At 65.3% G+C, this 56162-nt stretch carries 51 protein-coding genes, 1 tRNA gene and 1 pseudogene; 18 read left to right on the forward strand and 35 right to left on the reverse strand.

Features of this window, described 5'->3' with window-relative positions; genetic code table 11:
* The 6 genes and pseudogenes from AC56LU_RS06105 to AC56LU_RS06130 all read left to right on the forward strand — a co-directional run.
* Nucleotides 1-724 (forward strand): annotated as a pseudogene (locus tag AC56LU_RS06105) (hypothetical protein); the annotation flags it as partial.
* A gap of 58 nt (nt 725-782) precedes the next feature.
* Nucleotides 783-1163 (forward strand): hypothetical protein, encoded by a 381-nt coding sequence (locus AC56LU_RS06110; protein WP_497174722.1) that lies wholly within the window; start codon nt 783-785, stop codon nt 1161-1163.
* Between the two features lie 13 nt (nt 1164-1176).
* Nucleotides 1177-1857: a C39 family peptidase gene (locus AC56LU_RS06115; RefSeq protein ID WP_497174723.1), complete on the forward strand. Its 681-nt coding sequence runs from the start codon at nt 1177-1179 to the stop codon at nt 1855-1857.
* Nucleotides 1858-1867: 10 nt separating this feature from the next.
* Nucleotides 1868-2386 carry a hypothetical protein gene (locus AC56LU_RS06120; protein WP_497174724.1) on the forward strand — a complete coding sequence of 173 codons (519 nt, stop codon included), beginning with the start codon at nt 1868-1870 and terminating at the stop codon, nt 2384-2386.
* Nucleotides 2387-2421: 35 nt separating this feature from the next.
* Nucleotides 2422-3876 carry a coiled-coil domain-containing protein gene (locus AC56LU_RS06125; protein ID WP_497174725.1) on the forward strand — a complete coding sequence of 485 codons (1455 nt, stop codon included), beginning with the start codon at nt 2422-2424 and terminating at the stop codon, nt 3874-3876.
* Between the two features lie 213 nt (nt 3877-4089).
* A complete protein-coding gene (locus AC56LU_RS06130; protein ID WP_497174726.1) occupies nt 4090-4296 on the forward strand; it encodes a cold-shock protein in 207 nt (68 codons plus the stop codon).
* 133 nt (nt 4297-4429) lie between these two features.
* Here the strand turns inward: AC56LU_RS06130 and AC56LU_RS06135 are convergent, their stop codons facing one another.
* The 4 genes from AC56LU_RS06135 to AC56LU_RS06150 form a co-directional block, all read right to left on the reverse strand.
* A complete protein-coding gene (locus AC56LU_RS06135; RefSeq protein WP_497174727.1) occupies nt 4430-4846 on the reverse strand; it encodes a gamma-butyrobetaine hydroxylase family protein in 417 nt (138 codons plus the stop codon).
* A gap of 11 nt (nt 4847-4857) precedes the next feature.
* Nucleotides 4858-5295 carry an HIT family protein gene (locus AC56LU_RS06140; protein ID WP_497174728.1) on the reverse strand — a complete coding sequence of 146 codons (438 nt, stop codon included), beginning with the start codon at nt 5293-5295 and terminating at the stop codon, nt 4858-4860.
* Between the two features lie 8 nt (nt 5296-5303).
* Nucleotides 5304-9323 (reverse strand): DUF3683 domain-containing protein, encoded by a 4020-nt coding sequence (locus AC56LU_RS06145; protein WP_497174729.1) that lies wholly within the window; start codon nt 9321-9323, stop codon nt 5304-5306.
* Between the two features lie 246 nt (nt 9324-9569).
* Nucleotides 9570-9920, reverse strand: coding sequence for a winged helix-turn-helix domain-containing protein (locus AC56LU_RS06150; RefSeq protein ID WP_497174730.1), 351 nt, complete (start codon nt 9918-9920; stop codon nt 9570-9572).
* A gap of 101 nt (nt 9921-10021) precedes the next feature.
* Between AC56LU_RS06150 and AC56LU_RS06155 the strand changes: the two genes are divergently transcribed.
* Nucleotides 10022-10576, forward strand: coding sequence for a hypothetical protein (locus AC56LU_RS06155; protein ID WP_497174731.1), 555 nt, complete (start codon nt 10022-10024; stop codon nt 10574-10576).
* Here the strand turns inward: AC56LU_RS06155 and AC56LU_RS06160 are convergent.
* From AC56LU_RS06160 to AC56LU_RS06170, 3 genes are all read right to left on the reverse strand, one after another.
* Nucleotides 10545-10973: a hypothetical protein gene (locus AC56LU_RS06160; protein ID WP_497174732.1), complete on the reverse strand. Its 429-nt coding sequence runs from the start codon at nt 10971-10973 to the stop codon at nt 10545-10547. The genes AC56LU_RS06155 and AC56LU_RS06160 overlap by 32 nt on opposite strands.
* Nucleotides 10974-11179: 206 nt before the next feature.
* The gene (locus AC56LU_RS06165; protein ID WP_497174733.1) at nt 11180-11506 is read right to left on the reverse strand and encodes a hypothetical protein; all 327 of its coding nucleotides are present in this window, start codon (nt 11504-11506) and stop codon (nt 11180-11182) included.
* An 83-nt stretch (nt 11507-11589) separates the two neighbouring features.
* Nucleotides 11590-12093, reverse strand: coding sequence for a YqaA family protein (locus AC56LU_RS06170; RefSeq protein ID WP_497175130.1), 504 nt, complete (start codon nt 12091-12093; stop codon nt 11590-11592).
* Nucleotides 12094-12294: 201 nt separating this feature from the next.
* Between AC56LU_RS06170 and ilvA the strand changes: the two genes are divergently transcribed.
* The 5 genes from ilvA (at nt 12295) to rapZ (ending at nt 17565) form a co-directional block, all read left to right on the forward strand.
* A complete protein-coding gene (ilvA, locus tag AC56LU_RS06175; RefSeq protein WP_497174734.1) occupies nt 12295-13833 on the forward strand; it encodes a threonine ammonia-lyase, biosynthetic in 1539 nt (512 codons plus the stop codon).
* Between the two features lie 162 nt (nt 13834-13995).
* Nucleotides 13996-14829 (forward strand): NADPH-dependent 7-cyano-7-deazaguanine reductase QueF, encoded by an 834-nt coding sequence (gene queF, locus AC56LU_RS06180; RefSeq protein ID WP_497174735.1) that lies wholly within the window; start codon nt 13996-13998, stop codon nt 14827-14829.
* A gap of 348 nt (nt 14830-15177) precedes the next feature.
* Entirely contained in the window at nt 15178-15660 is a 483-nt protein-coding gene (locus AC56LU_RS06185; RefSeq protein ID WP_497174736.1) for a PTS sugar transporter subunit IIA, read from the forward strand.
* Nucleotides 15661-15712: 52 nt separating this feature from the next.
* On the forward strand, nt 15713-16648 hold the full coding sequence (gene hprK / locus AC56LU_RS06190; RefSeq protein WP_436107849.1) for an HPr(Ser) kinase/phosphatase: 936 nt from the start codon (nt 15713-15715) through the stop codon (nt 16646-16648).
* 38 nt (nt 16649-16686) lie between these two features.
* A complete protein-coding gene (gene rapZ / locus AC56LU_RS06195; protein WP_497174737.1) occupies nt 16687-17565 on the forward strand; it encodes an RNase adapter RapZ in 879 nt (292 codons plus the stop codon).
* Between the two features lie 150 nt (nt 17566-17715).
* On the opposite strand, the gene AC56LU_RS06200 is transcribed toward rapZ, so the two are convergent.
* The 8 genes from AC56LU_RS06200 to AC56LU_RS06235 form a co-directional block, all read right to left on the reverse strand.
* Nucleotides 17716-18801, reverse strand: a complete 1086-nt coding sequence (locus AC56LU_RS06200) for an enoyl-CoA hydratase/isomerase family protein (RefSeq protein ID WP_497174738.1) — start codon at nt 18799-18801, stop codon at nt 17716-17718.
* 140 nt (nt 18802-18941) lie between these two features.
* A complete protein-coding gene (gene hpf, locus AC56LU_RS06205; protein WP_497174739.1) occupies nt 18942-19295 on the reverse strand; it encodes a ribosome hibernation-promoting factor, HPF/YfiA family in 354 nt (117 codons plus the stop codon).
* A 58-nt stretch (nt 19296-19353) separates the two neighbouring features.
* The gene (locus AC56LU_RS06210; RefSeq protein WP_497174740.1) at nt 19354-20832 is read right to left on the reverse strand and encodes an RNA polymerase factor sigma-54; all 1479 of its coding nucleotides are present in this window, start codon (nt 20830-20832) and stop codon (nt 19354-19356) included.
* Entirely contained in the window at nt 20832-21614 is a 783-nt protein-coding gene (gene lptB, locus AC56LU_RS06215; RefSeq protein ID WP_497174741.1) for an LPS export ABC transporter ATP-binding protein, read from the reverse strand. The genes AC56LU_RS06210 and lptB overlap by 1 nt, the downstream gene beginning before the upstream one ends.
* Nucleotides 21611-22168 (reverse strand): lipopolysaccharide transport periplasmic protein LptA, encoded by a 558-nt coding sequence (gene lptA / locus AC56LU_RS06220; protein ID WP_497174742.1) that lies wholly within the window; start codon nt 22166-22168, stop codon nt 21611-21613. Before lptA ends, lptB begins: the two co-directional genes overlap by 4 nt.
* Before the next feature lie 33 nt (nt 22169-22201).
* Nucleotides 22202-22804, reverse strand: coding sequence for an LPS export ABC transporter periplasmic protein LptC (gene lptC / locus AC56LU_RS06225; protein WP_497174743.1), 603 nt, complete (start codon nt 22802-22804; stop codon nt 22202-22204).
* 20 nt (nt 22805-22824) lie between these two features.
* Nucleotides 22825-23355 (reverse strand): KdsC family phosphatase, encoded by a 531-nt coding sequence (locus AC56LU_RS06230; protein WP_497174744.1) that lies wholly within the window; start codon nt 23353-23355, stop codon nt 22825-22827.
* Entirely contained in the window at nt 23355-24377 is a 1023-nt protein-coding gene (locus tag AC56LU_RS06235; RefSeq protein WP_497174745.1) for a KpsF/GutQ family sugar-phosphate isomerase, read from the reverse strand. Before AC56LU_RS06235 ends, AC56LU_RS06230 begins: the two co-directional genes overlap by 1 nt.
* Nucleotides 24378-24452: 75 nt before the next feature.
* Between AC56LU_RS06235 and AC56LU_RS06240 the strand changes: the two genes are divergently transcribed.
* Nucleotides 24453-26432: a monovalent cation:proton antiporter family protein gene (locus AC56LU_RS06240; protein ID WP_497174746.1), complete on the forward strand. Its 1980-nt coding sequence runs from the start codon at nt 24453-24455 to the stop codon at nt 26430-26432.
* 153 nt (nt 26433-26585) lie between these two features.
* Here the strand turns inward: AC56LU_RS06240 and AC56LU_RS06245 are convergent, their stop codons facing one another.
* The 4 genes from AC56LU_RS06245 to ychF all read right to left on the reverse strand — a co-directional run bounded on the left by AC56LU_RS06245 (nt 26586) and on the right by ychF (nt 30955).
* On the reverse strand, nt 26586-27704 hold the full coding sequence (locus AC56LU_RS06245) for a GGDEF domain-containing protein (RefSeq protein ID WP_497174747.1): 1119 nt from the start codon (nt 27702-27704) through the stop codon (nt 26586-26588).
* 100 nt (nt 27705-27804) lie between these two features.
* Nucleotides 27805-28650, reverse strand: coding sequence for an MOSC domain-containing protein (locus tag AC56LU_RS06250; RefSeq protein ID WP_497174748.1), 846 nt, complete (start codon nt 28648-28650; stop codon nt 27805-27807).
* A gap of 142 nt (nt 28651-28792) precedes the next feature.
* On the reverse strand, nt 28793-29692 hold the full coding sequence (bla, locus tag AC56LU_RS06255; RefSeq protein WP_497174749.1) for a subclass B3 metallo-beta-lactamase: 900 nt from the start codon (nt 29690-29692) through the stop codon (nt 28793-28795).
* Between the two features lie 171 nt (nt 29693-29863).
* The gene (ychF, locus tag AC56LU_RS06260) at nt 29864-30955 is read right to left on the reverse strand and encodes a redox-regulated ATPase YchF (RefSeq protein ID WP_497174750.1); all 1092 of its coding nucleotides are present in this window, start codon (nt 30953-30955) and stop codon (nt 29864-29866) included.
* A gap of 270 nt (nt 30956-31225) precedes the next feature.
* On the opposite strand from ychF, the gene AC56LU_RS06265 reads away from it, so the two are divergent.
* Nucleotides 31226-31894: a PEP-CTERM sorting domain-containing protein gene (locus AC56LU_RS06265; protein ID WP_497174751.1), complete on the forward strand. Its 669-nt coding sequence runs from the start codon at nt 31226-31228 to the stop codon at nt 31892-31894.
* Nucleotides 31895-31949: 55 nt separating this feature from the next.
* Here AC56LU_RS06265 and AC56LU_RS06270 read toward each other — a convergent pair whose 3' ends face one another.
* Nucleotides 31950-33044 carry a patatin-like phospholipase domain-containing protein gene (locus AC56LU_RS06270; RefSeq protein ID WP_497174752.1) on the reverse strand — a complete coding sequence of 365 codons (1095 nt, stop codon included), beginning with the start codon at nt 33042-33044 and terminating at the stop codon, nt 31950-31952.
* 94 nt (nt 33045-33138) lie between these two features.
* Between AC56LU_RS06270 and AC56LU_RS06275 the strand changes: the two genes are divergently transcribed.
* Nucleotides 33139-35058 (forward strand): DUF3857 domain-containing transglutaminase family protein, encoded by a 1920-nt coding sequence (locus tag AC56LU_RS06275; RefSeq protein WP_497174753.1) that lies wholly within the window; start codon nt 33139-33141, stop codon nt 35056-35058.
* 16 nt (nt 35059-35074) lie between these two features.
* On the opposite strand, the gene pth is transcribed toward AC56LU_RS06275, so the two are convergent.
* From pth to AC56LU_RS06310, 7 genes are all read right to left on the reverse strand, one after another.
* Nucleotides 35075-35659, reverse strand: coding sequence for an aminoacyl-tRNA hydrolase (gene pth / locus AC56LU_RS06280; protein ID WP_497174754.1), 585 nt, complete (start codon nt 35657-35659; stop codon nt 35075-35077).
* A 336-nt stretch (nt 35660-35995) separates the two neighbouring features.
* Complete coding sequence (locus tag AC56LU_RS06285; protein WP_497174755.1) at nt 35996-36583, reverse strand: 50S ribosomal protein L25/general stress protein Ctc; 588 nt, start codon at nt 36581-36583, stop codon at nt 35996-35998.
* A 197-nt stretch (nt 36584-36780) separates the two neighbouring features.
* Nucleotides 36781-37731 (reverse strand): ribose-phosphate pyrophosphokinase, encoded by a 951-nt coding sequence (locus AC56LU_RS06290; protein ID WP_497174756.1) that lies wholly within the window; start codon nt 37729-37731, stop codon nt 36781-36783.
* A gap of 142 nt (nt 37732-37873) precedes the next feature.
* Nucleotides 37874-37950: transfer RNA gene (locus tag AC56LU_RS06295), tRNA-Gln, on the reverse strand.
* A gap of 67 nt (nt 37951-38017) precedes the next feature.
* Nucleotides 38018-38917 (reverse strand): 4-(cytidine 5'-diphospho)-2-C-methyl-D-erythritol kinase, encoded by a 900-nt coding sequence (ispE, locus tag AC56LU_RS06300; protein WP_497174757.1) that lies wholly within the window; start codon nt 38915-38917, stop codon nt 38018-38020.
* A gap of 6 nt (nt 38918-38923) precedes the next feature.
* Nucleotides 38924-39520 carry a lipoprotein insertase outer membrane protein LolB gene (locus tag AC56LU_RS06305; protein WP_497174758.1) on the reverse strand — a complete coding sequence of 199 codons (597 nt, stop codon included), beginning with the start codon at nt 39518-39520 and terminating at the stop codon, nt 38924-38926.
* Between the two features lie 72 nt (nt 39521-39592).
* A complete protein-coding gene (locus tag AC56LU_RS06310) occupies nt 39593-41359 on the reverse strand; it encodes a tetratricopeptide repeat protein (RefSeq protein WP_497174759.1) in 1767 nt (588 codons plus the stop codon).
* Between the two features lie 189 nt (nt 41360-41548).
* Here AC56LU_RS06310 and mutM point away from each other — a divergent pair, with 189 nt between their 5' ends.
* The 3 genes from mutM to mutY all read left to right on the forward strand — a co-directional run bounded on the left by mutM (nt 41549) and on the right by mutY (nt 45575).
* The gene (gene mutM, locus AC56LU_RS06315) at nt 41549-42382 is read left to right on the forward strand and encodes a bifunctional DNA-formamidopyrimidine glycosylase/DNA-(apurinic or apyrimidinic site) lyase (protein ID WP_497174760.1); all 834 of its coding nucleotides are present in this window, start codon (nt 41549-41551) and stop codon (nt 42380-42382) included.
* A 164-nt stretch (nt 42383-42546) separates the two neighbouring features.
* Nucleotides 42547-44460 carry a dynamin family protein gene (locus tag AC56LU_RS06320; RefSeq protein WP_497174761.1) on the forward strand — a complete coding sequence of 638 codons (1914 nt, stop codon included), beginning with the start codon at nt 42547-42549 and terminating at the stop codon, nt 44458-44460.
* Nucleotides 44457-45575: an A/G-specific adenine glycosylase gene (gene mutY, locus AC56LU_RS06325; RefSeq protein ID WP_497174762.1), complete on the forward strand. Its 1119-nt coding sequence runs from the start codon at nt 44457-44459 to the stop codon at nt 45573-45575. The genes AC56LU_RS06320 and mutY overlap by 4 nt, the downstream gene beginning before the upstream one ends.
* Before the next feature lie 210 nt (nt 45576-45785).
* Here mutY and AC56LU_RS06330 read toward each other — a convergent pair whose 3' ends face one another.
* From AC56LU_RS06330 to AC56LU_RS06365, 8 genes are all read right to left on the reverse strand, one after another.
* On the reverse strand, nt 45786-46919 hold the full coding sequence (locus tag AC56LU_RS06330) for a deoxyguanosinetriphosphate triphosphohydrolase (protein WP_497174763.1): 1134 nt from the start codon (nt 46917-46919) through the stop codon (nt 45786-45788).
* Between the two features lie 5 nt (nt 46920-46924).
* Nucleotides 46925-48562 (reverse strand): bifunctional shikimate kinase/3-dehydroquinate synthase AroKB, encoded by a 1638-nt coding sequence (gene aroKB / locus AC56LU_RS06335; protein ID WP_497175131.1) that lies wholly within the window; start codon nt 48560-48562, stop codon nt 46925-46927.
* Between the two features lie 121 nt (nt 48563-48683).
* Nucleotides 48684-50783, reverse strand: a complete 2100-nt coding sequence (locus AC56LU_RS06340; protein WP_497174764.1) for an Ig-like domain-containing protein — start codon at nt 50781-50783, stop codon at nt 48684-48686.
* Nucleotides 50784-50823: 40 nt separating this feature from the next.
* Nucleotides 50824-53028: a type IV pilus secretin PilQ gene (locus tag AC56LU_RS06345; RefSeq protein ID WP_497174765.1), complete on the reverse strand. Its 2205-nt coding sequence runs from the start codon at nt 53026-53028 to the stop codon at nt 50824-50826.
* Between the two features lie 8 nt (nt 53029-53036).
* Entirely contained in the window at nt 53037-53573 is a 537-nt protein-coding gene (locus tag AC56LU_RS06350; protein WP_497174766.1) for a pilus assembly protein PilP, read from the reverse strand.
* The gene (locus AC56LU_RS06355; protein WP_497174767.1) at nt 53570-54235 is read right to left on the reverse strand and encodes a type IV pilus inner membrane component PilO; all 666 of its coding nucleotides are present in this window, start codon (nt 54233-54235) and stop codon (nt 53570-53572) included. Before AC56LU_RS06355 ends, AC56LU_RS06350 begins: the two co-directional genes overlap by 4 nt.
* The gene (locus AC56LU_RS06360; RefSeq protein WP_497174768.1) at nt 54232-54864 is read right to left on the reverse strand and encodes a PilN domain-containing protein; all 633 of its coding nucleotides are present in this window, start codon (nt 54862-54864) and stop codon (nt 54232-54234) included. Before AC56LU_RS06360 ends, AC56LU_RS06355 begins: the two co-directional genes overlap by 4 nt.
* Nucleotides 54864-55940, reverse strand: coding sequence for a pilus assembly protein PilM (locus AC56LU_RS06365; protein ID WP_497174769.1), 1077 nt, complete (start codon nt 55938-55940; stop codon nt 54864-54866). The genes AC56LU_RS06360 and AC56LU_RS06365 overlap by 1 nt, the downstream gene beginning before the upstream one ends.
* Between the last annotated feature and the right edge of the window lie 222 nt (nt 55941-56162).

Genomic DNA, 56162 nt, shown 5'->3' on the forward strand with positions numbered 1-56162 from the left:
CGGCACGGGGGCGGCCGTGCCCGGCAGGGGGGGGGCGGGCGGCGCCGGCCCCGGCGGCGCTGGCGCGTCGGGCTCGGGGGGCGCCGGGGGCGGGGGTGGTGCTGGCGCTGCCGGCCCCGCGACCGGCGGCGCAGGCGCTGAAGGCAGCTCGACCGGCGGCGCAGGCGCTTCGGGCACCTCGACCGGCGGCGCAGGCGCAGCAGGCGGCGAAGGCGGCATGGGCGGCGCAGGCGGTGCAGGTGGTGCAGGTGCAGCCGGCGGCGCCGGTGGTGCCGGTGCAGAAGGCGGCTCCGGCGGTGCAGGTGCGGCCGGCGGCGCAGGCGGTTCGGGCGCAGCGAGTGGCGACGCGTCGAATGCCGGCGGCGCAGGCGCGGCCGGCGGCGCAGCCACCGGCGGAACCTCGACCAGCGGCGACGCAAGCTCGGGCGCGGCAACCGGCGGCGCAGGCGGTGACGGCGGCGCTGGCGGCAGCAACACCTCGGGCGCCGGCGGCGCGGGCGGCACCAACACCGGCGGTGCAGCTACCGGCGGCGCTGGCGGCGCAGGCACCGGCGGCGCTGGCGGCACCCAGACCGTCAGCACCGGCACCTTCGACATGTCGAACACCATGTCGAACATCGCCCAGTCGGCTGCAGGCGTCTCGGTGATCAGCCAGAACAACGGCTTCTCGTCGCTGATCCAGCAGAGCGTCAACGTTCAGTCGAACATGAACGTCGGCCAGTAAGTCCAGTAATACCCGCCGCGCGGCACCGGCTGCGCGGCGGTTTTCCGAGGGGAACTCTATGAAACCTGTGAACCGATTCGTGCTGGCGGCGCTGGTCGCGCTACCGCTGGCGGTCCAGGCCGCCGATCCGGAGAAGCTGCCGGTCAAGATCAGCTTCCTGTACGACGTGAAAGTGGCGCCTGCTACCGACAATACCTGGGGTGAAGCCGCCTCGGCGGATCGCCTGGGACGCACCACCGGCAAGGACGACACTGTCCATACGGAAGCCGTACTGGGCGGAACAGTGGGCAACAATACCGCGGTGAATACCGTCAGCGGCAACAACGTCATCGACAATGGTTCCTTCGCCAACGCGCAGGGACTGCCCATGGTGATCCAGAACAGCGGCTCGAACGTGCTGATCCAGAACGCTACCGTCATCAATCTCCGGCTTCAATAAGCATGAAAGCTTTATGAAAAAGTTGTTTGCCATTTCTGCCGCCATCTGCGGTATGTCGCTGGCGCCCGGGTGCCTGGCATCGTCGATCGAGCTGGCTGTCGGCCAGCGCGCGACAGTGCCGGTCACCTCTTTAAAAGACATCAAGTTTCGCAAGACCACGCGTCAACAATTCGATTTCAGCTGCGGATCGGCCGCCCTGTCCACCCTGCTGACCTACCACTACAACACCCCGGTCAACGAAAAGGAAATTTTCGAGAAGATGTTCCTGAGCGGCGACCAGGCCAAGATCCGCCAGCAGGGCTTCTCGATGCTCGACATGAAGCGCTACCTGGCCACGCGCGGATTCATTGGCGACGGCTTCCAGCAGCCACTCGACAAGCTTCTCGAAGCAAAGCTGCCGGCAATCGTCCTGATCAGCGACCGTGGCTATAACCATTTCGTCGTCATCAAAGGCGCCGAGGATGGCCGTATCCTGCTGGGCGATCCGTCCAGCGGCGCTCGTTCCGTGACGCGTGAGCGCTTCATGGAACTGTGGGCCAACAAGCTGCTGTTCGTGGTGCATAAATATCCGGGCACAGTGGCGTTCAACGGCGCTGACGACTGGCGCAGCGCCCCGCGTGCGCCGCTAGGCACCGGCATCAACCAGGAACAGTACAGCCAGAGCCTGCCGAAGTTCGGTCCTGGCGATTTTTGAGAGGATTTCCATGTACTCGTTCAACTACGCATGCCGGGCGATCGCGGCCATCTTGCTGGCCGGAGCCTGCAATGCGGCCGGGGCGCAGGAACAGACCGCCATCGTCGGCACCGATGAATGGGCGCCGGTGGATACCGCCATCCTGGACGGCGCTCGCGGCGGGTTCGACGTACCAGGCGGCCTGAACATCTCGCTGGGGATCGAGCGCGTGGTGTCCGTCAACGGCGAAGTGCTGTCGCGCACCAATGTCATTATTCCAGACGTCGCTTCGATGAACGCCGACCAGCTGTTGCAGGCACGCGATGCGCTCGGAACGGCCCGCCTGATCCAGATTGGCGGCAGCAACTACGCTCCCAACGATATCGGCTTGGGCAGCGGCGCAACCTTTGTGCAGAACAGCCTGGACCATCAGGCCATCCTTGCCCAGACCACCATCTCTTCGACCGTCAACAGCATGGCGCTGCTCAAGGACATTAATTTTCACGGAACCATTCGCGACGCAATCGTGCGCTCGGCAGGAAGCCTGTAATATTGCAATATTATCAATTGCCGATGGAGAAACGCATGTCTACCCACGTCGCGCGCCTGCGCGCTGCCGGGCTGGCGGCAATGCTGCTGGTCCCGGTCGCCCATGCCCAGCAGGCGCCGTCCCCCGAAGCCGACAAGAGCGCCGAGTTGGCGACGCTCAAGGCCGAATTGGCCGCCCAGCGCGCACTGGTCGACCAGCTGGTGCGCGAGCTGCAGGCGCAGCGCGCCAAGATCGAACGCATCGAGGAGGGGCGCGACGAGGCCAGGCCGGTCCTGGCCGAGAACATCGAACTGCCGCCGCGCGCCGACGACCTGCTGCTGTCCGAACAGCGGGGCACGGGCGGGCAGAACAGCGGCGCGCAGACTGCGCCCGGCAATCCAGCGAATCCGGTGCCAAAGACCGCGCAGAACAGCGCCCCCAACAATAACCGCCCGGCCCCGGCGCCCGTTGCTTCAGGCCCGGTCCAGCCGGCAGCGCGTGCGCCCGCCCAGGCCCAGCAGAATACAGCCTCCCGCAATCCGAAAGACCAGCGCCCTCCCGAGGTAGCGCCGCTGTTCGAGGCCCCGGGCGTGCTGACGCCGCGCGGCAAGTACATCCTCGAGCCGGCCCTGCAGTTCGGCTACTCGTCGAGCAACCGCGTCGCGCTGGTCGGCTATACCGTGATCCCGGCGCTCCTGATCGGCCTGGTGGACGTGCGCGAGGTCAAGCGCAATACCTTCACCGGCTCGCTCACCGCCCGTACCGGCCTGAACAACCGGATGGAAGTCGAGGTCAAGCTGCCCTATGTGTACCGCTCGGACGCCACGGTCAGCCGTGAGATCTTCACCGGCACCGCGGTCGAGCGCGTGTTCAGCACCAGCGGCAAGGACATGGGCGACGTCGAGGTCGCCGGCCGCTACCAGCTCAACAGCGGCGGCCCGGACAAGGCCTATTACATTGGTGGACTGCGTTACAAATCGGTCACCGGCAAGGACCCGTTCGAAGTCGTCACCGACTGCCAGACACGCTGCATCGGCGAGAACGTGACCGGCACCGGCCTGCCGCTGACGCTGCCGACAGGTTCGGGCTTCCATTCGCTGCAGGGCAGCCTGACCTGGCTGTTCCCGTCCGATCCGGCGGTCTTCTTCGGCAACCTCAGCTACCTGCACAACTTCAAGCGCAGCGACGTGCAGCGCCTTGTGCGCAACAACATCCGCGAACCGCTGGGCGAACTGGAACCCGGCGCGATCATCGGCTTCAACTTCGGCATGGGCCTGGCACTGAACGACAAGGCCTCGCTCAGCCTCGGCTATGACCACAGCACGATCGGGCGCATGAAACAGAACGGCAGGAACGTGCCAGGGTCGGTCCGGACCCAGCTCGGCACCCTGCTGCTCGGCTACTCCTACCGTTTCAACGAAAAACGCTCGCTGAGCATCGCAGTAGGCGCCGGCGTCACCCGTGATACCCCGGATGTGTCATTGACGATACGGATGCCGCTCAGCTTCTGATAGGTTTCTGCCAGGTTTCTGATGGCTAGCAGGGCCGCTGCTGGAGACCAGCGGCGAGAATGAAAAAAAGAGGGGCACGATTGAAAATCGTGCTTCCCTTTCAACAAATTGTCTCTATAATCATTTTTGCAACGTTGAGCACGCCGCTGGTTTCAAACCTCCTGAGAGTGCCGACTACGCAATAAGATAAATAAACTTCACGAGGGAATTACCATGGCGACTGGCATTGTAAAGTGGTTCAACGACGCAAAAGGTTTTGGCTTCATCACCCCTGACGGCGGGGGCGAAGACGTCTTTGCACACTTCTCGGCCATCAACACCCAAGGCTTCAAATCGCTGGCGGAAAACCAGCGCGTGAGCTTCGACATTACTGCCGGCCCTAAAGGCAAGCAGGCTGCGAACATCCAGCCGCAGGCGTAATGCTCCGCCCTCCGCGCTGAGCGGGCAGGCCAAATGAAAGAGCACATCCATGGATGTGCTCTTTTGCTTTTGGCCGCAGCGCTGCTCGACCGGGAGTTGCACGCGTGGGCGGGAGACCCGCCCACCCTACGGTTCAGTGCTGGTTTCCGCAGCCCGACTTCGGCGCCGCGCCCGGCAGTTCGGTGCCCGGCTCACGGCCGCTGTCGCCGTCGAAGCCCGCCGCATGCAGGCGGCCCAGGTACTGCTGCCACAGCGCGTCCTGCTCGCTGCCCAGCTTGTACAGGTAATCCCAGGTGAAGATGCCGCTGCCGTGACCGTCATCGAACAGGGGCTTGATCGCATAGTTCCCGACCGGCTCCACGCCCGTGATGCCGACTTCGCGCTTGCCGACCTGAAGCACTTCCTGGCCCGGACCGTGTCCCTTCACTTCGGCCGAGGGCGAGTACACGCGCATCAGCTCGAACGGGATCGAGAAGGCGCTGCCGTCGTCGAAGGCGATTTCCAGCACGCGCGACTTCTGGCGCACGGTGATCTCTTGTGGGTTGCGCATGGTGCTTCCTGTCATTCGTTGAAACGTTTGGCGATCGCGGCGGCGAGATCGGGCAGCAGTGCCCGGCGTGCGGCCAGGGTGGCTTCGTCAGTCTGGCGGCTTGCGGCCGCCCACACCGGCGCCGGGAAGTGCGCATCGTCCGCATAGCGCGGAATGACGTGCCAGTGCAGGTGCGGCACCACGTTGCCGAGGCTGGCCACGTTCACCTTCAACGGCTGCATGACCTCGCGCACCGCGCTCTCGACCTGGTACACGGCCTCGTTGAGCAGCAGGCGGTCATCGATCGGCAGGTCGCTCATCTCGCGCACGTGCTCGCGGAGAATCACGCGGCAGAAGCCCGGATAGGCCGCATCGTCGACCAGGATGACCGACAGCTTCTCGTTCTGCCAGACGCTCGGCACCGCCAGCTCGCACAGTTCGCAGCCCGGCTCGCGCCGCACTCCCGTCATTTTTTCCTTCATACCAGCACCCGCTCGATGCCGCCGTTGTTGGCGCGGGCGACGTAGTCGGGCATCCAGTTCTCGCCCAGCAGATGCCTGGCCATTTCGACCACGATGTAATCGGCGGTGGTGCCCGAATCGTGGTTGTAGCGCGACAGGCCCTGCAGGCAGGATGGGCAGCTGGTCAGGATCTTGACGTCGCCCTTGAAGCCGTCCTCGCGCAGCTTATCCGCGCCCTTTTCCATCTCGCCCTGCTTGCGCGAACGCACCTGGGTCGCGATGTCCGGACGGCTGACGGCGAAGGTGCCCGACTCGCCGCAGCAGCGGTCGTTCTTCTCGATCTTGACGTTGTCGACGGTCGAGACCAGCGCGTTCACGGTCTTGAGCGAATCCTGCATCTTCATCGGCGTGTGGCAGGGGTCGTGGTACATGTAGCGGGTGCCGGTGACGCCTTCGAGCTTCACGCCCTTCTCCATCAGGTATTCGTGGATGTCGATGAGGCGGCAGCCCGGGAAGATCTTGTCGAACTCGTAGTTAGCCAGCGAGTCGTAGCAGGTGCCGCACGACACCACGACCGTCTTGATGTCCAGGTAGTTCAGCGTGTTGGCCATGCGGTGGAACAGCACGCGGTTGTCCGTCACCATCTTGTCGGCCTTGTCGTACTGGCCGGCGCCGCGCTGGGGGTAGCCGCAGCACAGGTAGCCCGGCGGCAGCACGGTCTGCACGCCCACTTCCCACAGCATCGCCTGGGTCGCCAGGCCCACCTGCGAGAACAGGCGCTCCGAGCCGCAGCCCGGGAAGTAGAACACGGCTTCGGTATCCGCGTTGGTCGCCTTCGGGTTGCGGATGATCGGGATGACCTTGTCGTCCTCGATATCGAGCAGCGCGCGCGCGGTCTTCTTCGGCAGGTTGCCCGGCATTTTCTTGTTGATGAAGTGGATCACCTGCTCGCGCACCGGCGCCTTGCCGGTGGTCGGGGGCGGCGCTTCGACCTGCGGCTTGGCCAGGCCGCGCAGCATCTGGTTGCCCAGGCGCTGGGCCTTGTAGCCCCAGTCGACCATCACCTTGCGGGTGGCGTTGATGGTGGTCGGATCGGTCGCGTTCAGGAAGAACATGGCGGCGCGGTTGGCCGGCTTGAAGCTGCGCTTGTCCATCTTGCGCAGCAGGTTACGCATGTTCATCGAGACGTCGCCGAAGTCGATGTCGACCGGGCACGGCGTCACGCATTTGTGGCACACGGTGCAGTGGTCGGACACGTCCTCGAATTCTTCCCAGTGCCGGATCGACACGCCGCGGCGGGTCTGCTCTTCGTACAGGAAGGCTTCGATCAGGGCCGAGGTGGCCAGGATCTTGTCGCGCGGCGAGTACAGCAGGTTCGCCTGCGGGACGTGGGTGGTGCAGACCGGCTTGCACTTGCCGCAGCGCAGGCAGTCCTTGATGCTGCCCGCGATCTCGCCGATGTCGCTCTGCTGCATGATCAGCGACTCGTGGCCCATCAGGCCGAACGAGGGCGTATAGGCGTTGGTCAGGTCGGCCGACACCGCCGTCGTGTTCAGCAGCTTGCCCTTGTTGAAGCGGCCTTCCGGGTCGACGCGTTCCTTGTAGTCGCGGAACTCGCGGATCTCTTCGTCGGTGAGGAATTCGAGCTTGGTGATGCCGATGCCGTGCTCGCCCGAGATCACGCCGTCCAGCGAACGCGCCAGTTTCATGATGCGCTCGACGGCCTGGTGGGCGTCCTGCAGCATCGCGTAGTCGTCCGAGTTCACCGGCAGGTTGGTGTGCACGTTGCCATCGCCGGCGTGCATGTGCAGGGCCACGAACACGCGCGAGCGCAGCACGCGCTTGTGGATGGCGGTGCATTCGTCGAGGATGCACTTGTAGGCGGCGCCGTTGAAGATCTGGCGCAGCGGCGCGCGCAGCTCCTGTTTCCAGGAGACGCGGATGGTGTGGTCCTGCACCACGTCGAAGAGCAGCGCATCCGGCTGGTTGCCGATGCGCTGGTCGAGGCCGCTCGACAGGTGGTCCAGGCCCAGTTCATCGAGCTTGCCGCGCACGTCGCCCAGCTTCTGGTCGAGGTTGGCGAGAATGAAGCCCCAGCGCGCAGCGACCTGCTGCATCAGCGCCACCGCCTGCTGCGGGCGGTCGCCCAGGATCTCTTCGCGGTCGACCGTGTCGCCGGTGGCGTCGTCGCTCTTCTCGATCGGCAGGTGCTCGTTCGACAGGTAGGCGTGCAGGGCTTCGGCCAGCTGCAGCTTGTTCTTGATCGACAGCTCGATGTTGATGCGCTCGATGCCGTCGGTGTACTCGCCCATGCGGTTCAGTGGGATCACCACGTCTTCGTTGATCTTGAAGGCGTTGGTGTGGCGCGCGATCGCCGCGGTGCGGGCGCGGTCGAGCCAGAACTTCTTGCGCGCTTCCGCGCTCACGGCGACGAAACCTTCGCCGACGCGGGTGTTCGCCAGGCGGACCACTTCCGAGGCGGCGATCGCCACCGCGTTCTCGTCGTCGCCGACGATGTCGCCGAACAGCGCCATCTTGGGCAGCACGCCGCGCTTGGATTTGGTGGCGTAGCCGACCGCGCGCAGGTAGCGCTCGTCCAGGTGTTCCAGGCCCGCCAGGCGCAGCGAGGCAAAGGCCGGGTCGCCGTTCTTCGGCAGGCTGTCGAGGTAGTCCTTGATCTCGACGATCGACGGAATCGCGTCGCGCGCCTGGCCGAAGAATTCCAGCGCCACGGTGCGGGTGAACTTCGGCATCTTGTGCAGGATCCAGCGGCTCGAGGTGATCAGGCCGTCGGTGCCCTCTTTCTGGATGCCCGGCAGGCCGGCCAGGAATTTGTCGGTGACGTCCTTGCCCAGGCCTTCCTTGCGGAAGCGCTTGCCTTCGATGGTGAGCGTCTCGGTGCGGAACGGCTCCCCCTTGGGCGCCCCCCTGGTCGACGGATGCGTCCACTCCAGCTTGAAGGTGGCCACCGGCGCGTCGTGGATCTTCGACAGGTTGTGGTCCATCCGCGTGACTTCCAGCCAGTCGCCATTCGGGTCGACCATGCGCCACGAGGCCAGGTTGTCGAGCGCGGTGCCCCACAGCACGGCCTTCTTGCCGCCCGCGTTCATGGCGATGTTCCCGCCGATGCACGAGGCGTGCGCCGAGGTCGGATCGACCGCGAACACGAAGCCGGCCTTCTCGGCCGCCTGCGACACGCGCTGGGTGACCACGCCGGCATAGGTATGGATGGTGGCGTAGTCGTGGTCCAGGCCCGGCAGGCGGGTCATCTCGACGTCGCCGATGCCGATCAGCTTTTCGGTGTTGATCACGGCCGACATCGGCGTGAGCGGAATCGCGCCGCCGGTGTAGCCGGTGCCGCCGCCGCGCGGGATGATGGTCAGGCCCAGTTCGATGCAGCCTTTCACCAGGCCGGCCATCTCTTCCTCGCTGTCGGGCACCAGCACCAGGAAGGGATATTCGACGCGCCAGTCGGTGGCGTCGGTCACGTGCGAAATGCGGTGCATGCCGTCGAAGCGGATGTTGCGCTTGTCGGTGTAGGCGCCGAGCACCTGCTTGGCGCGCTTGCGCAGGTCGTAGGTCTCGCGGAACTCGCGTGCGAAATCGTCGACCGCCTTGCGGGCGGCGGCGAGCAGCTGTTCGACGGCGGCGCTGCGGGAAGCGGCCTCGCCATCGGCGCTGGTGCTATCCGCTTCGCCGACGTCCACGCTGACGCGGCGCTTGTCGACTTCGCCCAGGCGGTGGTGCAGCGCGTCGATCAGCTTCTGGCGGCGCTTGGGGTTGTCGAGCAGGTCGTCCTGAAGGTAGGGATTGCGGCGCACCACCCAGATATCGCCCAGCACTTCGTACAGCATGCGCGCCGAGCGGCCGGTCTGGCGCGCCCCGCGCAGCGCGTCGAGCAGGCGCCAGGAAGACTCACCCAGCAGCCGGATCACGATTTCGCGATCGGAGAACGAGGTGTAGTTGTAGGGAATCTCGCGCAGGCGTGCAGGAGCATTATCGGCGAGCAGGGTATGGATGTGTGCGGGCGCGTTCATGAGATGCAGAATGTAAATGCAGAGCGGCGGTCGGACGAGTCCGAAGGACGTTCATTCTAGCTTATTGCGGTGCACCACGCTGGGGAGGGCTTGAAAAATGATAAAGGGCGACGCAAGGAAATGCCAAGATAGACCAGTTTATGCAAATTTCCTTTGCACAGACTGGCTGTAATGCAATATTTGTTTGCACAGGACGGGCTGCAGGCATATTGCATACGCCCGCGCCGGCGCGCCTGGGACGATCGTTCAGCTGCCGCCGTCGGCCGCGCGCAGCATGCAGGCGGACAGGCGGTCGAAGTGCAGCAAGGCGTCCGGGGTCAGCTCGATCTGCTTGCGCCGCGCGTCGTCGGTATCGCTGAGCATGATCCACCCTTTTTCGCGCATCGATTTCAGGCGCGAGTGCACCGTCGCCGGCGCGCCGAGTTCGTGTTTGGCCATCATGGTGCGGACAGATAGTTGTGCATTTTCCTGCTGGGCACGGGCGACGATGGCCAGGATGCGCTCTTCCAGCGGATCGAGGGCCGGCAGGGACGGCAGGCCGCGGATGGCTTCGGCCAGTTGCAGGAAACGCAGGTAGAGATCAGCAGGACGGACCATGGATGATTATCGAATTGCTCAGTATCGGATGACCAAGTAAGCTTGCGGCTGGGTGTGCCAGTCGGCTGCCATTCTACGTTATCGAAGCCAAGAAGCCATTCATGAGCCGAACGCCGAGCCAGCTGCGACTGCAGCTTTTCATGGTGGCCACCACCATCTTCCTGTTCCTGGCGACGCTCGCCATCAATGAACTCCTTTTCACGCAGCTTGAATTTGCCCGCGGTATCAACTGGATCTACCTCCCTGCCGGGATACGCTTGCTCAGCACACTCTTGTTCGGCGGCGCCGGGGCCATCGGCCTGCTGCTCGTTTCCTGGGCAGTATCGTTCTTCTACTTCTTCCCGGATGACCTGGTGCGCGCCTTCATGGGCGGCATCCTCGCCAGCGTCGCGCCTTACCTGGTGTACCGCATCATGCAGCGCCACTGGGGCTTGCAGGAGACGCTCGCCAACCTGACGGCGCGGCGCCTGCTGCTGTGTTCGCTGTTGTACGCACTCGCCAGCCCGGCGCTGCACCATCTGTGGTTCGCCTTCGCCGAGCCCGAACGCGCGCTGCTGCCGGGCTTCATCGTCATGGCGACGGGCGACTTCACGGGCACGATCCTGGTGCTGTACACCGCCAAGCTCATCCTGCCACGGCGTCGGCCGCCTCGTTGACGGCGCCCGTGCGCAGCATGGCGATATGCGCCAGCGCCAGCCGGGCAGACGAGCGCAACTGGACAACCACGGGGTCGCCTGGCTCGGGCCACAGGTGCAGCACGATTTCCCTGAAGATCCCGGCCTGCCGCTGTATCTCGGGATCCTGCGGGCACGGGCAAGCCGTCCGTGCCCGCAGGACCCGCGCCGCCAGCGAGGCGCAACTGTCCTCGATATCCAGCTCGATACCGTAATGGCGTGCCGAGATCAGGTTCTTGTCGCTGATGAAAGCCAGCGCGCCGGTTGTTGCACGTTTGCCGAACTCAACTTGCATATCGAGGCCATGCTGATAATATCGGTCTAAATTATAGAACGATTCGGCCAGGCGCTCCCATATTTCGTTGAGCACGGGGCTCATGCCTTGCCGATCACCAGGCATGAGCCAACTACGCGTCAATCACCTGATGGCACAGCGAGTGGATGTCGGCATCATCTTGCTCGACATGCTCGGCGCGGCAGAGGGGGCGGCCTACCTGGAGAACGCAGGCGTTCCCCTACATGTCATCGACCGGGTGATGCATTCCCCCCACCAGCGGCGCAATCATGCAAGCAAGGCGAGCCCGCCTAGCGCTGCACGCCCGCCTGCGGAGCCTGGCTCACGAGACGCTCCAGCCGTGCGCTCGCATCGGTCGTCATCTTGACCGAGCGCAGGCAGTCGAGCACCTCCGCGCGCACCGGCTCGCGGGTAGTCAAGTTGCACGTGTGCGCCAGTTCGACCAGGAAGTCGCGATCCCCCGCCGGCATGGCCGCAATGCCTGGCCAGACGATGCCGAGTTGCCGGTCCGTGGTTTCCACATGCGAACTGAGCATGTATCTGGCGCCGACGATGCCGAACACGGTCAGTGCGGCCAAGGCAAGGAACAGGGTGAGAAGACTGGGAGGCTTGTTCATGGTTTTCCTGATTGAGCCCCGCATGATACCTGAGGCCCGGGCAGTCGAACTACCCTGCCCCGTTGCGACCAACTCCGCGCGGCCTAGCCGAACAGCCGCTCCAGGAAATCCCCCACGGTCTTCCAGAACCCGTCCGGGATGTACAGCAGGACTGCCGTCATGGTCACGTAGCGCAGGAACTTCCCGATCGCCATGTACATCACGCTCGGCCAGAACGGCAGGTGCAGCCAGCCGGCCAGCGTGCACAGCGGATCGCCCACGCCCGGCACCCAGGACAGCAGCATGGTCTTGGCGCCGTATTTCTTGAGCCAGCCGAACCAGCGGCTCTGGCGTTCCTTGGCAAACGCGATCTTGGCACGGTAGCCCACGAAGTAATCGACGGCCCCGCCCAGCGTGTTGCCCAGTGTGCCCACAAAAATCGCCGGCCAGAACATCGCCGGGTTGGCTTTCACCACCGCAAACACGGCCGGCTCGGAGCCGAGCGGCAGCAGGGTGGCCGAGATGAAGCTGATGACGAAGATCGAGGTCAGCCCGATGGTCGGCGCGGCGAGGACGTTCAGCAACCAGAGGACGGCGTTTTCGATCATCAGGGAGGGGGTAGTGAGCAATTGCGATAGGTGTCCATTATAATGAGGATCACTTAACGTAACGACACGATACGCCGAGCCTGATACCCAGGGCGCCGTATCGTCCCTGCGCGCCCCGGTCACCCTCCGAGCAGAACAGTGTGTGTCGTCCGGACCGCCGGCCCCTCCCGCGCCGGCATTGCCATTGCCCGATTGCCGACCATGACTAACGATTATCTCAAGAGAATCCTGACCGCCCGCGTCTACGACGTCGCCCAAGAAACCCCGCTCGAATACGCGCCTGTCCTCTCCGGCCGCATGGGCAACCGCATCTACTTCAAGCGCGAGGACATGCAGAGCGTGTTCAGCTTCAAGCTGCGCGGCGCCTACAACAAGATGGCCAACCTGACGCCGGAGCAGCTCAAGCGCGGCGTCATTTGCGCCTCGGCCGGCAACCACGCGCAGGGCGTGGCCCTGTCGGCGGCCCGCCTCGGCTGCCGTGCCCTGGTCGTGATGCCGACCACCACCCCGCAGGTGAAGGTCGACGCCGTGAAGGCGCGCGGCGGCGCCAACGTGGAGGTGGTGCTGCACGGCGACTCCTATACCGACGCCTACAACCATGCGCTGCTGCTCGAGAAGGAACAGCGCCTGACCTTCGTGCACCCGTTCGACGACCCGGACGTCATCGCCGGCCAGGGCACCATCGGCATGGAGATCCTGCGCCAGCACTCGGGCCCGATCCACGCGATTTTTGTCGCCATCGGCGGCGGCGGCCTGGTGGCGGGCGTGGGCGCCTACGTGAAAGCGGTGCGGCCCGACATCAAGGTGATCGGCGTGCAGACCATCGATTCGGATGCGATGGCGCGCAGCCTGAAGGCCGGCCAGCGCGTGACACTGACGGACGTCGGCCTGTTCTCGGACGGCACCGCGGTGCGCCTGGTGGGCGAAGAGACCTTCCGCGTCGCGCAGCAGGTGGTGGACGAGATCATCATCGTCGACACCGACGCCATCTGTGCCGCGATCCAGGACGTGTTCCAGGACACCCGCAGCATCCTCGAGCCGGCCGGCGCGCTGGCCGTCGCCGGCGCCAAGGCCTATGTCGAACGCTCGCAGATGTCACGCAACCCGGTCAAGGCCGAGACCCTGGTGGCGGTGGCCTGCGGCGCCAACATGAACTTCGACCGCCTGCGCTTCGTTGCCGAACGCGCGGAGCTGGGCGAATCGCGCGAAGCGGTGTTCGCGGTGACGATTCCCGAGCAGCGCGGCAGCTTCCGGCGCTTCTGCGAGCTGGTCGGCCCGCGCAGCGTCACCGAATTCAACTACCGCATCAGCGATGCGCGCGAGGCCCACATTTTCGTCGGGGTGCAGGTGGGCAGCCGCAGCGAATCCGGCCTGCTGGCGCGCACCTTCGAGGAGCACGATTTCCGCACGCTCGACCTGACCCACGACGAGCTGGCCAAGCTGCACATCCGCCACCTGGTGGGCGGAAAAAGCGCGCTGGCGCAGGACGAATTGCTGTATCGTTTCGAGTTCCCCGAACGGCCGGGTGCGCTGATGCGCTTCCTCGCCAGCATGGCGCCGAACTGGAACATCTCGCTGTTCCACTACCGCAACCAGGGCGGCGACGTCGGACGCGCACTGGTCGGGCTGCAGGTGCCGGCGGCGGAGATGGACGAGTTCAGGCAGTTCCTGGCGACGCTGGGGTACCGGTATTGGGATGAGAGTGCCAATCCGGTGTACAAGTTGTTCCTGGGGGCTTAGCATCCGCTTGATTGCACCCTGACCGTAAGACCGTCGCACCGGCGAAGGCCGGTGCCTAATTTTTCTACCGCTGTGTTACCCGCACCGCGAGTACGCAACTTCTTGTTGAACGCGTGGGCAGAATCTGCCCACCCTATGGACGTCACGAGCGTCCAACTCCTTATGAATACTCCTGATCAATCGCCTCTCGGCAAATCCTCCGCCTACCAGAGCCAGTATGCCCCCGAACTGCTGTTCCCGATCCCGCGCCTGCAAAAGCGCGAGGAGATCGGCCTCGGCCCGGGCGTCACGCTCCCCTTCTTCGGCGTCGACATCTGGAACGCCTACGAACTGTCGTGGCTGAACATGCGCGGCAAGCCGCAAGTGGCGATCGCCACCATCACGGCGCCCGCCGATTCGCCCAATATCGTCGAATCGAAGTCGTTCAAGCTCTACTTGAATTCCTTCAACCAGACCCGCCTGGCAGGTACCGACGCGCTGGCCGAACTGCTGCGCCAGGACCTGTCCGCGGCCTTCGGCGCGCCGGTTCACGTCACGATCACCACGCCTGACGCCTTCGCTAGCCTGAAGATGGGCGAGCTCGACGGCACCCTGCTCGACCGCCTCGACGTGGAGATCGACCAGTATGTGCCTTCGCCGCAGCTGCTGAAGGCGAATCTGGGAGAAATACCGGTCGAGGAAACCCTGGTGTCGCACCTGCTGAAGTCGAACTGCCTGGTCACGGGCCAGCCGGACTGGGGCACCGTGCAGATCCGCTATGTCGGGCCGCAGATCGACCAGGAAGGCCTGCTCAAGTACCTGATCGGCTTCCGCGAGCACAACGAGTTCCATGAGCAATGCGTCGAGCGCATCTTCATGGACGTGCTGCGCCAGTGCAAGCCGACCAAGCTGGCAGTGTATGCGCGTTACACCCGCCGTGGCGGGCTCGACATCAACCCCTGGCGTGCGAATTTCAGTACCGGCAAGCCGGGCAACCTGCGTACCGCGCGTCAATAACTCAAACGGTGGGCGTGTGCAAGGCAGCTGTGCGTTTTCAGCCACACTCGAGGATGTTTCTCGATATCAAAACGGCAAACGGCCGGCTGCACAAAAAACAGGCATCGCACATTGAAAAGATGGCGGCGGAGCCAAGCCGCCCCCGTTTGCGTCTATTTCTACAGGATTTCGCTTCGGAAATTGCGTTTTTTTGTAAATCGTCGTCATGACAAAACCCTACGTTTTCGCTGAACCGTCCCCATGTAGTTGACTGTATGCCCGTACAGAAGCGAATTCGAATGTCACCGCCCTGAAACAGGCCTATAATTCCGCCTCGCAAGCAGCTACCCTGTGCAGTGCACACTCGTTATGACGAACCTTAGCAAAATCCTCTCGCTCGATAATGTGCAGCTGGACCTGGAAGTTTCCAGCAAAAAGCGCGCCTTCGAGCAGGCCGGCCTGATCTTCGAGAACAATTGCGGCATCGCCCGCTCGACCGTCTCGGACAACCTGTTCGCGCGCGAGCGTCTCGGCTCCACTGGCCTCGGCCATGGTGTTGCCGTGCCGCACGGTCGGATCAAGGGCTCCAAGAGCCTGAAGTCGCCGCTGGCCGCCTTCGTGCGGCTGAAAGAGCCGATTCCCTTCGAATCGCCCGACGGCCAGCCGGTCAGCCTGCTGTTCTTCCTCTTGATTCCAGACCACGTCACCCAGCAGCACCTGGAAATCCTGTCGGAAATCGCCGAGCTGTTCTCGGACGAAGCCGTACGCAGCGCGCTGGCGTCCGATCCGGATCCGAAATCCGTACACGAGCGCATCATCAACTGGCAGCCAAGCTTGCAGGCCCTGGGCTAAGTTACGCTACACTGTCTACGCGGCAATTGGCCGCGTACTCGACGACATGCCCATGCTGCAGACTCCGCTGACCATCCAGCGCTTGTACGACGACAACCGCGACAGCCTCCAGCTGGGCTGGTTCGCGGGTTTCCCGGGCGGCGAGCGCCAGATCGCGGGCGACGCGGCCTCGGCCGCCGACCAGGTCGGCCACCTGAACCTGATCCACCCGGGCCGCATCCAGGTCTTCGGACACCAGGAACTGAACTACTACCACCGCCTGAAATCCAGCTCGCGCACCCACGTGATCGGCGAGCTGATCGGCGGTGGGCCGCCGGCCCTGATCATCGCGCAAGGCCTGGAGACACCGCCCGACATCCTCGCCATCTGCGACGAGCAGAACATTCCCCTGTTCTCGACCCCGCTGCCGGCGGCGCAGGTGATCGACTTCCTGCGCGTGTATCTGTCCAAGAAGCTGGCGCAGCGCGTCATCATGCACGGCGTGTTCATGGACGTGCTGGGCGTGGGCGTCCTGATCACCGGCGACTCGGGCCTGGGCAAAAGCGAGCTGGGCCTGGAACTGATCTCGCGCTCGCACGGCCTGGTGGCCGACGACGCCGTGGAATTCTCGCGCATCGCACCGAACATGATCGAGGGCCGCTGCCCGCCGCTGCTGCAGAACCTGCTGGAAGTGCGCGGCCTGGGCCTGCTGGACATCAAGGCGATCTTCGGCGAGACCGCGGTGCGCCGCAAGATGCGCCTCAAATTAATCGTCCACCTGGTCAAGCGCGGCGCGCTCGACGAAGAAGTGGAACGCCTTCCCTTCCACTTCCCGACCGAGGACGTGCTGGGTCTGCCGGTACGCAAGGTCGTGATTCCGGTCGCTGCCGGCCGCAACATCGCGGTGCTGCTCGAGGCCGCGGTACGCAACACGATCCTGCAGCTGCGCGGTATCGACACGCTGCAGGAATTCATGGAGCGGCAACGTCAAGCGATGAGCGGCGACTGAGGTACGATCACTTCGCCATTTGGGGTATCATCGCCCCTATGCACATCGTTCTTATTACCGGTATTTCGGGCTCGGGCAAGTCGGTTGCCCTCAACGTTCTGGAAGACGCAGGCTACTACTGCGTCGACAACCTGCCGCCGGCCCTGCTGCCGGCCCTGGTCTACGCGGTCAGCGAAAAAGGCACGGAGAAAATCGCGGTCGCGGTCGATGCGCGCAGCGCGGAGTCGCTGGTGGAACTGCCGGTGAGCGTGCGCCACCTGAAGGAAGAAGGCCACAACGTCAAGGTGATGTTCCTGACCTCGAGCACGCATTCGCTGGTGGCGCGCTTTTCCGAAACCCGCCGCAGCCACCCGCTGTCGCACGAGCTGCGCCCGGGCGAGAACCCGGCCTCGCGCCGCACCCTGATCGAATGCATCGCCGAAGAGCGCGAACGCCTGTCGGCGATCGAGAACCTCGGCCACGTGATCGACACCTCGGAACTCTCGGCCAACAAGCTGCGCGCCTGGGTCAAGGAACTGGCCGACATCGAGCAGGCGCCGCTGACCCTGTTCTTCGAATCCTTCGCGTTCAAGGTCGGCGTGCCGCTGGACGCCGACTTCGTGTTCGACGTGCGCGCGATTCCGAACCCGTATTACGACCTGGCGCTGCGCCCGCTCACCGGCAAGGACGGCCCGGTGATCGCCTTCCTCGACGCCCAGCCGAGCGCCGTGGAGATGCTGGAAGATATCCGCGCTTTCGTCGCGAAGTGGCTGCCCTCGTTCAAGACGGATAACCGTTCCTACCTGACGGTGGCGGTAGGCTGCACCGGCGGGCAGCACCGCTCGGTGTACATGGCGGAGCGGCTGGGGGCGTATTTCGGGCAGACCGAACGGGTGATCGTTCGGCATCGGGAGCAGCCGAAGCACGCGGCTGTCTGATACGGCGTGCGCCGTCGATCATCGTAGGGTGGGCGGGTCTCCCGCCCGCGCGTTCAACTAACATTTGATCTGCCGGCTCGGCTGATCCACCGTTAACTATCACCGCGTGGGCGGGGGAGCCGCCCACCCTACGGAAAACCGGTATCAGTATCAGGTCAGATGCCGCAGCGGGTGCGCATGCTCCGGCCACACCGGCTCGAAGAACCGCGCCACCATCTCCGGCTTCACCTCGTCGAGCGTCGCCGGATTCCACTTCGGCGTATTGTCCTTGTCGATCACCAGCGCCCGCACGCCTTCCAGCACTTCGCCGTGCTCGAAATTGCGGCGCACCAGGTTGCGCTCCATGCGCAGGCAGTCCGCCACATCCAGCGCCGCGCCGCGTTGCAGGAGTTCGCGCGTTACGCACATCATCAGGGGCGAACGCTGGCGCATTGCCTTCAACGCCTTTTGCGCGAACGGGTTCTCGTCGCGCCCGAGCGAGGCCATGATCGCGCCCACCGTAGCGGCGCCGAAGTGCGCATCGATCACGGCGCGCTGCGCCTGCAGCTCACTCGGTCCGATGCGAGCGGCAAACTGCGCGGCGTAGTTCCGTATCGCCGCCGGCAACTGCGCGCCGGCCGTCGATTCCACCAGCGCCATCAATCCGCCCAGCTGGTCGCCCGGCACGAACACGTCGGCCAGCCCCACGTAGAGCGCATCGGTCGCGCCGATCGTCAGGCCGGTCAGGCCCAGGTATTGTCCCAGCTGGCCCGGCGCGTGCGACAGGAAGTGGCTGCCGCCGACGTCCGGGAACAAGCCAATGTTCACCTCGGGCATCGCCATTTTCGTGCGTTCGGTGACGATGCGCAGGCCGCAGCCAGGGCCGCCCTGGGCGATACCCATGCCGCCGCCCATCACCACGCCGTCCATCACCGCGATGTAGGGCTTCGGATAAAAGTGGATCAGGTGGTTCAGTGCGTATTCTTCGGTGAAGAAGTCTTCCAGCAGCGCGCTGCCGCCCATCGGGCTGGCCTGGCCTACCTCGTGGAAAAAGCGGATGTCGCCGCCCGCGCACAGGGCCTTCTCGCTGCTGCTGGTGATGACCACCGCGTCGATGCCCGCGTCATCCTTCCACTGCAACAGGGTCGCGGTGAGCGCGCGCACCATGTCGAGCGAGAGAGAATTCAGGGCTTTCGGCCGGTCGAGCGTGATGACGCCGGTGCGATTGGCAACGCGGGTCAGGACGGTATCGGTCATGACGGTCTTCTATGATCGAAAAGACATGCATTCTACAGAACATTTGTACAAATACGGAAGCCGGGAAAAGTAACAAGCGTGTACAAAAGCAAAAAGGGCGTCCCCTCAGACGCCCTTGCTTGATGTGCGGCTACCCGTCGTTACGCGGCAGCGGCTTCTCCGATGTCCGGAAGGCGCTTGTGCGCCACGTGGTTATGGTCTTGTAGCATGGATTTGTGCTTTAGAACCTGTCTGTCCAGCCTGTCCATCAGGGTATCAATCGCCGCATACAGATCCTGCGCGGCACTGGCCACGTGCAGAATCTTGCCGGATACCTGTAGGTTGATCTCCGCTTTCTGTCTTTTTTCTTTTTCGGTGAGGTTGTCGATCGCAAGGAACACGTGGGTATCGATGACGTGGTCGAAATGACGGGTGATGCGCTCGAGCTTATTCTGAACGTATTCACGGATGGCGGGGGTAACTTCGAGATGGTGGCCGCTGATTGTGAGGTTCATACACACTCCTTAGGGAAGGTGCCCTGCCCGCGCCACAAGGTGAGAGTGGGCAGTGGCTTTACAGGGATTTGCGGAGGCTGACGGGCGGAATCTTGAGCGCTTCGCGGTATTTTGCAACCGTGCGGCGCGCAATGACCATACCTTGTTCCCCGAGCATCTCCGCGATCTTGCTGTCGGATAGAGGGTTCCTAGGGTCTTCTGCTCCTGTCAATTGCGCAATGAGTGCGCGGATCGCCGTCGAGGAGGCTTCTCCCCCCGCTTCGGTGGCGACGTGACTTCCGAAGAAGTATTTCAGCTCAAACATGCCGTGCGGGGTCAGCATGTATTTCTGAGTGGTTACACGCGAGATTGTGCTCTCGTGTAGGCCTAGTGTATCAGCTATCTCGCGTAAGACAAGAGGGCGCATGGCAACCGCGCCGTGGCTGAAAAAGTTGCGCTGGCGCTCCACAATTGCCTCGGCAACACGCAGGATCGTATCGAAACGCTGGCGCATGTTCTTGATGAGCCACTTGGCTTCCTGCAGCTGCGCGCCCATCTGGCTTTCGCTCTTGCCCTGCTTGAGCAGGTTGGCGTACAGCGAGTTCACACGCAGTTTCGGCATCACGTCCGGGTTCAGGGTGACGGCCCAGCCGCTCTTGGCGCGCCGGACGATCACGTCCGGCACCACGTAGTCGGACACGCCCGAGCCGAAGGCCGCGCCGGGATGCGGATTGCACTGGCGGACCACGGCCTGCACTTCGCGCAGGTCTTCGTCGTCGCAGTCGAGCGCCTTCTTCAGCTTGGTGTATTCGCGCTGGGCGAACCAGGCCAGGTAGCCTTCGACGATCTTCAGGGCCAGGCGCCGCGTCACCATCGGCACGCCCGGCATGCGGCGGATCTGCAGCGCCAGGCATTCGGCCGCGCTGCGCGCACCCACGCCCACCGGGTCCAGGCTCTGCACCAGCGCCAGCGCGCAGCGCAGTTCGTCCATCTCGATCTCGAGTTCTTCCGGCAGCCGCGCATGGATGTCGTCGAGCGGCTCTTCGAGGTAGCCGTTGTCGTCGAGCGCATCGATCACCAGCTCGGCCAGCACGCGGTCGCGCACGCTGCAGCCGGTCAGGCGGATCTGCTCGGCCAGGTGCTCGCGCAGCGTGACGCTGTCGGCTTCGAGCTGCGGGCGTCCGTCCTCGTCGTCGCCGCTGCGCGCGCCGCCGCCTTCGCCGCCCCAGTCGGTATCGCCCTCGCCACGTTCGCCGTGGTCGCCGCCGTCATCCCCGCCCTCCGCCTCCGCCTTGGGGCCGTCCGCGCCCTCCGGTGCCGGCGCCGCGGCCGGCGCGTCGCCATTCGGCGGCGCCGCATTGATGGCGCCGTCGGCCAGCAGCCGCACCGAGCGGTCGAGCGGATCGTCGAGACGTTCGAGCAGCGGGTTGTCGTGCAGGATCTGCTCGATCTCCTGGTGCAGTTCGAGCGTGGACAGCTGCAGCAGGCGGATCGACTGCTGCAGCTGCGGCGTGAGCGCCAGGTGCTGCGAGGTGCGGAGCTGCAGTGACTGTTTCATTACATCCTGAAGTGTTCGCCGAGGTAGACGCGCCGCACGGATTCGTTGGCGATGATGTCGTCGGGCCGTCCCGAGGCCAGCACCGCGCCCTGGTTGATGATGTAGGCGCGGTCGCAGATCCCGAGCGTCTCGCGCACGTTGTGGTCGGTGATCAGGACCCCGATGTTGCGCTCCTTCAGGAAGCGCACGATGCGCTGGATCTCGATGACGGCGATCGGATCGACGCCCGCGAACGGTTCGTCCAGCAGCACGAAGCGCGGGTTGGTCGCGAGCGCGCGCGCGATCTCGACGCGGCGCCGTTCGCCGCCCGACAGCGACAGCGCCGGGTTCTCGCGCAGCTTCTCGATCTGCAGTTCCGCCAGCAGGGTGTCGAGGCGTTCGTTGATCTGGTCCTTGGTGAGCGCCTTGCCGTCCACCCGCTGCAGCTCGAGCACGGCGCGGATGTTCTCTTCCACCGTCAGCTTGCGGAACACCGAGGCTTCCTGAGGCAGGTACGAGAGGCCCAGTACCGCGCGGCGGTGGATCGGCAGGCTTGAAATGTCGGTGCCGTTGATGTCGATGGTGCCGGCGTCCGAGGGCACCAGGCCGACGATCATGTAGAACGAGGTGGTCTTGCCGGCGCCGTTGGGGCCGAGCAGGCCGACCACTTCGCCGCATTCCACCTGCAGCGACACGTCGCGCACCACCAGGCGCTTGCCGTAGCTCTTCTGCAGGCCCTTGACGATCAGGGTGCTGCAGCCTTCGCGCGCGGTGGCGAAGGCGCCGTTCATGGCTGCCGTCATTGCTTGGCGCCCTCTGCTGGCGCCGTGGTCCGGCGCGGCGCGATGATCAGGGTGCCGCGGCCGCCGCCCACCTTGCTGGCGCCGCTGGCGTCGTTGCGCACCTGCGCGACTTCGCGCCGGTTGTCGTAGGAGATGAACGGGCCCTTGATCTCGTTGGTCATGCGCCCGCCCTCCAGCTCGCGCACCTCGGCGGCGGTGAACAGCTTCACCAGCTCGGCGCGCTCGTCATACTCGATGCGCTGGGCCTGGCCCTCGACCCACAGGTCGGGACCGCCGTCGCGCTTCTGGCGGAAGGTGGCGGTCTTGCCGTTGTTGGCGGTGAGGGTCACGCTCATGAAGCCTTCCGGCGTTTCCTTCAACAGGGCGCGGTCGGATTTCAGCACCAGCGTGCCGCGCGTGAGCACGACGTTGCCGGTCAGGACGCGGGTCTGGGTGACCTCGTCCACGTCGAGCGAGTCGAATTGGACCACGGCCTGCTTGAGCGAATCGGCACGCTCCGCCGAGGCGCCGAAGGCGGCCAGGCTGAGGAATACGGCTGCGATAATTTTTTTCATGTTGCTTGTCCTGGGTTGGCTTGTTGCTGCCGCTTATTGGGGACGCTGGCGTGGCGGATAAACGATCTGGCCGCGGCTGGCGAGATGCAGCTTCTGGGTCGCGTTGTTGGCGACCATGCCGGTGCCGGTCACGGTCGCGGAACCGAGCCGCATCTCGATCGCCTTGTCGGTCTTGAGGATTTCTTCGTCGGGCAGCACGGTGAGCGCCTGGGTCTGCATGCGCAGCGCTTCGCTGGTCGGCGTGGCCGGACGCTGGATGTCGACGTTGCCGAGCAGTTCGACGCGGTGTTCCTCGTGGTAGATCTGGGCGCGTTTTGCGACGATGGTCATACGCGGACGGCCGGGCGTCATGCTCTCCATCACCGGCTGTTCGACATGGGACACGTCGCCCAGCGGCGTATGCGCCAGGCGCTTGCCCGACACCACGTAGCTCGGCTTGCCCGCTTCGGTCATGCGCACGAACGAGAAATTCTCGACGATGTAGTCGGGTTCGTCCTGCGGCCCGCCGAGTCGCGCGCTGTCGTCTTCGCTTTCCATCAGCTGCACCACCCAGAAGCTGCCGAATGCGCAGAAGGCCGCGATCATCATGATCGTCAGGAGCTTCCAGCGGTGGGCGGTGCGTTTATAGGTGACCATGCTCGATCAGGCGCGAAGGCTCATGCGAAATAAGGCGCGAGCGCCTGTTCGTAGGTGCCCTGCGCGCGCATGACGAGGTCGCAGACCTCGCGCACGGCGCCGCGGCCACCCGCGTTCTTCGTTACGTAGTGCGCGCGGTGCTGCACTTCCGGGTGGCCCGACGGCACGGCGACGGCAAAACCGACGCGGGTGAACAGCGGCAGGTCGATCACGTCGTCGCCGATGTACCCGCATTGGTCCGGCGTCACGCCGGTTGCTTCGAGCAGCTCTGCGAAGCCGACCCGCTTGTCGTGGATGCCCTGGTAGACGTGGGGGATGCCCAGGTCGGCGGCGCGCTTGACCACGATCGGCGACTTGCGCGCGCTGATGATGGCCGTGCGCACGCCGGTCTTGTTCAGCAACTGGATGCCGAGGCCGTCGAGCACGTTGAAGGTCTTGGTGACCTCGCCGTCCGGGCCGTAGGTGAGGCTGCCGTCGGTGAGCACGCCGTCGACGTCGAAGATCATGACTCTTACGCGCGCGGCGCGCTGCATGTATTCCGTTGGCGTCATCAGATCACCTTGGCGCGGGTCAGGTCGTGGATGTGGAGCGCGCCGACCAGGCGATCCTCAAGGTCGACGACCAGCATCTGGTTGATGCGGAATTCTTCCATGACGGCGACGGCATCGACCGCCAGCTGTTCCGGATGGACGCGGCGCGGATTGGCGTGCATCACGTCGCTGATGACGATGTTCGAAAAGTCCTGCACGCGCTCGATCAGGCGGCGCAGGTCGCCGTCGGTGAACACGCCGACCGGGCGGCGCTCGTCGTCGACGACGGCCGTCATGCCCATGCCCTTCTGGCTGATCTCGAGCAGTGCGCGGGTCAGCGGGGTGTCGGGCGTCACGCTCGGCACCGCGTCGCCGCTGCGCATCACGTCGTGCACATGGGTCAGCAGGCGGCGGCCCAGCGCCCCGCCCGGATGCGACATGGCGAAATCTTCCTCGCGGAAGCCGCGCACATCGAGCAGCGCCACGGCCAGCGCGTCGCCCATCGCCAGGGTGACGGTGGTGCTGGTGGTCGGCGCCAGGTTGAGGGTGCAGGCTTCCTTGGCCACCGAGATGTCGAGGTGGATCTCGGACAGCTTGGCCAGGCGCGAATGCGGCTTGCCGGTCATCGAGATGACGGGGGAACCCATGCGCTTGATGGCCGGCAAAATTTCCAGCAGTTCGGACGATTCGCCGGAATTCGAAATGGCGATGAACACGTCGTGCGTGGTCACCATGCCGAGGTCGCCGTGGGCGGCTTCGCCCGGGTGCACGAACATGGCCGGGGTGCCGGTGGACGCCAGGGTGGCGGCAATCTTGCGGCCGATGTGGCCGGACTTGCCCATGCCGGACACCACCACGCGGCCGGTGCACCCGACCAGCATCTGGACGGCGCGCACGAAACTGTCGTCGTCGCCGAGGCGCGCGTGCAGCGCGCGGATCGCGTCGGCTTCGATGGCCAGGGTCTCGCGGCCGAGCTCCAGGACACGGCGGGCCTGGTCGGCATCAAAACTTTTCAGCATTATTTTTTCATGGGTTACACTCATGCCAGCAGTATAAACGAATTGGGTAAGCAAAAAACTTGCCAGACGTAACAAACAATAACAACGCACCTCGGGACGATGCATTCCGGACTTGAACTGACCCTGCTCCTGCTGGGCTCCGCCGTGCTCGGTGTGGTCGCCTTCCGGATGCTTCACCTGCCGCCGATGCTCGGCTACCTGGCCGTCGGCGTACTGATCGGCCCCCATGCGCTGGCCCTGGCAGACGACAGTCCCGCCACCCATACGTTGGCCGAGTTCGGTATCGTGTTCCTGATGTTTTCCATCGGGCTCGAATTCTCCTTGGCCCAGCTCAAATCGATGCGCCGCATCGTGTTCGGCCTGGGCCTGGCACAGGTCGTATTGACGATCGTGACGGCGATGGCGTTCGGCCTGTTCATTTCCTGGTGGGCACCCTCGCTGCAGCTCAGCTGGCAGGCCGCCTTTGCCCTGGGCGGGGCGCTGGCGATGTCCTCGACGGCCATCGTAGTCAAGATGCTGACCGAGCGCCTGGAGCTGGAGAGCGAGCATGGGCGCCGCATCATCGGCATCCTGCTGTTCCAGGACCTGGCCGTGGTGCCGCTCCTGATCCTGATCCCTTCGCTGGCGCGTCCGGCCGAAGAGCTGGCGATCACGCTCGGCTGGGCGGCGCTGAAGGCGGCCTTCGTGCTGGCCCTGCTCCTGAAGTTCGGCCAGAAGCTGATGCGCAACTGGTTCACCATCGTCGCCAAGCGCCGTTCGCAGGAGCTGTTCATGCTCAACCTGCTGCTGGTGACGCTCGGCCTGGCCTGGATCACCGAGCAGGCCGGCCTGTCGCTGGCGCTGGGGGCCTTCGTGGCCGGCATGCTGATCTCGGAAACCCAGTACAAGCACCAGGTGGAAGAAGACATCAAGCCCTTCCGCGACGTGCTGCTCGGGCTGTTCTTCATCACGGTGGGCATGCTGCTCAACCTGCAGCTGGTGCTGCAGCACTGGTGGCTGGTGCTGGCGCTGGTGATCTTTCCGGTGCTGCTCAAGTTCGCGATCATCGCCGTGCTGGCCAAGGCCTTCGGTTCCAGCGACGGCGTAGCCATGCGTACCGGCCTGGCGCTGGCGCAGGCCGGCGAATTCGGCTTCGTGCTGCTGAACCTCGCCATGGGCTCGAAGCTGGTCGACCCTTTCCTCTTGCAGCTGGTGCTGGCCTCGATGGTGCTGTCGATGCTGATTGCGCCTTTCGTCATCGACAACATGGACCGGGTTGTCATGAAAGTCTCGTCGAACGAATGGATGATGCAGTCGCTGCAGCTGACCCAGATCGCCAGCCGCACCATGAAGACCCAGAAGCACGTGATCATCGCCGGCTTCGGGCGCAGCGGCCAGAGCCTGGCCACCCTGCTGTCCGAGGAAAAGCTGCCCTGGTACGCGCTCGACCTGGACCCGGAGCGGGTGCAAGAGGCGCAATCGGCCGGCGCCAGCGTGTCCTACGGCGACGCGGCGCGCCGCGAAAGCCTGATCGCGGCCGGCATCAACCGCGCCAGCGCCCTGGTGATCACCTTCGCCGACACCCGGCTGGCGCTGAAGGTGCTGCACCTGGTGCACGAGCTGGCGCCGAACCTGGCGGTCATCGTGCGCAGCCACGACGACAGCGACCTCGATGTGCTCAAGCGCGCCGGCGCCACCGAAGTCGTCCCGGAGGCGCTGGAGAGTTCACTGATGCTGGCGTCGCACGCACTGGTGACGATGGGCGTGCCGCTGCGCCGCGTGGTGCACCGCGTGCAGGCGGCGCGCGACGAGCGCTACGCCTCGCTGCGCGGCTACTTCCACGGCGCCAGCGACGTCTCGGACGACCTGGAACACACCTACGTGCGCCTGCATTCGGTGACGCTGCACGGCGGCGCCGTCGGGATCGGCAAGCATGTCAGGGAGCTGGCGCTGGAAGAAGTGGGCGCCGAGGTGACCACCCTGCGGCGCAACGGGCAGAGCCTGGATTTCGATCCGGAGACGATGCTGCTGGCGGGGGATGTGCTGGTGCTGCGGGGTGAGGGTGAAGCCGTGAGCCGGGCCGAGAGCCGGCTGCTGTGATTGTTTCCGCGATATCGCGTCGTTACGCATTGAATATTCGCGACGACCGTAGGGTGGGCAGGTTTCCTGCCCACGCGTTCAACCAGCATCGATACAATCGCAACGCGTCAGTTCATCCGTGATTTGAACGCGTGGGCGGAAGACCCGCCCACCTTACGAAAGTGAAACGACCCGATTGCGCCCATTGGCCTTGGCCTGATACAGCGCCGTATCCGCCTGCGCCACCAGATCCTGCGCCACGCCCTCGATCGCATGGTCCCGCTCGAAATCGTCGAGCGTCGCCACCCCGATCGACACCGTCACCGGCACCTGCTCGCCGCTGTTCAGGTCTACCGGATTCAAGGCCACGCTGGCGCGGATGCGCTGCGCCACCATGCTGGCGCTTTCCAGGTCCGCGTCGATCAGCAGCACCACGAATTCCTCGCCGCCGAAGCGCGCCAGCGCATCCGAGATGCGCAATTCGGCCTTGATGCGCTGGGCCACCTCGCGCAGCACCTCGTCGCCGCCCTGGTGGCCGACGCTGTCGTTGACCTGCTTGAAATGGTCGATGTCGATGTACATGCACGAGATGCGGTAGGCCTGGCGGCGCGCCCGCGCGATCTCTTCCACCAGGCGGCGGTCGATGTAGCGCCGGTTGTAGACGCCGGTGAGCGAATCGGTCAGCCCGATGTACTTGAGCATCTCGTTGCTGATGACGTTCTCGAGGCAGATCGCGACGATCGATCCCATGTGCTCGATGAAGTCGGTGCCGAGCGCCGCGGTGAAGCGGTTCGGGTCCGAGCTGCCCAGGTTCAGGCTGCCGATCAGGCGGGTATTGCGCAGCAACGGCACCAGCGCCACGCTCTGCAGGTTTTTCGGCGGCTGCGGGAACATCGCGCCATGGCGCGAAGGCGCATACGGCCCCAGCACCGGACGCGGACGGCGCCCCTCGGCCGGTTTGAACCCGAGTTCCTCGGCCTGCTCGCAGAACAGCAGGTTGGGCAGCTGTTCGTAATCCACGCCCAGCTTGTGCATGACGGTGTAGATGTCGGCTTCCGGGTCCACCAGCGCCAGGGTCACGGTGTCGAGTTCGGAAGTGATCGGGAGCGTGCCGAAGATGGTCGACACCAGCTGCTGGAACGAGCCGGCGCCCACGATCTGCAGGTCGAAGGCCTGGTGCCGGGTCATAATCGAGTGGTTGCGCTCGGCCTGCTCGAGCAGGTACGCCATGCGGGAACGCAGGGTCTCGTTCTCCAGCATCAGTTCTCGCGTCTGCGCATCCGGCTCGTGCATTGAAAATTCCTTTCAGCAATAACCGTAACATTACGCCATCTTTCCAGCCTTGGAAACGAAAAATCGCCCCCGCGGGCGATTTAACGACACTATTCCGGGGTCAGAATGCGATGGCTACGTCCAGTTGCTGGCCGACGCGCAAGGACCCGCCCGCCCCTGCCGTGACGATGCAGTTCATGCCCATGCAGACGGCGCCTTCCATGCGCGGATTGGCGCGGTAAGACTGCAGGATGTCGAGCGGATCGGGGCCGGCTATGCCGGTGGCCTGGTCGATCGAGGGAATCGGGCAGCGCGCACAGGGCTTGACCGGACGCAGCGCCAGGTCGTCAAGCACGAAGGATTCCACGTAATCCTCTTCGAAAGCGTCGATGCCGTCGACCACCAGGTTCGGGCGGAAGCGGTTCATCGGCAGCGGGGCGCGGCCGGCTGATTTTAATCTGGCGTTGAGATCGTCGAGGGAGGCCTGGCCAATGACCAGGATCGGGTAGCCGTCGGCGAAGCGGGTTTCGGCGGGCGTGCCGCCGGTCCACTTGGTACTGGTCGGGCGGTGCACGTCCGGGCGGAATCGCACCAGCCGGCACGGCCCGCCAATCGCGTCGGCGAACCAGGCCGCGGCGGTGTCGCCGCAATCGGCGGCGTCCACGCTGTGGTCCCAGATCTGCACGGTTTTCCCGGGTGCGGCGGGGTCGTGCGCCAGGGGCAGGCGCAGCGCCGGCATGCCGGGAGCCGTCACGGCGACGGCATCGCCGTCGATCCGCGGCGTGACCAGCGCCATGCGCGGGTACTCGCGCTGGGTCAGGAACTGGCCGTCGTGGGTGACGAGCATCCATTCGCGGTCGTGCACGTCCTGCGCCGCCAGGCCCGAGATGTGGAACCGCGCCTCCGGCACGGCGATGCCGGCGCAGGACTTGATCGGGTAGATGAGGAGTTCGGTAACGGTCGCCATGCTGTCGCCTCTTGCGAAGGAAGGCCGACAGTATGGCAGGGATTGCGGCGCTTCGCAGGTGGACACCCTCACCTGCCGATGGCGCTTTCCCTGTTGGCCCAGGCCCGTCGCTCCCGCGAAGGCGGGAGCCCAATTCGCTTACTCAGCCATTCGCTTTCGCCTTCTCGTCGCGCTCGCGCTGCAGACGTTCTTCGAACTTCTGCGCGGCGCCGGCCGCCAGCTTGCGGCAGCCTTCCGGATCGATGAAGGGATTCGTGCCCTCTGCCTTGCGCGCTGCCTTGGCGAAGGCATCGGTGGCGGACGGATGGGCGGCGATCACGATGTCGCACTTCAGGCCGGCGATCGTGGCGATCGTCTTGCGGAAGCTGGCCGAGCGGTCCGGGTAGCCGGCGCCGCCGGTGTAGTAGAAGCCGTCGGTGGATACCGGCGTCAGGCTGTCGGCATAGACCATGTCGAGGCATTTGCCGCCTTCGCACGATTGCCAGGTCCAGGTGGTGCCGCCGGGCGTATGGCCGGGCGTGTAGTGCACGGTGAAGCGCAGCGGGCCGATCGACAGGGTTTCCTTGTCCGCGACTTCCTTCACCTGCGCGATCTTTGGAATGTAGACGCGCTCCTTCGGGTCGTACTGCGGATCGTCGGTACCGGGCGTGCCGTCGCGCAGCACCTGGGCGCCGTGCGGGCTGTGGGCGACCGTGGCGACACTCAGCTTCTGCAGCGCGGCGATGCCGCCGGCGTGGTCGAAGTGGGCGTGCGAATTGAGGATCAGCTTCACGTCCTTCATCTTGAAACCGAGCGCTTCGATGTTCTTCCGGATCAGCGGCGCGGACTGCGGCAGCGCGCCGTCGAGCAGGACGTGGCCCTGCGGGCCGGTGACCAGCAGGGCGGACAGGCCAGCGGTGCCGACGTACCAGGTGTTACCGTGGACGTTGAAGGGGGCGACGGGCTTGTTCCACTCGGCGCAGGAACCGCAGTTGATGGCGTCTTGTGCCAGCGCGCTGTTGGCGGCCAGCAGGACGGCTGTCGTGACGAGGATTGTCTTCATGATTCGCTCACTTGTCGATTGTTCGGGACTGCCTATTTGAGCCTAGTTGAACATGGGAGCAATTATTAGAGAAGCGTTGTGGGACGAAGCGCCGTCGATGTGGGACGAATCGAAGCCTGTAACGAAAAGCCCCGCTCGTTGGCGGGGCTTTTCGCTTGGGTAGCTGGCTGCTTAGACGTTGAACAGGAAGTTCAACACATCCCCATCCTTGACGATGTATTCCTTACCCTCCGCGCGCATCTTGCCCGCTTCCTTCGCGCCCGCTTCGCCTTTCAGGGCGATGTAATCGTCATACGCGATGGTCTGCGCGCGAATGAAACCGCGCTCGAAATCGGTGTGGATTACGCCCGCGGCTTGCGGGGCGGTGGCGCCGACCTTCACGGTCCAGGCGCGCACTTCCTTGACACCTGCGGTGAAATACGTCTGCAGGCCGAGCAGCTTGTAGGCGGCACGGATCAGGCGGTCCAGGCCCGGCTCTTCCATGCCCATGTCGGCCAGGAATTCCTTCTTGTCCGCGTCTTCCATCTCGGCGATCTCCGATTCGATCGCGGCGGAGATGGCCACGATCGGCGCATTCTGCTTCTTCGCGAACTCGGTCAGCTTGTCCAGCAGCGGGTTGTCGGTGAAACCGGTGTCGGAGACGTTGGCGACATACATCGCCGGCTTGGCGGTGATCAGGTGCAATTCGCGGATCAAGGCCATCTCGTCGGCGTCCAGGCCCATGGTGCGGACCGGCTGGCCTTCGTTCAGGTGCGGCAGCATGCGTTCGCAGATGGCCACCAGCTTGGCCGCATCCTTGTCGCCCGAGCGCGCCTTCTTGTTTTCGCGGTGGATCGCTTTCTCGACGGCGCCCAGGTCGGCCAGCGCCAGCTCGGTCTGGATGACTTCGATGTCGTCGATCGGGCTGACCTTGCCGGCCACGTGGATCACGTTGTCATCTTCGAAGCAGCGCACCACGTTGACGATCGCGTCGGTCTCGCGGATGTGCGACAGGAACTGGTTGCCCAGGCCCTCGCCCTTCGACGCACCGGCCACCAGGCCGGCGATGTCGACGAATTCGACGATCGCCGGCACGACGCGTTCCGGCTTGACGATGTCAGCCAGCGCCTGCATGCGCGGATCCGGCACCTCGACCACGCCGACGTTCGGCTCGATGGTGCAGAACGGATAGTTCTCGGCCGGGATACCGGCCTTGGTCAGGGCGTTGAACAGGGTGGACTTGCCGACGTTCGGCAGGCCGACGATGCCGCATTGGAGGCTCATGGGGACTCTTTTCTCTCGTATAGATGCGGAGCGGAAAAAGCCCGGCTCCAAAACCCCACATTGTAACCGGGGACGCTATGGGCTGCCGAAAAAAACGGCTCAGATCCGGACCAATTGTGCTCCTGCGCAGCTAAATTTACTGTCGGGAAATTTTACAGTGAAGGCTCATCTGCTGCGCTCCGCGTAAATATGCCGTTTGAAATCAAATACTTGCTAGGGTGGAACAGTAATTGCTAGATGGTAATCAATTCAATTCACCCGAGATATCTCATGAACAAACTGATCTATGCACTGGTCGTCGCCGCAACCCTCTTGGCAACGAGCGCGGATGCCTCCATCATCCGTCCCGGCTACGCGAACGCGGGCCTGGTTGGCGGCGACCTGACCGATCCGGAAAACAATGGCAACCCAGAAGCCGACAGCGGCTACAACGCTACTTTCCGCTCGTCGGTCGAGCAGGGTTTCGGCGGTGGCGAGTACGCGTTCAACGTGTTCGACAACCGGGTCGGCGGCGGGAACGATAAATGGTGCTGCGAGACCAATGTCTGGGTCGAAGCCAACTTCGGCAGCAAGCGCTACACCCTGACCAGCTTCACGGCGTCGTCGGCCAACGACGTACCGGGCCGCGATTCGAACCGCTGGCAGATCCTCGGTTCGAACGACGGCATCAATTACACCGCGATCTTCAGCTACGACAAGCCGCAATCGGTCTGGACCGATCGCCATCAGACTGTCCAGTTCTTCGCCGGTACCGACTACACCTCGCCGGCGTCCTACAGCATCTTCCGTTACGCGTCGACGCGCGTGGTCTCGGACAGTATGCACCAGCTGGCCGAACTGGAATTCTTCGGCACGCAGGCAGAAGTGCCGGAGCCGGCCAGCATCCTGCTAATTAGCCTGGGCGCCCTGGGCTTTGCCGCTCGCCGCAAGCGCGCCTGATCAACGCATCCAGACAAGAACCGCTGCAGTGCAGCGGTTTTTTTTCGCCTGCCGCTCAGACCGGCCGGATGCGCGACATGTCTGGCCTGGCAACGAACTCCGCCAGCTCATCACGCAGCCGCTGCCCCTCCCCGATCGCCCGCTGCCAGTTGCGGATGCGCTCATCATGGTCGAGCCCATAGAAGGTGAAGTCCGCCCGGTCCGGCAGCTTGCCGCGCGGCAGGGTGCGCAGGAATTCCTCCGAAGGCGAGACGATCAGCACGTTGTCGAGCCAGCCCCGGTGGGCGCGCGCCGCGCGGCGCCACGGGAATCCTTTATCCAGCCAGCCCGGCACGATATGCTGCGTAAAGTGCGGGTACAGCACCAGGTCGCCCTTGCTCTCCCCGGCCGCCCGCGCATACGGCAGGGCCAGGTGATAGTCGATCAAGCCGCCATCCCAGTAGCTGCCCGGCGGCAGGTCGGCGATGCCAGTGACCGGCTTCATGATGAGCGGAAGCGTTCCCGAGGCCAGCAGGCTCGCCGCAAGGTTGGTGCGCGTGAGCGAGGAAAAGTGGGTAGTGAAGGCATCGAAACGCTCGCGCAGCCACGGCGCATGGGCACGGGCGTCGCCGATCACGACCCGTTCCATGCAGCGCCCCAGCCAGGTGCGCGAACAGGCGTTGTGCAGCGCCGCCGTGGCGAAACCGCGCAACTCGGCGCGCTGGTGTCCGGGCGCGGCCAGGCCGCCCTTGCCGCGCACCGCCAACAGGTGCAGGCGGTGGTGCGGATGACTCACGATGTCGTCTTCATGCCCGCGCACGAATTCGGCGAGCAGGCCCTGCACCACCTTGTCGATCTCGTGCTGGGTCGGCTTGCGGCTGGTGTAGCGCTGGTGCGCGTACAGCTCACCCAGGCGCGCAAAGGCCTTGGCCGGATCGCGCTGGCAGGCGGCGGCCATGCGCCAGGCGCCGATCGAGGAACCGATGAGGACGCGCTCGCGCGGGGCGCCCGGCAGCCATTCGCCAAACATCCACGCATCGAGCGCCTGGAAGATCAGCCCCTTGGGGCCACCGGCCGCGGCCGGCACGATGGCGACGTCCTGCGCACGCAGGCCCTGCGCGCCGATCTGGGCAAGGGCCAGCGGCCCGGCATGGAATGTGAGTGCCTTCATGGGCAAAATTATCGCAGGAAGAGTGTGATTGCGCTGGCTCAAGGGTGGCATTGAGACCCTGCGTAACATGGACCGCTCGCCTTCGGAGCCCGCCATGCCCGTTCGTTTTGCACTGTTTTTGATGCTGCTGTTCGTCGGCGGCCGGCTGGCGGCTGCAGGCGACGCAACCGACCATTCGATCGTCATCGAGCGCCATTGGCAGCATTTCACAGTCGCCGAAGACGGCTCGCACACCCTCGATGTCGAGCTGGTAAAAACGATCGTCTCGCCCGCCGCGGTCGGGCAGCATGCCGAGCAGTACGTCAGTTTCAACGGCTCGCTCGACCAGCTGGTGTCGGTCGAGGCCTGGACCACCAAGCCGGACGGCCGCCGCGTGCCGGTCGGGCCGCAACAGATGCGCGACCAGCAAGAGGCGGCCTCCGCCGAGGCGCCCATGTTCCAGGACACACGCCTGAAAGTCGTCATCTTCCCCGGTGTCCAGGCCGGCGACACGCTCACCCTGCGCTACTCCGTGCGGCGCCATACGCCGCTGTTTCCGGGCCACTTCGAAGACTTCACGGTAGCCCGCCCCTACCGCCACAAGGATTTCCGGCTCACCTACGACTTGCCTGCGTCGATGACGCTGCAGGCGGACGCGGTCGGCTTCGTACCGGTGGCCAGCGCCCCTGCGCCAGGCCGCAGCCGTTACAGCTTCCGCTACGTGGATGGCGCCAACGAGCGCTTCGAGCAGGGTGCGGTGAGCTACCTCGACTACGGCCGCCGGCTGGCGGTCTCGACCTTCGCGGATTATGCGGCCTTTGCACGCGCCTACCATGCCCGCGCCGCGCCGGCGGCCGTACCGGACGCGGCCATTGCAAAGCTGGCGGCCGAGATCACGCAGGGGCGCATTGGCCGGCGCGCCAAAGCCATCGCACTATCCGACTGGGTCCGCCGCAACATCCGCTACGTCGCGGTCTACCTCGGCCCGGGCGGCGTGGTGCCGCACCCTGCCGCTTCCGTGCTGGCGAACCGCTATGGCGACTGCAAGGACCATACCGTGCTGCTGCAGGCCTTGCTGGCCGCAAGCGGCATCCCGTCCAGCGCCGCGCTGGTCAACGGCGACGATGCCTACCGCCTGCCCGCGGTGCCGACCCTGGGCGTGCTGAACCACGTCATCGTCCACGTGCCGCAGCTGCAGCTGTTCCTCGACCCGAGCGCCGGCGCGGTCGCGGGCGGCTTCCTGCCGCCTGCCCTGCTCGGCAAGCCGGTGCTGCTGGCGGATTCCGGCGGGTTTGCGGTTACACCGGCCTTCCAGCCGGCGCGCACCCGCACCATGACGCGGTTCGACATCGCGCGCGACGGCAGCAGCCGCTTCCACGTCAGCCGCAGCAACGGCGGCGCCATGGCCGAACCCTACCGTCATGCCGTGCGCACCACGCCCCAGAGCGAGCGCGACGGCTTCGTGCGGCGCATGCTGGCAGGGCTCGGGCAAACGGGCGACGGCCTGTTCGAGCCGGGAGAGACGGAGGGCCCGAGCGAAGGCGCGGGCAGCGAAGGCGCGGCCAAGGAAGGTAGGTCTGGCGAGGCCGCTTCACGAGATGGCGCGCTGGACAACTACACACTGGCCTTCTCGGGCGCGACCGACGGCTTCGTGCGTCTGCCGGGCCCGGTTGCGCTGGCCAGCACCTACAACTTCTGGGGCGGGCTGGGCGACGCGCTGGCCGAGCTCGGACGCGAACCCGAGCGGCGCCACGATTTCGTCTGCCCAGCCATCGATGCCGAGGACGAATTGCGCTATGCGCTGCCGCCGCGCACCCGCGTGCTGGCGCTGCCCAAGCCGCTGGTGGTCGATGACGGAAGGTTCTTCTACCGCTCGCAGTATGCGCGCGAGAAAGAGTCGGTGGTGGTGAGGCGCCGCCTGCAGTTCCGGCATACGGCGGCTACCTGCACGCCGGAAGACTACCAGCAGATGCGGCCGGCGCTCGATCGCATGATGCGGGACGTGCGCGGACAGGTGGTCGTGCAGAGCCGCTAGGACGCCTTCACACTCTTCACGCGGTATGCAACTGCATCATCGCAGTGTCCATCTTGCCCTCGCAGGCGAGCGGAATGATGCGCAGGGCCTTGTCGATGGATTCCTCGATCAGGGTCTGCTCTTCGCGGCGCGGGCGATGCAGCACGAAGTCGGCCACGCCCTGCTGCAGGTTGAGGCTGCGCGGATGGCCGATGCCAAGACGCAGGCGCCAGTATTCCTGCGTGCCAAGCGCTGACGTAATGTCCTTCAGACCATTGTGCCCGCCCGAGGAGCCGCCCTTCTTCATCTTGGCGACGCCCGGCAGCATGTCGAGCTCGTCGTGCACCACCAGCACCTCATCCGGGTTGATCTTGTAGAAGCGCGCCAGCGCGCCGACCGATTGCCCCGAGCGGTTCATGTAGGTCAGCGGTTCCAGCAGCCAGACTTCGTTGCCTGCGATCCGGGTCTTCGCCACCAACGCATTGAAGCGCGATTCGCGCTGCAGGCGGCAGCCGGGCAAGGAATTCGCCAGGTTGTCGACCAGCCAGAAGCCGGCGTTGTGGCGGGTTTGTTCGTACTCCGGGCCCGGGTTGCCGAGGCCGACGATCAGACGGATGGACATGCTTTGTCTACTTTGATTCTTGGAAAACAGGATTATCGCTGAAAACTGTAGAGGCGATCATAGTGCCGTTCGTAGAGTGGGCGGCTGCCCGCGATAAGGTGGTCAGCCCATCGGGTAGCGCCGCCCACGCGTTCAACTATCGGAAGAACAAACGAGCGGGCAGCCTTGTCGTGATTTGAACGCGTGGGCGGCATTCAGGGCGCAGTTCGGCAGAGCGCAAGGCTGAGCCGCCCACCCTACGAAGCATGAACAAGCACCGCCAAAAGAAAAAACCCGCCGGGCAAGCCACGGCGGGTTTCGTTTCCTGCGGCCGCTTGCGCGGCGCGAAGGAAGATATTACTCAGCAGCGGCTTCAGCCGAAGCTGCGCCACGCGGGATCGACGAGGTGACCAGGGTCAGGTTCTGGCCGTGGGTCAGCGCGGTGACGCCTTCCGGCAGGGTCAGGTCGTTGACGTGGACCGACTGGCCGGCTTCCAGCTTGCTCAGGTCGACTTCGATGAACTCTGGCAGTTTGCCTGGCAGGCAAGCCACGTCCAGTTCGTTCGCCACGTGCGAGATCACGGCGCTGCTCAGCTTGACGGCCGGCGAGATGTCGGCGTTGATGAAGTGCAGGGTGACCTTGGTGTGGATCGGCTTCGATGCGTCGACGCGCTGGAAGTCAGCGTGCAGGACCAGCTGCTTGTATGCGTGCATCTGGAAGTCGCGCAGCAGGACTTGCTGGGTCTTGCCTTCGATTTCGAGGTCCAGGATCGAACCGTGGAAAGCTTCTTTCTTGAGCGCGTGGTACAGGGCGTTGCCGTCCAGTGCGATCAGTTCAGGGGTAGCGGTGCCACCGTAGATGATGCCTGGGGTCTGGCCAGCCTTGCGCAGGCGGCGGCTCGCTCCGGTCCCCTGCAGAGTGCGGTTGAATGCGACTACTTTCATGTGAAACTCCAAAAATAAACGGGTCCGAATGCCAGAGCAGGTGCTCCAGCCCGGTAACCCAGTGGTGATCGCCCCCGCGACCAGGGGCAACCGTGAATAAGCGCCATGTTGCGCGCTCAAGATTCTTAATGCTAATTACGTCAACGGCGCGCCGGCTTTGTCAGCCAGGCGCGCCGTAAAATACGACAGCGTGTTGCTTAGTCGACGAACAGCGATATGACCGAGTCGCCCTTCACGATCCGCTTGAAGGTCTCGGCCAGCAGCGGTGCGCAGGTCAGCTGGCGGATCTTGCCGCAGGCGGCGCCGGCCGGGCTCAGCGGGATGGTGTCGGTGACGACCAGCTCGTCGAGCGGCGAATTCTGGATACGGTCGATTGCCGGACCCGACAGCACCGGGTGCGTGCAATACGCGACGACTTTCTTCGCGCCGCGCTCTTTCAGTACTTCGGCGGCCTTGCACAGCGTGCCGGCGGTGTCGACCATGTCGTCCATGATCACGCAGTTGCGGCCTTCGACTTCACCGATGATGTTCATGACTTCCGACACGTTCGCCTTCGGACGGCGTTTGTCGATGATCGCCAGGTCGCAGCCGAGGCGCTTGGCCAGCGCACGGGCGCGCACCACGCCGCCGACGTCCGGCGACACGACCAGCAGGTCGTCGTAGTTGCGCTTTTGCAGGTCACCCAGCAGCAGCGGCGACGCGTAGATATTGTCGACCGGGATATCGAAGAAGCCCTGGATCTGGTCGGCGTGCAGGTCCATGATCAGGACGCGCTCGACGCCGGCTTCTTCCAGCATGTTGGCAATCACCTTGGCCGAGATCGCGACACGCGCCGAGCGTGGGCGACGGTCCTGGCGGGCATAGCCGAAATACGGGATGGCGGCGGTGATGCGGCCAGCCGATGCGCGCTTGAGCGCGTCGACCATCAGCATCAGTTCCATCAGGTTGTCGTTGGTCGGTGCGCAGGTCGACTGCAGGACGAAGACGTCCTTGCCGCGCACGTTTTCATTGATTTCGACCATGACTTCGCCGTCCGAGAATTTCGAAACGACTGCTTTGCCGAGTGGAATGCCGAGATTCTTAGCGACCCCCTCTGCTAGTGCCGGATTGGCGTTGCCGGTAAAAACCATCAGGTTTTCGTAAGCCATGGAGGGAGTCCCAAGAGAATAACGTTGAATCTGGAAAAACAATCAGCCGGACGAACCGGCTGATTAGCTTATGGATGCAGGCGGAACGCTGCACCGCTGTTTATCCCGCTGGAGGATCACGCCTCGACAGCCGGGAAAACTTTGGCAGGGGAACAAGGATTCGAACCTTGGTATGCCGGAATCAAAATCCGGTGCCTTAACCAGCTTGGCGATTCCCCTACACGACTGAACTGCTTGCCGTTACATTCCACGTATTTTAACGTCTAACGTCGCGACAGGCAAAATTTTATTCTATAACTGCTTGATTCCGCAAGAGCGATTTCATCGGGTGACTCTTCAGCGAATGCGCTTTCCAAGCTTTCCAGCGCTCCGGCACTTGTGCCAGGACCCTGTCCGCTTCACGCTCGCTGGAGAAGGCACAAAACACACATGCCCCCGAGCCAGTCATCCTGGCATCGCCATGCCTGCCCAACCATGCAACCGCCTCTGCTACCGGCGGGAACAGGCGTACAGCCACGTCCTGCAAATCATTTCTCCCGAAGCCACTTTGCTTGCCTGAAACAACAAGGCTTCTGGAAAAGTCCGCTATTGTAACGGGCTTTGTATCCCTCGTCAAATCGCTTGCGGAAAAGATTGCCGGAGTCGGTACGGCGACGCCTGGTTCGAGCACCACGTACCAGCAATCGGGGCCAGGCACGGCCTGCAGTGCCTCGCCCACGCCCTCGGCGAACGCGGTCTCGCCGAACAGGAAGAAGGGAATGTCGGCCCCCAGGGGCAAGCCGATATCCATCAGCTCCTGCTGCGTCAATCCAGCCTGCCACAGGTGGTTGGCCGCCATCAGCGCGGTGGCGGCATCCGACGAGCCGCCGCCCAGACCGCCGCCCATCGGCAGGATCTTGTCGACCGCGACCTCGATGCCCGGCGGCTGGCGGCCGTGGCGGCGCGCGTACTCGGCCTGCAACAGGCGCAGCGCACGCACGATCAGGTCCTGCTCTTCGGGCACGCCCGGAACGTCGGTGCTGCGCACGATGCACTCGTCGTCGCGCAGGTCGAAGTGCAGGGTGTCGCCGTGGTCGATCAATTGGAACACGCTTTGCAGCAGGTGGTAGCCGTCTGCGCGGCGGCCAGTCACGTGCAGGAACAGATTCAGCTTGGCCGGAGCCGGGCAATGGTGCAGCGAACGCATGAACGCTTAGCCCTGCCCTGCCGGATTGACGACGATACGGATTTGAAGGTCCTGGATGTCACCCGCCGCGGCGCGCACGGCATGGATCACGCGCGGCGCCGGCTGGGCGGCGTTCGGGTCTTGCCACTCGACGAAACGCAGGCGCCAGCCGTCCCTGGTGACGACCTCGTTGCGCGCCGGCGAGGCGGCGAAGCGCTGTCCTTGCGCGTCCACGGCATACCCCTGCAGCCAGTCGCGCAGGCCGGCCACTGGCAACGGCCAGCCCAGCGTGCGCTGGGTCAGGGTGTCGATATCGGCTTCGCTCACCGGCGCGCGGCCGGACTGGGTCAGTGTCGCGGACTGCGGCGTGACTTCGATGGTGGCGATGGTCTGGCCCAGCGGATTGGCCAGGGTGACGTCGATGCGGCCCGGACGCTGCGTCCAGTCATAGTTGCCGGTCAGGGATTCCTGCCGGCCGTCCTTCTGGTAGTTGACCGACAGGCGGCCGTTCAGGTCGATGCTGTCGCGGTAGGCAGCCACAGGGGCCAGGTTGGTGCTGGTGGCGGCGCAGCCGGCAAGGATGGCAGCGCAGGCGATCAGGGTCAGGCGTCGGGTAATCGGCATCGGTGGCGTAGGAAGCTGAAGTTGACCGGCCGCCCTTGGGCGGCCGGCATGGCGTTCGAAACCTGGATTATTTCACAAGCTCTGGCGCAGGCGCGCCAGCGTGTTGCGCAGCGTGTCGTTCTGCGGGTCCTTGGCGCGCGCCTCGCGCCACAGCTCCTGCGCGGCGACCCGCTGCCCCTTCTGGAACAGCACCTCACCCAGGTGCACCGCGATTTCCGGGTCGCGCCGCAATGCGTAGGCACTGCGCAGCTGCTTCTCGGCCTCGTCCAGGTTGCCCAGGCGGTACTGGACCCAGCCCATGCTGTCCATGATGAAGGGGTCGCCCGGCGCCATCTCGAGCGCCTTGGCGATCAGGGCGTGGGCTTCCTGCAGGCGAATGTTGCGCTCGGCCAGCGAGTAGCCGAGGGCGTTGTAGGCGTGGTGGTTGTCCGGCGCCAGCGTCATCACGTCGCGCAGCAGTTTTTCCATGGTCTCGACGCGGCCGACCTTCTCGGCCAGCAGGGCGAAGTCGTACAGCAGGTCGGCGTTCTTCGGGAAGCGCTTGGCGGCCGCCTCCATCAGCGCATAGGCCTCGAGCGCACGGCCGGCGTCGCGCAGCAGCTGCGCTTCGGCCGCCGCCACCTGGGCCTGCTGCTGCGCCTCGGGCGGCTTGAGGCTGGCCAGCAGCTTGCGCCCGCCCGCCAGGTCGCCCTGCTTGGCCATCAATTGGGCGCGGCGCAGCTGGGCACTGAACATCAACGGCGCTTCGGTACCGGCGGGCACCTTCTCGAGCCAGGCCAGCGCGGCCGGATAATCGCCGCGCTCTTCGGCGATCTGGGCCAGGATCAAGAGCGCCCGGGTCGGATCGCGTTCGTCGCCGGGATTCTGGCCGAGCACCTCGACGAAGCGGATGAAGTAGCCTTCGGCAGCCTTGGCGTCGTTCATCTGGCTCGCCAGCACGCCCAGGGCATACAGGTTGCCGGCATCGTCGGGCCGGCCCTTGAGCAGGGTTTCGAACTGCGCGCGCGCCTGGCTGTACTGCTTCTGGTTGACCAGCACCCGGGCGTGGGCGGCGCGCACTTCGCGCGCTTCCGGATTGGCCTTCAGGAAGGCTTCCAGCATCGGGCCGACCTTGGCTTCGTCTTCGATGACCTGGGCCATCATCAGCATGGCGATTTCGGAATCGGGCTTGGCGGACAGGGCCGCCTGCGCCGCGCGTTGCGCCGCCGGGCGGTCGCCGCGTCCGAGCGCCCCCTGGGCGCGCACGATGTGCACCTCGAAGCTGCCTTCGTAGGGAGCGATGACGCGCTCGAGCATCGCGCCGGCCGCTTCCTTGTCCTTGGCGCGGCCGAGCAGTTGCTGGATCTGGAACAGCAGCATGCCGCGCTTGTCGGGCGAAGCCTCCTTGAGGCGCGCGACGAAGATCGGCTCGACCTCCGCGATATTGTCCGAGGTAACGACCATGCCGACGAAGTACTGGGTCGCTTCGTCGGATTGCGGGTCGAGTTCGCGCCACAGGCGCACGGCGGCCAGCGTGTCGTCGGCCTGGCGCGCCGTAACGGCCATCTCGGCCGCGCGCCGCGCCAGGCGCGGGTCGCGGGTCTGCTGGGCCAGCGACAGCATGGTCAGATACGGTCCCTGCCAGTCGCCCTTGCGGAATGCAAACTCGGCCTTAAGTAACTGGTTCAGCATGCTGCTGGTGAGCGCCACCTTCGGCAGCCGCGCTTCCACTTCGGCGCGGGCTGCCGCCGCGATCTCTTCTTCGTCGGGCGCCGCGGCCTGCGCATCAATGTCCGGCCCGGCTGCCGCCTCGGCGGCGGCCAGCGGCGTCGCCGAAGAAGCGCTTGCCGTCTTGCCCATAGTTTGCTGCCCAGGCGCGACAGCGCACGCCGCCAGGATGCTGGAGAGGGTTACAATGACGAAAGCGTTTTTCAAGGCAAAGTCCGAGGTCTGAGATGTTGTCTGATTCTACGCTCAAGCATGCGCCCGCGTGCACTGCAGCGCGTTTTCTTAATAGCTGCCTAAGAATTTACACCACTCCCCTTCCCCATGCCTGAACTGCCAGAAGTAGAAGTCACCCGGCGCGGTGTCGCGCCCCATATCGAAGGCCGTGTCGTCGACACGGTGGTCGCGCGTCGCGAAGGCCTGCGCTGGCCCTTCCCGCCGAACCTGGCGCAACTGCTCGCCGGCCGCCGCATCACCGGGACTGGCCGCCGCGGCAAGTACCTGCTGATCGAATTCGAGCACGGCACCCTGATCGTCCACCTCGGCATGTCCGGGCACCTGCGCGTGCTGCCGCCGGGGATCGAGCCGCGCAAGCACGACCATTTCGATTTGGTCGTGGTGGGTCCCGAAGGCCGGCAGGTGCTGCGCCTGCACGACCCGCGCCGCTTCGGCGCCGTGCTCTGGCACGGCAAGGACGAGGGTGAACTCGGCGGACACCTGCTGCTGCGCGGCCTCGGCGTGGAACCGCTGGACGAGGGCTTTTCGGGCGAACTCCTGTGGCGCGAGACCCGCAAGCGCAGCGCGCCGGTCAAGCAGGTGCTGCTGGCGGGCGACATCGTGGTCGGGGTCGGCAACATCTACGCCTGCGAAAGCCTGTTCCGGGCCGGAATCAACCCCAAGACGCCGGCCGCGCGCATCAGCCGGGCCCGCTACGACCGGCTGGCCGAGGCCATCAAGGACATCCTGGCGGCCGCCATCGTGCAGGGCGGCAGCACGCTGCGCGACTTTATTGCGGTGAATGGACAATCTGGCTATTTCCAGCAGACATATTTCGTCTATGATCGTGCAGGAGTGCCTTGCCGCAACTGTGGGTCGCCGGTGCGCCAGATCAAGCAGGGCCAGCGCTCGACCTTCTACTGCGTGCAGTGCCAGCGCTGAATTCGTAGGGTGGGCGGCTTAGCCGCCCACGCGTTCAAATTACCTCAATGAGCATGCGTCTTTGGCTCGATTGTGTTTGTTGAACGCGCGGCGTCCGTGAATCGGGCCACTGGCCCGATTCACCCCGCCCACCCTACAAGTCGCTAACGAACAAGCTTAAAACGATGCAGGATTTTCAACAGTATGGCGCGTGGCGCGCCGCCGTTACGCAGGCGCTGGAGGGCTACGGCGCCGCGCTGCGCGAGGCCGGGCTGATCGACGGCGCCGGCGAGCAGCAGCTCGAGCGGGCCCTGGCGCGCCTGCGCGGCGACCGCCTGTCGGTGGCCTTCGTGGCCGAGTTCTCGCGCGGGAAGACCGAGCTGATCAACGCGATCTTCTTCGCCGACTACGGCCAGCGCATCCTGCCGTCCAGCGCCGGCCGCACCACCATGTGTCCGACCGAGCTGCTGTACGACCCGGCGCTGCCGCCCTGCATCCGCCTGCTGCCGATCGAAACCCGGCTCGGGCACCTCTCCACCAGCGATTACAAGGAAGAAAGCGGCGAAAACAGGGCCGCCTGGACCGTGCTGCCGCTCGAACTCGATCTGCCTGAGCGCATGGCCGAGGCCTTCCGCCAGGTGAGCCAGACGCGCCGCGTGCCGGCCGGCGAAGCCCAGGGCTACGGCCTGTGGGACCCGGAAGACCCGGGCAGCGCCACCAGCCTGGAACCGGACGGCACGGTCGAGATCCCGCAGTGGCGCCACGCCATCATCAACCTGCCCCACCCGCTCCTGAAGCAGGGCCTGGTGATCCTCGACACGCCGGGCCTGAACGCCATCGGCACCGAGCCGGAACTGACGCTCAAGCTGATCCCGAACGCGCATGCGGTGCTGTTCGTGCTGGCCGCCGAGACCGGCGTCACCCGCAGCGACATCGAGGTCTGGCAGACCCACATCGGCGCCGGGCCGGGCCGCCTGGCGGTGCTGAACAAGATCGACGCGATGTGGGACGAACTGCGCTCGCCCGAGGAAAACGAGGCCGAGATCGCGCGCCAGCAGGAATCCGCAGCCCGGCTGCTGGGCCTGGACAGCGCGCGCGTGTATCCGGTGTCGGCGCAGAAGGCCCTGGTCGGCAAGATCAATGGCGACATGGCCCTGCTTGAAAAAAGCCGCCTGGGCCAGCTGGAGTCGGCGCTGTTCCACGACCTGATTCCGGCGCGCCGCGAGATCGTCCAGCGCCAGCTGCGCGACGACCTCGACGTGCTGGCCGCTGGCCGCCAGGCCCTGGGCGCGGCGCGCACCCGCGACCTGCTCGAGCAGCTGCAAGAGCTGAAAAGCCTGCGCGGCAAGAACCAGGGCGTGATCGCGCACATGGTGCGCCGCGTCGAGCTGGAGAAAAAGGAATTCGACGCCAGCCTGGTCAAGTTGCAGGGCACGCGCGCGGTGTTCGCGCGCCTGTCCACCGAGCTGTACTCGACGCTGGGCATGGACACCGTGCGCGAACAGACCGAGGCGGTACGCGCCGCGATGCAGGCGTCGCGCTTCGCGACCGGCATGCGCGCCCCGGTGCGCAGCTATTTCGAGGCGATGCGCGCCAACCTGGACGCCTCGTCCGGCAAGGTCCTTGAAATCGGCGCCATGATGGACAGCATGATCCGCAAGTTCTCGGCCGAGCACGGCATGTCTCTGAGCAGCCCGATCTCCCTGTCGCTCGAGCGCTACCGCCGCGAGCTCGATGAGGTCGAAGCGCTGTTCCTGAAGCAGTTCGGCACCGCCACCCTGCTCATGACCAGCCGCGCCACGCTGCTCGAGCGCTTCTTCGATTCGATCGCCTCGCGGGTGCGCCACAGCTTCCGCGCCGCCAACCTGGACGCCGAAGCCTGGCTGAAGGTGATCATGGCCCCGCTCGAGACGGCGATCCGCCAGCACCGCGACGGCCTGCGCCAGCGCCAGGCCTCGATCCAGCGCATTCACGATGCCACCGACAGCCTGGAACAGAAGATCGCGGCTTTTGAAACCACGCAGGCGGCGCTGGAAGACACGCGGTCACATCTGGCCGGCATGGCCGACCGGGTCCTCGCCAGCCTGGAGGCGCCATGAAACGCCTGACTGAATTCGGGATGAGCGAATTCGACCAACTGGCCGACCCGAGCTTCTCGCAAGCGATGATCGACTGGCAGCGCAGCCACGGCCGCCACGCCCTGCCCTGGCAGAACACGACCGATGCCTACCGCATCTGGCTTTCGGAGATCATGCTGCAACAGACCCAGGTGGCCGCGGTGCTCGGCTACTACGCGCGCTTCCTGGAACGCTTCCCCACCGTGCACGCACTGGCCGAGGCGCCATCGGAAGACGTGATGGCGCACTGGAGCGGCCTGGGTTACTACACACGGGCGCGCAACCTGCACGCCTGCGCCAGGCGCATCGTGCAGGATTACGATGGCGTGTTCCCGGGCGACCCGGCGCTGCTGGCCGACCTGCCCGGCATCGGCCGCTCGACGGCGGCCGCGATCGCCGCGTTTTCAAGCGGTGCGCGCGCGGCGATCTTGGATGGCAACGTCAAGCGCGTGTTCGCGCGGGTATTCGGCATCGACGCCTATCCGGGCGAGAAGCGGGTCGAGGACGCGCTGTGGCGCCGTGCCGATGCGCTGCTGCCGGAACAGGGCATCGAGTCGTACACCCAGGGCCTGATGGACCTGGGCGCGACCCTGTGCACGCGCAGCCGCCCCGCTTGCGAACGCTGCCCCTTGCAGGCGCGCTGCGTCGCGTATGCCACCGGCCGCACGGCGGAGCTGCCGGTGCGCAAGCCGAAAAAGGCGACGCCGGAAAAGCGTGCGGCGCTGCTGGTGATCATCGATCGCGGGCAGGTGCTGCTGGAACAGCGCCCCGACAGCGGCATCTGGGGCGGCTTGCTATCGCTGCCGGAAGTGGATGGGCACCTTGGCGTGGATGTGGAGGCGGTTCCACCTTCCGACGTGGCCGCCGCGGCGGCGCAGCTCGGGACGGTGGACGAAGTGGAGCCGCTGCGTCCGCTGGTGCACGTGTTCACGCACTACAAATTGCACATCGCGCCGTGGCAGGTGCGCCTGTCGGCGCGCGGCGGCGCCACCGGGCGGCACCTGTGGTGGGATTTGCACACGATCGGCGACGCGCCGCTGCCGGCGCCGGTCAAGAAGCTGTTGGTGGAGCTGGGGACGCCGGGCTTGTTCGGGTAACTCCGAGGCGCAACCCGCTGTTCGTAGGGTGGGTGGCTCCACCCAGCGATGCGATCAGCACGAACGGTAGCGCCGCCCACGTTCAACAAGCGGAAGAACAGACGCGCGGGCCGAATTAACGTGATGTGAACGCGTGGGCGGCGCACACAGAGCGGTTCGGCATGTCACCGGTAGAGCCGCCCACCCTACGAATGATCGACGACGCTTGCCTCAGAAGTGGTCCAGCGAGAAAATGCGCCGGTGCTCCCGGATCGCGTAGCGGTCGGTCATGCCCGCGATATAGTCCGCAATCTTGCGCGCCTGCCCCATCGGATCGTTCTCGACCTGGTAGTCGCCCGGCAGCAGCACCGGGTCGGCCAGGAAGGCCTCGAACAGCTCGCGCACGATGCGGCTGGCCTTCACGCGCATGCGGTTCACCTGGAAGTGACGGTACAGGTTCGCGTACAGGAAGCGTTTCAGGGCCGTGGTCTCGGCCCGCATCTGCGGCGAGAAGCGGATCAGGGGCGGTGCGGTGCGCACGTCGTCGATGCTCGCCGGAGCCGCTTCCTTCAGCAGGGCCCTCGATGTCTCGACCAGGTCGGCCGTCATCGCCGTGATCATCAGGCGGATCGTTTCGTACAGCGCGCGCCGTCCCGGCAAGCCCGGATACTGCGCTTCCACCGCGTGCCGGTGGCGCGCGAACAAGTCGACTTCTTCCATCTGCGCCATCGTCAGCAGGCCCGAGCGCAGGCCGTCGTCGATGTCGTGGTTGTTGTACGCGATCTCGTCGGCCAGGTCGGTCAGCTGCGCTTCCAGGCTGGCCTGGGTGCGGTCGATGAAGCGCTGGCCGAGTGCGCCCAGCTGGCGCGCATTGTTCAGCGAGCAGTGCTTGAGGATGCCCTCGCGGGTCTCGAAGCTGAGGTTGAGGCCATCGAAGGCGCCGTAGTGCTCCTCTAACTGGTCGACCACGCGCAGGCTCTGCAGATTGTGTTCGAAGCCGCCGTAGTCCTTCATGCACTCGTTGAGCACGTCCTGGCCCACGTGGCCGAAGGGCGTATGCCCGAGGTCGTGCGCCAGCGCACAGGCCTCGACCAGGTCTTCGTTCAGTTGCAGGCTGCGCGCCAGGGTGCGGCCGATCTGCGCCACCTCGATGCTGTGCGTGAGCCGGGTGCGGAACAGGTCGCCTTCGTGATTCAGGAAGACCTGGGTCTTGTACTCGAGCCGGCGGAAGGCGGTCGAGTGGATGATGCGGTCGCGGTCGCGCTGGAACTCGCTGCGCGAACCTGCCGGCGGTTCCGGAAACTGCCGGCCGCGCGACTTCGACGAATGGGCTGCATAGGGGGCAAGGCGCGCGTCGAAGTCCATAGCATTCACTCCTTGGCGACGCAGGCGTCGAGCGTGGCCCGCAATACGTCCGGTGGCACCGTCGTGATCGACGGGCTGCCCAGGGGCTTGAGCAGGATGAACTTGATCGCCCCGCCCTCGTTCTTCTTGTCCACCGCCATCAGCTCGATCCAGCGCGCATGGCCGAGGTTCGGCGCCACGACCGGCAAGCCGGCCGCCTGCACCAGCTTGCGCACCCGCTCCACCGTGGCCGCGTCGACCAGCCCGAGGCGCGCCGACAGGTCGGCGGCCATCACCATGCCGCAGCCGACGGCTTCGCCGTGCAGCCAGTTGCCGTAGCCCAGGCCCGATTCGATCGCGTGGCCGAAGGTGTGGCCGAAATTGAGCACGGCGCGCAGGCCGCCTTCGCGCTCGTCCTTGCGCACCACCTCGGCCTTGATCTCGCAGGAGCGCGCGATCGCGTAGGCCATCGCTTCCGGCTCGCGCGCCGCCAGGCGGGCGATGTTGGCCTCGATCCAGTCGAAGTAGGCGGCGTCGAGGATGGCGCCATGCTTGATCACCTCGGCCAGGCCGGCCGCCAGCTCGCGCGGCGGCAAGGTGTCGAGGGTGGCGGTGTCGGCGATCACGGCGCGCGGCTGATAAAAAGCGCCGATCATGTTCTTGCCGAGCGGGTGGTTGATGCCGGTCTTGCCGCCCACCGAGGAATCGACCTGCGACAGCAGCGTGGTCGGCACCTGGACAAACGGCACGCCGCGCATGTAGCTGGAGGCTGCGAAGCCGGCCAGGTCGCCGATCACGCCGCCGCCCAGCGCCACGATCGTGGTCTTGCGGTCGCATTTGGCCCCCAAGAGCGCGTCGTACACCAGGTTCAGCGACTGCCAGGTCTTGTGCTCCTCGCCGTCGGGAAGGACGATCTCGACCACCTCGCGGCCGGCGGCGCGCAGGGCGCCGGCCACGCGCGCCAGGTACAGTGGCGCGACGGTGGTGTTGGTGACGATGGCGGCCTTGCCGCCGTCGATGTGGCGCGCGAGCAGCGCCGCGTCGTCCAGCAGCCCGGGGCCGATCGTGATCGGGTAGCTGCGTTCGCCCAGCTCGACGTTGAGGATGGTGGGTGCCTGTCGGTTCATTGCGTTCATCGGGTCGCTTGCCAGCCGGCGCGCCTGGGCCGACGCATAAGCGGCTTCCTGGGCGGCGAGCTGGTCCAAAATGGTCTGTACCATCGATTGTACGTTAGGTCGGCCGGTATCGATGACCAGGTCCGCGATCTCGCGGTACAGCGGGTCGCGCTGGGCCAGCAGCTCCTCGAGCCTGGCGCGCGGGTCGGCGGTCTGCAGCAGCGGGCGGTTCTTGTCGTGCGCGGTACGCTGCAGGATGCTGCCGATCGAGGCGCGCAGGTAGATCACGGTGCCGCGCTCGGCCAGCAGCGCGCGGCTGGCCGGGTGCAGCACGGCGCCGCCGCCGGTGGCCAGCACCAGGCCGTCCTGCGCGCTCAGCTCGCGGATCATGTCCGCCTCGCGCCGGCGGAAACTGCCCTCGCCCTCGATCTCGAAGATCCACGGGATCGTGGCGCCGGTGCGGGCCTCGATCTCGTGGTCGGAATCGACGAAGCGCATGCCGAGCTTGCGCGCCAGCTGGCGCCCGATGGTGGTCTTCCCCGCCCCCATCAGGCCGACCAGGAAGATATTGTTGTTCTTGGGATGAGGCACTGCCAGGTCCGCAGAAATAAAAAAAGACGGCCAGTATAGACTGGCCGCCTTCCATTACACCAAAAAATGCGCGGTGAACTTAGTTGGATTTGAACGTGAATGCGCTGACCAGGCCTTTTGGCGTCGCCACACGAACCACGACGCTGCCGGCAGCGCAGGCGGTGTCCGGCTTGATGGTCACATGGTGAATCGTGCCGCCGGCGGCGTTGGTCGAGGCGACGACGTTCGGCAAGAACTCCGACAAGGACAGCTTGTTCGCATCGCCGCCCGTCACGCTGGTACCAACAGGCAAGGGATTATTGTTGTCGTCGAACAGACGGAACGAGAGACGCTGCTCGGAACAGCTTGCTCCTGCGACGCCCGAGATGATTGTCGGGTCGCCATCGGCGGCAGTCCAGTCGCGGCAGGTCGATCCGCTGCATACCTGGCGCGTCAGCTTGGCATCCGAACCGCTGAACGTGATCTCGATCGAACGGCGGATGTAGTTCAGCCCCCATTTGCCGTCGCCGGCGGCACTGTAGCTGCTGCGATTGTAAGGGAATGGCAGATCGCCCTTGTTGGCATCGTACCCGCCATCGCCCGGCTTGGCGTCGAGGAAAGCGTCGGCCATGTCGCCTTCCAGACCAGAGGCCACATCAGGGAATTTTTCACCAGTGCCGGCCGGGCAGACATCCACCAATGGACGGTAAGGCGAGGCGCCAGTGTAGCCACGGCAGGTGTACTGGCCGTCGCCGTTCTCATCGATGAAATTCTCGACACCTTGGACATAGGCAAGTACGGTGACTCGGCCGTCGCGCGGCCGAAAATCCTGGGTGCGCAGGTCGACGGTGCAGCCACCGTTCGAGGTGACGCAGGCGCCCTGAGCGGAGCTGCCGACTGCGCCGCCTTCGGTAACGAAGTTGACGGCGGTGTTATCCGACACCGGGTTGCCGTACTGGTCGGCCAACAGGACGGTGATCCTGCTGATCTCGTTATCGTAACGGCCCTCGAGGTTGTACTTGTCGGCGCTCATCGACATGAACTTCTGCATCGGCAAGCCGGTCGAGATGGTGAGGGTATCCGACAGGCCGCTGATTTTGACGCCGTTGCGGCTGGCTTCGGCGATGACGCGCACCGGCGTTGGGATCGTACCTGACGACACCATGGTCATGACGTTGCCGTTGGAATCGGTGGTGGCGCGCGCCGGCGATACCGACAGGCCGCCAGTACTGGTGGTGGGACTGAAGTCCACGTCCACGCCCTGCAGGCCATTGCCGTGTTGGTCAACGACACGGAAACTGATCTGGGCCGCCTCGGTCCGGCCCTGGCCGCCCGAACCCTTCAGCACGATCGAGCTTCCCGACACGCTGCTGCCGGAGAACTGAATGGCGCCGATGTTGGCGGCGCCGACCGGAATGTCGATGCTCTGCGAGGAATTACCGATCGAGACCGTGATGCGGTCAGTGCCGCGCAGGCAGCCGTTGTTGGTATAGGTGGCCGTCTGGATGCCGTTGGCAAAACTGCCCGGAACCAGGGTCGCGGTGCCGTCACCCACGCACACGGAACTCATGACGATGCCGGGCGCCTCGGTCGCGGGCTGGCCGCCGCTCGACACTGGAATGCGGAGCGCGACGGTGCTGAAGGCCGGCAACGTGCCGGTCGGCGCGGGCATGAAGGCCAGTGTGCCAACCGTACGCGGGGCGGCGCCGACCGCGATATTGCTGGTGGCGGTGGCGGTCTTGCTCTCCACCACCGAGGTCGCGGTGATCGCCGTCGCGCCGGCCGAATCGACGCTGGCCGGCTTGACCGACACAACGGCCACGCCATTGGCGTCGGTCAGCGCCGAGGCGCTCGCCGGCGTGAAGCTCACCAGCGCGGTCTCGCTGGCGGCGAACTTGACGATGACGTTCGCGGCCGGCTTGCCGGCCGCGTCCAGCACGGTCGCCTTGACCGACGCGCTCTGGCCGCCGGACAGCGAGGTGATGGCGGCGCCGCTGCCGTCGGTCAGCGCGAGGCTGACTTTCGGGTCGCTGGTGACCGGCGTGGTCGGGGTGGTCGGCGTGGTCGGGGTGCCGCCGGTGCCGGTGCCGCCGCTGTTTCCGGTGCTGCCCGGATTACCGCCGCCGCCGCCGCAGGCCGACAGCGTTGCCGCCAGCAGCAGGGCCAGGCCGCCGCGCTTGTACAGAGTGTTCTCGTTCATGTGATAGCGTTTGTTTTGATTATTGAACAGGGGTTGCGGCTCAGCGGCCGGCAGCGGCGTCCGTCACGATCTTCGGCGTGATGAACACCAGCAGTTCCGTCTTGGTGCTTTCGCGGCCGGTCGTCTTGAACAGGTAGCCGACCAGCGGCACGTCGCCCAGGAACGGCACCTTGGTCTCGTTGTTGCGCTCGGTCTGCTGGTAGATGCCGCCCAACACCACCGTGCCGCCGTTCTCGACCATCACCTTGGTCTTCACGTGCTGCGTGTTGATGGCCGGGCCGGCGCGGGTCTCCTCGCCCTTCGAATCCTTGTTGACGTCGACCTCGAGCACGACGTTGCCGTCCGGGGTGATCTGCGGCGTCACTTCCAGGCGCAGGTTGGCCTTCTTGAAGGTGATCGAGGTCGCGCCGCTGCTGGTGGCGACCTGGTACGGCAGTTCGATACCCTGTTCGATCACGGCGACCTGCTTGTCTTCGGTGACCACGCGCGGGCTCGAGATGATCTTGCCCTTGCCGTCGGCTTCCAGCGCCGACAGTTCCAGGTTGAGGAAGCGGTTGGCGGCCGAGTTGAACAGGCTGAAGGCCAGCGAGGACGGGTTGATGCCGCCGATCGGCGCGGCCGGCAGGTTGACCATGGTGGTATTGGTCCAGGCATTGCCCTCGTCCGGGGTCTGGCCGGTGACCTGGCCCACGCCCTGCAGGTTGCCGCCGATGGCGACGCGCTCGTTGCCCTTGACCTGCCATCCCGCATCGCCGCCGCGCACGCCGCGCAGGTCGGCGAAGCCCAGCTTGGCGCCGAGGTTGCGCGAGAAGCCGTCGTTGGCTTCCACCAGGCGCGCCTCGATCAGCACCTGCTTGGATGCGACGTCGGTCTTCAGGATCAGCTTGCGGATGTCTTCGATCTTGGCGGCGACGTCGGTCACGAACAGCTGGTTGGTACGCGGATCGATGATGGCGCTGCCGCGCTTGGACAGCACGCGGTTCTGGTTGCCGGCCTCGGCGGAGGCGGCGCCGTTGGCGTCCAGGCCGAACACGGTGCGGAAGGCCTCGACCTTCTGGTAGTTCAGCTGGAAGATCTCGGAGCGCAGCGGTTCGAGGTCGGCGATCTGGGCGCGCTGTTCGAGCTCGAGTTTTTCCTTGGTCAGCAGTTCTTCGCGCGGCGCGATCCACAGCACGGTGCCGTTCTTGCGCATGTCCAGGCCCTTGGCCTGCAGGACGACGTCGAGCGCCTGGTCCCAGGGCACGTCGCGCAGGCGCAGGGTCAGGTTGCCGGTGACCGAATCGCTGGTGATGATGTTCAGGCCCGAGATGTCGGCGATCGCCTGCAGCGCGGCGCGCACTTCCACGTTCTGGAAGTTGAACGACAGCTTCTCGCCGCGGTAGCCGGCGGCGTTGCCGCCCGGACGGTTCGGATCTTCCTTGACCGGGCGCACATCGACGATCAGCTGGGTATCGCTCTGGTACACCGACTGTTCCCATGCGCCTTTCGCTTCGATGGTCATGCGCACGTTCTCGCCCTGAATGGCGGTGGTCACGCGCGACACCGGGGTGCCGAAGTCGGTCACGTCGAGGCGGCGGCGCAGCGATTCGGGCAGGCCGGTGCGCAGGAAGTCGACGATCACGCCGTTGGCGGTCTGGCGCACGTCGACGCCGACCTGGCCGTTGGGCAGGTCGACCACCACGCGGCCCTCGCCATTGCTGCCGCGGCGGAAGTCGAGGTCGCGCAAGGTCTGACGGGCAGCGGGCGGCACATTGCCCGACACCGGCAAGCCGGACGCGTTCACGGCCTGGGCCACGCCGCCCGAGCCCTCGACGGTGACGATCACCGACTTGCCGTCGATGGCGGTGGCGTAGTTCAGGGCGCGCGCCATGTTCAGCACCAGGCGGGTGCGCTCGCCGGCCTGCACCACGTTCACGCTGCGCACGTCACCGAGGTTGATGTCCTGCGACGCCTTGCCGGTGGCATTGGTGGTGGCGCCGAAGTCGAGCGCGATGCGCGCCGGGTTGGTGATCGAGAAGCCGATCGGCGGCTTGGCGGGCGCCTCGCGCATGGCGATGTTCAGGACCACGTTGGCGCCCTGCTGGTTGGCGGTGATCGATTCGATCGCGTTCACGGGCACCTGCGCCTGGGCAGCGGCCGCGCCCAGCGCGAGCAGCACCGGCAGCACGATCCGGGCAGACCGCGCGCAGCGCGACAGCCAGGCCGGCATGGTGATGCGGATGGTGCGAATGTGTTGCGTGTTCATGCCTGGGCTCATTTCCCGCTCTCCTTGCTTTCCGCCAGCTCGATCGTCGCCTTACGCTCGACCCAGTCGCCGGTGGCGTCCTGCATAACTTCCCTGATGTCGATCGCGCCGTCGCTGATGCGCGTGACCAACCCGTGATTCTGTCCGATGCGCTGGCCTGCCTTGATCCTGTAGAGCTGCGCGTCGATCTGCACCAGCGCGTAGCTGACGCCGCCCTTCTGCAGCGTGCCGACCATGCGCATGGTGTCGAGCGGGTAGTTCTCGAGCACCTCGCGCGGACGGCTGTCGTCCGGCTGCAGCGGGTCGGTGCTGCTTGCCGCCACCCTTGCCATTTCATTGACCAGCTTGGCGTCGCTGAACGGCTCGACCGCTTCGCCCGGATTGTAGGCGTAGGGAACGAATTCCTTCGGCTCCGGCAGCGGCTTCACCGCCGGCACGGTCTCGCGCTCGATCTGCTTCATCCAGTCGCGGACTTCCTGGACGTCGCCGTCGCCGCAGCCCGCCAGCAGCGCCAGCACGCCGAATGCGATTAATGTACGCATCATTTGGCCGCCCCTCCCTTGGTCTTCTTGTCCTTGCGCGCCTTCTTCTGCGCGCCGATCTCGTCCGAGTCGAGGTAGCGGAAGGTCTTGGCCACCGCCTCCAGCTGCAGCGCGCCCTCCTTCGTGCTCAGGACCATGTTGTTGAGCGTGACGATGCGCGGCAGGTTGGCCATGTCCGCGGCGAAGGCGCCGACGTCGTTGTACTTGCCGGTCACCTTGATGTCGATCGGCAGCTCGGCGTAGTAATCGCGGATCACTTCCTGGCCCGGCTTGAACAGCTCGAACTGCAGGCCGCGGCCGACGCCAGCCTGGTTGATGTCGGACAGCAGGTCCGCCATTTCCGACTTGCTCGGCAACTGCTTCTCGAGGCGGACGACGTACTGGTCCACCTGCGCCTTCTGGGCCTGCAGGGCGTCGAGGTTGATGGCCTGGGCCATCTTGATGCGGTATTCGTCGCGCAGGCTGGCTTCCTGGGCGGCGCCGGCTTCCTGTTCGATGAACTGGCCGTCCCAGTAGAAGAAGTAGCCGAGGCCGATGACGGCAGCCATCACGCCGGCCGCGCACAGCAGGCGCGGGGCCAGCGGCCACTGACCAGGCTGGCGGCCCTGCAGGTCCTGGAATTGCGCGGCGAGCTGGGCGCCGAGGTCTTTGAGATCGATATTCATGGTGCTCCCGCTGCCTTGGCGGCGCCTTGCGCCGGCACGCCGGTGCCGGTCCTGGCGTCCGCATCCTTTTCGCCCGGGCGCTTGATCGCCACGACCATGTGGAACTCGACCACCTTGCGGCTGGCCTTTCCTTGTCCCACGGTAGCGACCCGTACTTCGGTCAGATTCGGGTGCTCCAGCCACGGCGAGGCGCCGGACACGTTGCGCAGCAGTTCGGCGACCCGCTCCTGCGACTGGGCGTAGCCGTTCAGCGTCACCTTCTGGCCGTCCTGGCGGAACGACTTCAGGTACACGCCGTCCGGCGTCTGGCGCACCAGTTCGTCGAGCAGGTAGACCGGCTGGTTGCGGTCGCTCTGCAGGTCCTCGACCGCCTGCTGGCGCGCCTTCAGGGCCTCGATTTCTTCCTTGAGGGTCTTGATCTGGCCGATCTTCTTGTCCAGTTCCGCGCTGGCCTGCTTGAGCACCAGGTTGCGTTCGTTCTGGACCGAGATGCGGCTGGCATTGTAGGCGCCGACCAGCAGCACCACGGCGGCGCCGGCCGCGCCGCCCGCCGCCAGCATGGCCACGAACGCCGCCTGCTTCTGCTTGCGTTTGGCTTCGCGGTGGGGTAACAGGTTAATACGGATCATCAGCCGAACCTCCGCAGGGCCAGGCCGCAGGCCACCAGGTAGGCCGCGCCTTCCTGGCGCAACTGGTGTTCGCGCACCAGCGGGCCGTAGGACATGCCTTCGAACGGCGCCACGACGCTGCTCGGGATGCGGCTGCGGCTGCCGATCAGTTCGAGCAGGCCCGGCAGCGCGGCGCAGCCGCCGGCCAGGTAGATCTGGTCGATCCGGGTGTAGGGCGTGGAGGTGAAGAAGAACTGGATCGCGCGCGTGACTTCCAGCGCGGCGCTTTCCAGGAAGGGCGCAAGCAGCTCGGCGCGGTAGTTCTCCGGCAGGTCGTCGGCGCGCTTGCGGTTCTCCGCTTCCTCGAACGAGAGGCCGTAGGCGCGCACGATGTCCTGGGTCAGCGTATTGCCGCCGAAGGGCTGCTCGCGTTCGTAGATGGTGTCGCCGTCCTGCAGCACCGACACGTGGGTGGCCTGGGCGCCGATCTGGAACAGGGCCACGATCTGGCCCGGCTTGGCGCCCGGATGATCTTGCGTGAGCCGGCCGAGCGCGGCGCGCGCGGCGTAGGATTCGATGTCCATCACGGTGGCGGTGAGGCCGGCCGCTTCGGCAATCGCCACGCGGTCCTCGACCTTCTCGCGGCGCGCCGCGGCCAGCATGACTTCCATGTCTTCGCTCGAGGCCGGGGCCTGGCCGATCACGTCGAAGTCGAGACTGACCTCATCGAGTGCGAACGGGATGTACTGGCTGGCTTCCGACTCCACCTGCACTTCCAGCTGGTCTTCCGACAGGCCGGCAGGCAGGATGATTTTCTTGGTGATGACCGCGGCCGGCGGCATGCCCAGCGCCACATGCTTGGCCTTGGTGCCGCTTTTCTTCCAGACGCGGCGCACGGCCTCGGCCACCTGGTCGATGTTTTCGATGTTGCCGTCCACGACCGCGCCACGCGGCAGCGGTTCGGCGGCATAGCGCTCCAGACGGAACACACCCTTGCCGGCATCTTCCAGCTCGACCAGGCGAACACTGGAAGTGCTGATATCGAGCCCGGCCAGCGGCGGGCTGGATTTTCCGAACAAGGAACCTAGATTGATCACGAGCGTACTCCTCGGCTGCCCTTCCCACTGATGCGGGATAAGTATTGAACGCCCGCTTGGGGGATTTCTCTGTTAAAACCGTTGCTTAGTGCATATATATGAGGCACCGCGTTAGATCGTAGCGAAAAGGATTCACCCAGACAAGATATTTCTATGAGGGAACACATTAATCCGGCGCGTCCGCGCCACACTCTGGCAGAGAGTGTTATCACCCCTGCTACG

The organism is Telluria sp. PB2R4, from assembly GCF_059685695.1.

Excerpts from the sequence above, each read along its gene's own strand:
- AC56LU_RS06110 (WP_497174722.1), top strand. The coding sequence starts at position 783 with ATGAAACCTGTGAACCGATTCGTGCTGGCGGCGCTGGTCGCGCTACCG.
- AC56LU_RS06115 (WP_497174723.1), top strand. The coding sequence starts at position 1,177 with ATGAAAAAGTTGTTTGCCATTTCTGCCGCCATCTGCGGTATGTCGCTG.
- AC56LU_RS06120 (WP_497174724.1), top strand. The coding sequence starts at position 1,868 with ATGTACTCGTTCAACTACGCATGCCGGGCGATCGCGGCCATCTTGCTG.
- AC56LU_RS06125 (WP_497174725.1), top strand. The coding sequence starts at position 2,422 with ATGTCTACCCACGTCGCGCGCCTGCGCGCTGCCGGGCTGGCGGCAATG.
- AC56LU_RS06130 (WP_497174726.1), top strand. The coding sequence starts at position 4,090 with ATGGCGACTGGCATTGTAAAGTGGTTCAACGACGCAAAAGGTTTTGGC.
- AC56LU_RS06135 (WP_497174727.1), bottom strand. The coding sequence starts at position 4,846 with ATGCGCAACCCACAAGAGATCACCGTGCGCCAGAAGTCGCGCGTGCTG.
- AC56LU_RS06140 (WP_497174728.1), bottom strand. The coding sequence starts at position 5,295 with ATGACGGGAGTGCGGCGCGAGCCGGGCTGCGAACTGTGCGAGCTGGCG.
- AC56LU_RS06145 (WP_497174729.1), bottom strand. The coding sequence starts at position 9,323 with ATGAACGCGCCCGCACACATCCATACCCTGCTCGCCGATAATGCTCCT.
- AC56LU_RS06150 (WP_497174730.1), bottom strand. The coding sequence starts at position 9,920 with ATGGTCCGTCCTGCTGATCTCTACCTGCGTTTCCTGCAACTGGCCGAA.
- AC56LU_RS06155 (WP_497174731.1), top strand. The coding sequence starts at position 10,022 with ATGAGCCGAACGCCGAGCCAGCTGCGACTGCAGCTTTTCATGGTGGCC.
- AC56LU_RS06160 (WP_497174732.1), bottom strand. The coding sequence starts at position 10,973 with ATGAGCCCCGTGCTCAACGAAATATGGGAGCGCCTGGCCGAATCGTTC.
- AC56LU_RS06165 (WP_497174733.1), bottom strand. The coding sequence starts at position 11,506 with ATGAACAAGCCTCCCAGTCTTCTCACCCTGTTCCTTGCCTTGGCCGCA.
- AC56LU_RS06170 (WP_497175130.1), bottom strand. The coding sequence starts at position 12,093 with ATGATCGAAAACGCCGTCCTCTGGTTGCTGAACGTCCTCGCCGCGCCG.
- ilvA (WP_497174734.1), top strand. The coding sequence starts at position 12,295 with ATGACTAACGATTATCTCAAGAGAATCCTGACCGCCCGCGTCTACGAC.
- queF (WP_497174735.1), top strand. The coding sequence starts at position 13,996 with ATGAATACTCCTGATCAATCGCCTCTCGGCAAATCCTCCGCCTACCAG.
- AC56LU_RS06185 (WP_497174736.1), top strand. The coding sequence starts at position 15,178 with ATGACGAACCTTAGCAAAATCCTCTCGCTCGATAATGTGCAGCTGGAC.
- hprK (WP_436107849.1), top strand. The coding sequence starts at position 15,713 with ATGCTGCAGACTCCGCTGACCATCCAGCGCTTGTACGACGACAACCGC.
- rapZ (WP_497174737.1), top strand. The coding sequence starts at position 16,687 with ATGCACATCGTTCTTATTACCGGTATTTCGGGCTCGGGCAAGTCGGTT.
- AC56LU_RS06200 (WP_497174738.1), bottom strand. The coding sequence starts at position 18,801 with ATGACCGATACCGTCCTGACCCGCGTTGCCAATCGCACCGGCGTCATC.
- hpf (WP_497174739.1), bottom strand. The coding sequence starts at position 19,295 with ATGAACCTCACAATCAGCGGCCACCATCTCGAAGTTACCCCCGCCATC.
- AC56LU_RS06210 (WP_497174740.1), bottom strand. The coding sequence starts at position 20,832 with ATGAAACAGTCACTGCAGCTCCGCACCTCGCAGCACCTGGCGCTCACG.
- lptB (WP_497174741.1), bottom strand. The coding sequence starts at position 21,614 with ATGACGGCAGCCATGAACGGCGCCTTCGCCACCGCGCGCGAAGGCTGC.
- lptA (WP_497174742.1), bottom strand. The coding sequence starts at position 22,168 with ATGAAAAAAATTATCGCAGCCGTATTCCTCAGCCTGGCCGCCTTCGGC.
- lptC (WP_497174743.1), bottom strand. The coding sequence starts at position 22,804 with ATGGTCACCTATAAACGCACCGCCCACCGCTGGAAGCTCCTGACGATC.
- AC56LU_RS06230 (WP_497174744.1), bottom strand. The coding sequence starts at position 23,355 with ATGACGCCAACGGAATACATGCAGCGCGCCGCGCGCGTAAGAGTCATG.
- AC56LU_RS06235 (WP_497174745.1), bottom strand. The coding sequence starts at position 24,377 with ATGAGTGTAACCCATGAAAAAATAATGCTGAAAAGTTTTGATGCCGAC.
- AC56LU_RS06240 (WP_497174746.1), top strand. The coding sequence starts at position 24,453 with ATGCATTCCGGACTTGAACTGACCCTGCTCCTGCTGGGCTCCGCCGTG.
- AC56LU_RS06245 (WP_497174747.1), bottom strand. The coding sequence starts at position 27,704 with ATGCACGAGCCGGATGCGCAGACGCGAGAACTGATGCTGGAGAACGAG.
- AC56LU_RS06250 (WP_497174748.1), bottom strand. The coding sequence starts at position 28,650 with ATGGCGACCGTTACCGAACTCCTCATCTACCCGATCAAGTCCTGCGCC.
- bla (WP_497174749.1), bottom strand. The coding sequence starts at position 29,692 with ATGAAGACAATCCTCGTCACGACAGCCGTCCTGCTGGCCGCCAACAGC.
- ychF (WP_497174750.1), bottom strand. The coding sequence starts at position 30,955 with ATGAGCCTCCAATGCGGCATCGTCGGCCTGCCGAACGTCGGCAAGTCC.
- AC56LU_RS06265 (WP_497174751.1), top strand. The coding sequence starts at position 31,226 with ATGAACAAACTGATCTATGCACTGGTCGTCGCCGCAACCCTCTTGGCA.
- AC56LU_RS06270 (WP_497174752.1), bottom strand. The coding sequence starts at position 33,044 with ATGAAGGCACTCACATTCCATGCCGGGCCGCTGGCCCTTGCCCAGATC.
- AC56LU_RS06275 (WP_497174753.1), top strand. The coding sequence starts at position 33,139 with ATGCCCGTTCGTTTTGCACTGTTTTTGATGCTGCTGTTCGTCGGCGGC.
- pth (WP_497174754.1), bottom strand. The coding sequence starts at position 35,659 with ATGTCCATCCGTCTGATCGTCGGCCTCGGCAACCCGGGCCCGGAGTAC.
- AC56LU_RS06285 (WP_497174755.1), bottom strand. The coding sequence starts at position 36,583 with ATGAAAGTAGTCGCATTCAACCGCACTCTGCAGGGGACCGGAGCGAGC.
- AC56LU_RS06290 (WP_497174756.1), bottom strand. The coding sequence starts at position 37,731 with ATGGCTTACGAAAACCTGATGGTTTTTACCGGCAACGCCAATCCGGCA.
- ispE (WP_497174757.1), bottom strand. The coding sequence starts at position 38,917 with ATGCGTTCGCTGCACCATTGCCCGGCTCCGGCCAAGCTGAATCTGTTC.
- AC56LU_RS06305 (WP_497174758.1), bottom strand. The coding sequence starts at position 39,520 with ATGCCGATTACCCGACGCCTGACCCTGATCGCCTGCGCTGCCATCCTT.
- AC56LU_RS06310 (WP_497174759.1), bottom strand. The coding sequence starts at position 41,359 with ATGGGCAAGACGGCAAGCGCTTCTTCGGCGACGCCGCTGGCCGCCGCC.
- mutM (WP_497174760.1), top strand. The coding sequence starts at position 41,549 with ATGCCTGAACTGCCAGAAGTAGAAGTCACCCGGCGCGGTGTCGCGCCC.
- AC56LU_RS06320 (WP_497174761.1), top strand. The coding sequence starts at position 42,547 with ATGCAGGATTTTCAACAGTATGGCGCGTGGCGCGCCGCCGTTACGCAG.
- mutY (WP_497174762.1), top strand. The coding sequence starts at position 44,457 with ATGAAACGCCTGACTGAATTCGGGATGAGCGAATTCGACCAACTGGCC.
- AC56LU_RS06330 (WP_497174763.1), bottom strand. The coding sequence starts at position 46,919 with ATGGACTTCGACGCGCGCCTTGCCCCCTATGCAGCCCATTCGTCGAAG.
- aroKB (WP_497175131.1), bottom strand. The coding sequence starts at position 48,562 with ATGGGGGCGGGGAAGACCACCATCGGGCGCCAGCTGGCGCGCAAGCTC.
- AC56LU_RS06340 (WP_497174764.1), bottom strand. The coding sequence starts at position 50,783 with ATGAACGAGAACACTCTGTACAAGCGCGGCGGCCTGGCCCTGCTGCTG.
- AC56LU_RS06345 (WP_497174765.1), bottom strand. The coding sequence starts at position 53,028 with ATGAACACGCAACACATTCGCACCATCCGCATCACCATGCCGGCCTGG.
- AC56LU_RS06350 (WP_497174766.1), bottom strand. The coding sequence starts at position 53,573 with ATGATGCGTACATTAATCGCATTCGGCGTGCTGGCGCTGCTGGCGGGC.
- AC56LU_RS06355 (WP_497174767.1), bottom strand. The coding sequence starts at position 54,235 with ATGAATATCGATCTCAAAGACCTCGGCGCCCAGCTCGCCGCGCAATTC.
- AC56LU_RS06360 (WP_497174768.1), bottom strand. The coding sequence starts at position 54,864 with ATGATCCGTATTAACCTGTTACCCCACCGCGAAGCCAAACGCAAGCAG.